The organism is Arsukibacterium sp., assembly GCF_033722355.1.
Lineage (GTDB): Bacteria > Pseudomonadota > Gammaproteobacteria > Enterobacterales > Alteromonadaceae > Alishewanella.
This window is the reverse complement of sequence record NZ_JAWVZF010000009.1, coordinates 1-40,792: the sequence shown is the minus strand read 5'-3', so window position 1 is coordinate 40,792 and position 40,792 is coordinate 1. Positions and strand designations below refer to the sequence as shown.

Annotated in this window: 38 protein-coding genes and 4 tRNA genes; 12 read left to right on the top strand and 30 right to left on the bottom strand. The window is 48.3% G+C overall.

Annotation, left to right across the window (positions count from 1 at the left end; all coding sequences use genetic code 11):
- Together R3177_RS02265 and R3177_RS02260 are read left to right on the top strand one after the other, a co-directional pair.
- Positions 1–1,180: LysM peptidoglycan-binding domain-containing protein (locus R3177_RS02265; protein ID WP_318969414.1), on the top strand; the 1,180-nt coding region annotated here is incomplete at its 5' end.
- Between the two features lie 49 nt (positions 1,181–1,229).
- Positions 1,230–1,730, top strand: a complete 501-nt coding sequence (locus R3177_RS02260) for a hypothetical protein (RefSeq protein WP_318969413.1) — start codon at positions 1,230–1,232, stop codon at positions 1,728–1,730.
- A 9-nt stretch (positions 1,731–1,739) separates the two neighbouring features.
- On the opposite strand, the gene R3177_RS02255 is transcribed toward R3177_RS02260, so the two are convergent.
- The 14 genes from R3177_RS02255 to pspA all read right to left on the bottom strand — a co-directional run bounded on the left by R3177_RS02255 (position 1,740) and on the right by pspA (position 14,479).
- Entirely contained in the window at positions 1,740–1,937 is a 198-nt protein-coding gene (locus tag R3177_RS02255; protein ID WP_318969412.1) for a hypothetical protein, read from the bottom strand.
- Positions 1,938–1,990: 53 nt separating this feature from the next.
- Entirely contained in the window at positions 1,991–2,632 is a 642-nt protein-coding gene (maiA, locus tag R3177_RS02250) for a maleylacetoacetate isomerase (protein ID WP_318969411.1), read from the bottom strand.
- Between the two features lie 218 nt (positions 2,633–2,850).
- A complete protein-coding gene (locus R3177_RS02245) occupies positions 2,851–3,867 on the bottom strand; it encodes a fumarylacetoacetate hydrolase family protein (RefSeq protein ID WP_318969410.1) in 1,017 nt (338 codons plus the stop codon).
- Between the two features lie 27 nt (positions 3,868–3,894).
- Positions 3,895–5,034: a homogentisate 1,2-dioxygenase gene (locus R3177_RS02240; protein WP_318969409.1), complete on the bottom strand. Its 1,140-nt coding sequence runs from the start codon at positions 5,032–5,034 to the stop codon at positions 3,895–3,897.
- Positions 5,027–6,109, bottom strand: a complete 1,083-nt coding sequence (gene hppD / locus R3177_RS02235; RefSeq protein ID WP_318969408.1) for a 4-hydroxyphenylpyruvate dioxygenase — start codon at positions 6,107–6,109, stop codon at positions 5,027–5,029. The genes R3177_RS02240 and hppD overlap by 8 nt, the downstream gene beginning before the upstream one ends.
- Positions 6,110–6,320: 211 nt before the next feature.
- Entirely contained in the window at positions 6,321–7,883 is a 1,563-nt protein-coding gene (gene tyrR, locus R3177_RS02230; protein ID WP_318969407.1) for a transcriptional regulator TyrR, read from the bottom strand.
- 207 nt (positions 7,884–8,090) lie between these two features.
- Complete coding sequence (locus R3177_RS02225) at positions 8,091–8,432, bottom strand: 4a-hydroxytetrahydrobiopterin dehydratase (protein WP_318969406.1); 342 nt, start codon at positions 8,430–8,432, stop codon at positions 8,091–8,093.
- 8 nt (positions 8,433–8,440) lie between these two features.
- Positions 8,441–9,241 carry a phenylalanine 4-monooxygenase gene (gene phhA / locus R3177_RS02220; protein ID WP_318969405.1) on the bottom strand — a complete coding sequence of 267 codons (801 nt, stop codon included), beginning with the start codon at positions 9,239–9,241 and terminating at the stop codon, positions 8,441–8,443.
- 171 nt (positions 9,242–9,412) lie between these two features.
- On the bottom strand, positions 9,413–10,606 hold the full coding sequence (locus R3177_RS02215; RefSeq protein ID WP_318969404.1) for a trans-sulfuration enzyme family protein: 1,194 nt from the start codon (positions 10,604–10,606) through the stop codon (positions 9,413–9,415).
- A 124-nt stretch (positions 10,607–10,730) separates the two neighbouring features.
- Complete coding sequence (locus tag R3177_RS02210) at positions 10,731–11,741, bottom strand: TIGR01620 family protein (protein WP_318969403.1); 1,011 nt, start codon at positions 11,739–11,741, stop codon at positions 10,731–10,733.
- Positions 11,738–13,123: a YcjX family protein gene (locus R3177_RS02205; RefSeq protein ID WP_318969402.1), complete on the bottom strand. Its 1,386-nt coding sequence runs from the start codon at positions 13,121–13,123 to the stop codon at positions 11,738–11,740. The genes R3177_RS02210 and R3177_RS02205 overlap by 4 nt, the downstream gene beginning before the upstream one ends.
- A gap of 10 nt (positions 13,124–13,133) precedes the next feature.
- Positions 13,134–13,547, bottom strand: coding sequence for an envelope stress response membrane protein PspC (pspC, locus tag R3177_RS02200; protein ID WP_318969401.1), 414 nt, complete (start codon positions 13,545–13,547; stop codon positions 13,134–13,136).
- Positions 13,540–13,776, bottom strand: a complete 237-nt coding sequence (pspB, locus tag R3177_RS02195) for an envelope stress response membrane protein PspB (RefSeq protein WP_318969400.1) — start codon at positions 13,774–13,776, stop codon at positions 13,540–13,542. Before pspB ends, pspC begins: the two co-directional genes overlap by 8 nt.
- Positions 13,777–13,801: 25 nt before the next feature.
- A complete protein-coding gene (gene pspA, locus R3177_RS02190) occupies positions 13,802–14,479 on the bottom strand; it encodes a phage shock protein PspA (RefSeq protein ID WP_318969399.1) in 678 nt (225 codons plus the stop codon).
- A gap of 182 nt (positions 14,480–14,661) precedes the next feature.
- Here pspA and pspF point away from each other — a divergent pair, with 182 nt between their 5' ends.
- The 6 genes from pspF to R3177_RS02160 are packed head-to-tail and all read left to right on the top strand — an operon-like array spanning position 14,662 to position 21,058.
- The gene (gene pspF, locus R3177_RS02185) at positions 14,662–15,756 is read left to right on the top strand and encodes a phage shock protein operon transcriptional activator (RefSeq protein WP_318969398.1); all 1,095 of its coding nucleotides are present in this window, start codon (positions 14,662–14,664) and stop codon (positions 15,754–15,756) included.
- 2 nt (positions 15,757–15,758) lie between these two features.
- Positions 15,759–17,390 carry an ABC transporter substrate-binding protein gene (locus tag R3177_RS02180; protein ID WP_318969397.1) on the top strand — a complete coding sequence of 544 codons (1,632 nt, stop codon included), beginning with the start codon at positions 15,759–15,761 and terminating at the stop codon, positions 17,388–17,390.
- Positions 17,387–18,403 (top strand): ABC transporter permease, encoded by a 1,017-nt coding sequence (locus R3177_RS02175; protein ID WP_318969396.1) that lies wholly within the window; start codon positions 17,387–17,389, stop codon positions 18,401–18,403. The genes R3177_RS02180 and R3177_RS02175 overlap by 4 nt, the downstream gene beginning before the upstream one ends.
- 1 nt (position 18,404) lies before the next feature.
- The gene (locus R3177_RS02170; RefSeq protein ID WP_318969395.1) at positions 18,405–19,298 is read left to right on the top strand and encodes an ABC transporter permease subunit; all 894 of its coding nucleotides are present in this window, start codon (positions 18,405–18,407) and stop codon (positions 19,296–19,298) included.
- Entirely contained in the window at positions 19,299–20,291 is a 993-nt protein-coding gene (locus R3177_RS02165; protein WP_318969394.1) for an oligopeptide/dipeptide ABC transporter ATP-binding protein, read from the top strand.
- The gene (locus tag R3177_RS02160; RefSeq protein WP_318969393.1) at positions 20,291–21,058 is read left to right on the top strand and encodes an ATP-binding cassette domain-containing protein; all 768 of its coding nucleotides are present in this window, start codon (positions 20,291–20,293) and stop codon (positions 21,056–21,058) included. Before R3177_RS02165 ends, R3177_RS02160 begins: the two co-directional genes overlap by 1 nt.
- Before the next feature lie 103 nt (positions 21,059–21,161).
- Here the strand turns inward: R3177_RS02160 and R3177_RS02155 are convergent, their stop codons facing one another.
- From R3177_RS02155 to R3177_RS02100, 12 genes are all read right to left on the bottom strand, one after another.
- The gene (locus R3177_RS02155) at positions 21,162–23,066 is read right to left on the bottom strand and encodes a SurA N-terminal domain-containing protein (protein WP_318969392.1); all 1,905 of its coding nucleotides are present in this window, start codon (positions 23,064–23,066) and stop codon (positions 21,162–21,164) included.
- A 142-nt stretch (positions 23,067–23,208) separates the two neighbouring features.
- Positions 23,209–23,481, bottom strand: a complete 273-nt coding sequence (hupB, locus tag R3177_RS02150) for a nucleoid-associated protein HU-beta (protein ID WP_019674802.1) — start codon at positions 23,479–23,481, stop codon at positions 23,209–23,211.
- A 210-nt stretch (positions 23,482–23,691) separates the two neighbouring features.
- The gene (lon, locus tag R3177_RS02145; RefSeq protein WP_318969391.1) at positions 23,692–26,088 is read right to left on the bottom strand and encodes an endopeptidase La; all 2,397 of its coding nucleotides are present in this window, start codon (positions 26,086–26,088) and stop codon (positions 23,692–23,694) included.
- Between the two features lie 112 nt (positions 26,089–26,200).
- On the bottom strand, positions 26,201–27,481 hold the full coding sequence (gene clpX, locus R3177_RS02140) for an ATP-dependent protease ATP-binding subunit ClpX (protein ID WP_318969390.1): 1,281 nt from the start codon (positions 27,479–27,481) through the stop codon (positions 26,201–26,203).
- 55 nt (positions 27,482–27,536) lie between these two features.
- Positions 27,537–28,142 carry an ATP-dependent Clp endopeptidase proteolytic subunit ClpP gene (gene clpP / locus R3177_RS02135; protein ID WP_318969415.1) on the bottom strand — a complete coding sequence of 202 codons (606 nt, stop codon included), beginning with the start codon at positions 28,140–28,142 and terminating at the stop codon, positions 27,537–27,539.
- Positions 28,143–28,265: 123 nt separating this feature from the next.
- Positions 28,266–29,576: a trigger factor gene (tig, locus tag R3177_RS02130; RefSeq protein WP_318969389.1), complete on the bottom strand. Its 1,311-nt coding sequence runs from the start codon at positions 29,574–29,576 to the stop codon at positions 28,266–28,268.
- Positions 29,577–29,860: 284 nt separating this feature from the next.
- Positions 29,861–31,114, bottom strand: coding sequence for a glutamate-5-semialdehyde dehydrogenase (locus R3177_RS02125; RefSeq protein ID WP_318969388.1), 1,254 nt, complete (start codon positions 31,112–31,114; stop codon positions 29,861–29,863).
- The gene (proB, locus tag R3177_RS02120; protein WP_318969387.1) at positions 31,111–32,232 is read right to left on the bottom strand and encodes a glutamate 5-kinase; all 1,122 of its coding nucleotides are present in this window, start codon (positions 32,230–32,232) and stop codon (positions 31,111–31,113) included. The genes R3177_RS02125 and proB overlap by 4 nt, the downstream gene beginning before the upstream one ends.
- A gap of 448 nt (positions 32,233–32,680) precedes the next feature.
- Positions 32,681–32,757: transfer RNA gene (locus R3177_RS02115), tRNA-Pro, on the bottom strand.
- 22 nt (positions 32,758–32,779) lie between these two features.
- Positions 32,780–32,855: transfer RNA gene (locus R3177_RS02110), tRNA-His, on the bottom strand.
- Between the two features lie 26 nt (positions 32,856–32,881).
- Positions 32,882–32,958, bottom strand: a tRNA-Arg gene (locus R3177_RS02105).
- A 66-nt stretch (positions 32,959–33,024) separates the two neighbouring features.
- Positions 33,025–33,101, bottom strand: a tRNA-Pro gene (locus tag R3177_RS02100).
- Positions 33,102–33,289: 188 nt separating this feature from the next.
- On the opposite strand from R3177_RS02100, the gene folD reads away from it, so the two are divergent.
- Complete coding sequence (gene folD, locus R3177_RS02095; RefSeq protein ID WP_318969386.1) at positions 33,290–34,150, top strand: bifunctional methylenetetrahydrofolate dehydrogenase/methenyltetrahydrofolate cyclohydrolase FolD; 861 nt, start codon at positions 33,290–33,292, stop codon at positions 34,148–34,150.
- Between the two features lie 65 nt (positions 34,151–34,215).
- Here the strand turns inward: folD and cysS are convergent, their stop codons facing one another.
- Positions 34,216–35,595: a cysteine--tRNA ligase gene (gene cysS / locus R3177_RS02090; RefSeq protein WP_318969385.1), complete on the bottom strand. Its 1,380-nt coding sequence runs from the start codon at positions 35,593–35,595 to the stop codon at positions 34,216–34,218.
- Positions 35,596–35,761: 166 nt separating this feature from the next.
- Between cysS and R3177_RS02085 the strand changes: the two genes are divergently transcribed.
- Together R3177_RS02085 and R3177_RS02080 are read left to right on the top strand one after the other, a co-directional pair.
- Positions 35,762–36,256, top strand: a complete 495-nt coding sequence (locus tag R3177_RS02085; RefSeq protein ID WP_318969384.1) for a peptidylprolyl isomerase — start codon at positions 35,762–35,764, stop codon at positions 36,254–36,256.
- A 9-nt stretch (positions 36,257–36,265) separates the two neighbouring features.
- On the top strand, positions 36,266–37,015 hold the full coding sequence (locus R3177_RS02080) for a UDP-2,3-diacylglucosamine diphosphatase (RefSeq protein ID WP_318969383.1): 750 nt from the start codon (positions 36,266–36,268) through the stop codon (positions 37,013–37,015).
- On the opposite strand, the gene miaE is transcribed toward R3177_RS02080, so the two are convergent.
- On the bottom strand, positions 36,993–37,784 hold the full coding sequence (gene miaE, locus R3177_RS02075; protein WP_318969382.1) for a tRNA isopentenyl-2-thiomethyl-A-37 hydroxylase MiaE: 792 nt from the start codon (positions 37,782–37,784) through the stop codon (positions 36,993–36,995). The two genes, R3177_RS02080 and miaE, sit on opposite strands and share 23 nt — an antisense overlap.
- 197 nt (positions 37,785–37,981) lie before the next feature.
- Between miaE and R3177_RS02070 the strand changes: the two genes are divergently transcribed.
- Positions 37,982–38,581: a Yip1 family protein gene (locus R3177_RS02070; RefSeq protein ID WP_318969381.1), complete on the top strand. Its 600-nt coding sequence runs from the start codon at positions 37,982–37,984 to the stop codon at positions 38,579–38,581.
- 90 nt (positions 38,582–38,671) lie between these two features.
- Here R3177_RS02070 and purF read toward each other — a convergent pair whose 3' ends face one another.
- Positions 38,672–40,183 carry an amidophosphoribosyltransferase gene (gene purF / locus R3177_RS02065; protein WP_318969380.1) on the bottom strand — a complete coding sequence of 504 codons (1,512 nt, stop codon included), beginning with the start codon at positions 40,181–40,183 and terminating at the stop codon, positions 38,672–38,674.
- 20 nt (positions 40,184–40,203) lie between these two features.
- Complete coding sequence (locus tag R3177_RS02060; protein WP_318969379.1) at positions 40,204–40,692, bottom strand: CvpA family protein; 489 nt, start codon at positions 40,690–40,692, stop codon at positions 40,204–40,206.
- Between the last annotated feature and the right edge of the window lie 100 nt (positions 40,693–40,792).

Genomic DNA, 40,792 nt, shown 5'->3' with positions numbered 1-40,792 from the left:
TGAAAGCGCATTTGACCCCTTTGCCTACTCACCCGCCCGGGCGTCAGGCATGTGGCAATTTATGCCAGCCACCGGCAGTCGCTTTGGCCTGAAGCAGAACTTCTGGTATGACGGTCGGCGCGACGTTATTGAATCAACCCGCGCAGCATTAGATTATCTGCAGTATTTATACAACACACTGGAACATGACTGGTTAAACGCTATCGCTGCCTATAACGCAGGGGAAGGCCGGATTGGCAGGGCCATCAGAGCCAATCAGAAGCGGCGGTTACCAACAGATTTCTGGTCTCTCGATTTACCCGCAGAAACAACCGTTTACGTACCTAAGCTGCTAGCACTGGTTGATATTTTAAAACGGCCCGATGAGTTTGATATTGTCTGGAAGTTTATTGCCAATGAGCCAAAAATTGCGGTTGTTGCCACTGATGGTCAGATTGATTTGGCCATCGCCGCTGAACTGGCTGAGTTAACTGTAGCAGAATTGCAGGCGCTGAACCCGGGATTTAATCAATGGGCCACTGATCCTGATGGCCCTCACCAGCTAGTGTTGCCTTTGGCCAAAGCAGAAAATTTTAAAAATTTACTGGCGCAAACTCCTGCCTCTGAGCGGTTGCAGTGGCAAAGTTACACCGTCAGGTCCGGTGATACGCTGGGAAAAATTGCCCGTGAACATAAAACCACCGTTGATGCAGTCAGACGTCTGAATAATTTAGCCGGTAACACGATTAGGATTAACCAGCATTTACTGATTCCAATGTCAGCAAAAGCAGCTGAAAAATATGAACTCAGCCAGCAGAGCCGGATTGCCAAGGCACAGGGGCGCACCGGGGGCAGCGTTAAAACAGAGTATATCGTTAAAGCCGGTGATACCTTATGGGATATCAGCCGTGAGCACAAAGTCACTGTCGCTGAACTGGCAAAATGGAATGGTATGGTCCAGCGAGATCCGTTAAAGCCAGGCCAGAAACTGGTAATGTGGCATGACAGTGGTAACACGCCGACGACGGCTATTACCCGGACAGTCAGCTATAAGGTGCGCCAAGGGGATTCTCTGGCCAGAATTGCCCAACGCTTCAGTGTATCTGTTGCAGAAATAATCAAGTGGAACAATATTAATACTGAACGGTATCTGCAGCCAGGGCAGCAGTTGAAACTTATTGTCGATGTGACACAGGTTTGAACCAAAATGCTGCTGTTCAGGTCAAACCGGCGGTTTCAGGAGCAATAGCATGAAAATAATAATTGTTGTTTTCAGTTTACTGATGAGCTTTCCCGTTTTTGCTCAGTTTCAGCTAACCGGTAAGGGTACCTATACCTTACTGGATGGCAAAACTGTGCCTTTTCAGCATGGCTTCAGTTATATCAGAAAAGAAGGTCAGTATCATTTCAGTGTGGGCAAACAAAGCCTGACAGTTAACAGCGTGCCGCAAAAATATTCACTGGCACTTATTCTGCAAAATGACGATGAAGTCTGGGTGCCTGACTTCGTTAACGCTCCGCTGCGCCGTTTTGAATATGAAATTAGTGGCTTCTCTCTCAAGCTTACCCAAGAGCCGGACATCAAAGACGGCAGAGGTAACTTTATTTTACATTACGATGGTGGCCGCTATCGCTTCAACCGCGGTCCCGGGCAGGTAAACTTTATTTTTAATGAAGATGGTATTGAAAGAGTTGAAATTAAGGGGATGTTTAAATTGCCTAATATACCCAATCAGGCTGAGCCAGAATGACAGCGCGATTCAATCTGGCTCACGCTGTAGTTGTAATGCAGGCAACAGGCCGGATGCGACACACAGAACAGGTGCCAGCAGCATAAAAAACCAAAAACTTTGTAATTGTACGCCGTGCCATAGTGCATATAATGCGGCAGTAAGCTGAAACACAATGCCAAATAATCCGATATAGACCAATAGCCTGTTCAGCAGCCTTTTCGGCATAACAAATATCCTTCTGGTTTTGCGGTTTGATCCAGCGCCCGTCTCAGCCATTATTATACCTGAGCATCACTTTGCTGTTCCGGGGCGGCCAGGGCAAATCCTGCCAGTTGCTGACAATGATGATAAATTCTGCTGATGGTGGGATACTCGAGGGTATCGAGTTTAAATCGCAACGCATTATACATTTGCGGCACCAGACATAAATCGGCCAGGGTAATATTGTCGCCATAGCAAAACTCACCAGCCGTGGTTTGCAGCCGCTGTTCCAGCGGATTGAAGCCAGTGTGTAACCAATGATGGATCCATTCGGTTTTCTGGTCTTCATTCAGCGCCAGTGGACCGGTTAAGTATTGCAGTATTCTTAAGTTATTCAGCGGGTGAATATCGCAGGCAATATCCAGCGCCAGTGAGCGCACCTGGGCTTTCGCTACAGGGTCTTCAGGTAGCAGAGCCGGCTCCGGGTAGATTTCATCCAGATACTCAATGATGGCTAGCGACTGATTCAGACTAAGATCACCATCAACATAAGTCGGTACCAACTGATTTGGATTAAGCTGCTGGTACTCTGCACTATGTTGCTGACCGCCATCTTTTAGCAGGTGTACCGGTATCGTTTCAAAACTAAGTTGTTTTAAATGCAGCGCAATGCGCACCCGGTAGGCAGCTGAAGAACGCCAGTAGCTATAGAGTTTCATAAACGGTTACCTTTAGCGCTTCGAACCCGCTGCTGCTGCGTACATTTTTACTGCGACACGCCGTAAACCCATCCCTGGGGGCGTTTATGAACTTCCTCCATGAAGTTCACCCGTCGGGCCAGCGAAGCTGTTCAAATTCGTTCCTGACGAATTTGTCAGCCCGCCCAAGGCTTCAACGGTCGCAGAAAAAAGTACATCCGCATCCGCTAGGAACTTAATTAAGCTTTATATTGCACAACTTGCTGGTCGATAGCACCAAAAATGCTCTGGCCATCACTATCCAGCATTTCCATTTTGATGGTATCACCAAATTGCATAAAAGAGGTACTTGGTTTGCCATCGCGGATGGTTTCAATCATCCGGATCTCAGCAATACAGCTGTAACCTACCCCACCTTCAGTGATCGCAGTGCCGTATTCGGTGCCCTGCTTATTCGATACCGTGCCCGAACCAATAACTGCACCCGCACCCAGGTTACGGGTTCTTGCAGCATGCGCAATCAACTGGCCAAAGTTAAAAGTCATATCGATACCGGCATTGGGCTTACCAAAAGGTTTACCATTATAAGTAGACAATAGTGGCAAGTGCACTCTGCCGTCCTGCCACTTATCGCCCAGCTCGTCCGGCGTCACCGCAACCGGGCTGAAGCTTGACGCAGGTTTAGATTGGAAAAAGCCAAACCCTTTGGCCAGCTCATTCGGAATTAATCCCCGCAGCGACACGTCATTAACCAGCATAATAAGCCGGATTTTTTCCAGCGCCTGCTGCGGACTGATGGCCATGGGCACATCGTCGGTAATCACTGCCACTTCACCTTCAAAGTCGATACCATGGTCAGTGCTGATAGCCTCAATCGGATCACGCGGGCCAATAAAGTCATCAGAGCCCCCCTGATACATTAACGGATCAGTCCAGAAGCTTGGCGGCATCTCAGAGTTACGTGCTTTGCGAACCAGCTCAACATGGTTCACATAAGCACTGCCGTCAGCCCACTGATAGGCACGGGGCAGAGGCGACTCACACTGCGTCGGGTCAAAGGCCTTTTCATCCTGTAGCTTGCCGGCGTTAAGCGCCTGATAAACGTTATCGGCTTTCGCCGATAAGTCAGCCCAGTTATCAAGTAACTGTTGCATAGTGCTGGCGATATCTGTGATTGCAACACACCGGCTTAAATCACGGCTGACAACCACTAACTGACCGTCACGGGTGTTATTTTTTAAACTTGCTAACTTCATATTATTCCTTAACAGAACCTGCTGCGCTTAAACCTGAGGTTTGGTTTTCCAGCTGTTAACGTAATCCGGGTTCTCAGTCGCGAGCGCAGCTTCACCCATTTCCAGCGCATCACGGGTGTCGAGCATGACCGCAACTTCATCGGTAAATTTCTTTTTATACTCACGCCCGGCAGCGAAGGCTTTAGGGTGAGGGCCATGAGTAAAACCGGCCGGATGGAACGTCACCATCCCCTTCTCAATATTGTCACGGCTGAAAAAATCACCGGCATGGTAGAACAGCACTTCATCATAATCGTCATTATTGTGATAAAACGGTACCTTTAACGCGCCAGGATCACTTTCAATTGGTCTTGGCACAAAGGTACAGACCACAAAACGCTGCGCTACAAAGGTAGTATGAGCTGACGGTGGCAGATGATAACGATGGCTCATTAACGGCCTGATATCACGCCAGTTTATCCGCATCACTGCTAAATCGCCGTGCCAGCCAATGGCATCGAGCGGATTATAAGGATACGTCATTACCGATACCTGGCCATGGCGTTTTACTTCTACCTGCCAGCTGTCTTCACTGTACTGCGCTTTAAATGCATCATTAATCTTTGGTGTATCGAGCATCGCCGGGTCAAAGATCGCATGATTACCTACCAGACCTTTTTCCGGCAGCTGATAACTGTCGTTGGTGGCTTCAATCAGCAGAATAAACATCGGCTCATTAGGCACCAGCCGCCACATGGTCGAACGCGGGATCACAATATAATCACCGTCGCGCACGCTTAAATGACCATAATCGCAATACAGCTCAGCACTACCTTCATGAATAAACAACAGCTCATCACCGTCTGCATTGCGGGCCAGCTTGCTCATGCTGTCAGTCAAACGCCAGGTTCGCATTCTGCAGTGGTTGTTAAACAGTAAATCCGGTACTGCCCATGGTGACTGGGCTTTATCCTGCTTAATCTCATTAAAATTAAACAAGTGGGGCCGAAGCGGCCCCTGCCAGTCACTCCAGCCGGTTGGTGCATGGGTGTGATGAAAGTGAGTCGCCGGACCAAAAAAGCCGCTACGGCCGGTTTCCCGCTCATAAATTGCCTGCTCCGGGAAATCGGCATGCGCCTGCCGTGATACATCACCTTCCTTTAACGGAAAAGATGCCCATTTACGCATTGCTTAATACTCCGCGCTGGATCTGATCTTCTTCGATAGACTCAAACAGGGCTTTGAAGTTGCCTTCACCGAAACCTTCATTGCCTTTACGCTGGATAATTTCAAAGAACACCGGACCTATCACTGTCTTGGTAAAAATCTGCAGCAGAATGCCATCTTTCATTGGTGCGCCGTCGATTAGGATCCGCAGTTCACGCATTTGGTCCAGATCTTCTTCATGTCCCTCAACCCGCTCATCTACTTTATTATAATAAGTATCAGGGGTAGGCATAAATTCCATCCCGCGCTTACGCAATGTCCGCACGGTTTCATAAATATTATCTGAAGTCAGGGCAATATGCTGAATACCCTCGCCTTTGTATTCGCGAATAAATTCTTCAATCTGTGACTTGTCATCAGATGATTCGTTAATTGGAATACGTATTTTGCCACAAGGCGCGGTCATCGCTTTTGACACTAATCCGGTTAATTTTCCTTCAATATCAAAATAGCGGATCTCCCGGAAATTACCGATATTTTCATAGAAGCCTGCCCACAGGTTCATATTACCGCGCATCACGTTGTGGGTTAAATGATCAAGCACTTCCAGGCCAACGCTATGTTTTTCCATCTCAGCCTGCCAGTTATCATAAAACTTAAAATCGATATCATACACTGAGCTCGCACCGTAGCGGTCAACAAAGTACAGCAGGCTGCTGCCAATGCCGTATACAGCGGGGATATTCAGCTCCATAGGGCCGACCTGGTTCTTATATTCCTTGGCACCATTGGCCAGCGCATGTTTAAGGGCTGCTGCAGCATCTTTTACCCGAAAGGCCATAGCACAAACCGAAGGTCCGTGCAGCCTGGCAAACTCTTCTGCCTGTGAATTCGGTTCAGCATTGATAATAAAATTGATATCACCTTGCTTATACAGCCAGGCCTGCTTGGAGCGATGCTTAGCTACTTCAGTGAAGCCGAGCGAATAAAACAGATCTTTTAATTTTTGGATACCCTCAGCATCAGCAGCAGTATATTCGACAAATTCAAAGCCATCTGTGCCTAACGGGTTAATTTTTTTTTCAGTAGTTGCCATTTAAAGATTCTCCAAACAACGAATGTGGGCGCTATCATGCGCTTACCAATAAAAAAAGGAAGAGGTAACCGGGCGGTAATCCGGTATTGGACCGCAGTCAATTATGTACAGAAATAACTACAAAAATGCGTTTGTGGATTTGCTTGAACGCAAAGGCCGACAGATAAGCCTGCCAGCCCGATACGCGTAAACCTAAGCTGACGAGGCGCAACTATATCTTTACAGTCTTGCGATTTATACCGTAGTCACGAAGTTTGTTCGCGACGGCGGTATGGCTTAAGCCCAGTTTTTTGGCCAATTGGCGTGAGCTTGGATAGGCAGGATATAATTTTCTTAATAAGTTTGCTTCGAACCGTTTTACCGCCTCATCCAAAGTGCCATCAAAGTCCTGTTCCAGATAACCAAAATCACTGGTGTAACTTGGCAGCTGCAAATGATCTTTTTCCAGCTCATAACCATCAAGTAACGTCACTGCGCGGTACAACGCATTTTCCAATTGCCGGACGTTACCCGGCCAGGGATACTGCTGTAAAAACTGACTGCAACTTTCAGTCAACCGCGGGGCTTTGCGCCCAAGCCTTGCAGCAAAGCGGGCAATAAAAAACTCAGCCAGTGGAACCACATCTTGCTTGCGCTCGCGTAACGGTGGCAAGGTCAGGGTTAATACGTTCAGTCTGTAAAATAAATCCTCGCGAAAACGTCCCTCCTGGACCATACCAGGCAAATCTTTCTGGGTGGTGCATATTACCCGCACGTCAACTTTTACTTCGTTTTCATCTGCAACGCGCCTGAAGCTGCCATCTTGCAAAAATCGAATCAGCTTTGTCTGCAACTGTGGCGACATCTCACCGACTTCGTCCAGAAAGACGCTGCCGCCGTTTGCCTGTTCAAAAATCCCTTTTTTACCTTCAGAACTGCCGGCGAATGCATTGGAACCATAACCAAATAGCTCAGATTCAGCCACGTTATCCGGTAAAGAGGCGCAGTTTACTGCCAGAAAAGGCCTGGCCGCCCGGCTGCCGGCAGCATGACAGGCCCGTGCCAGCAGCTCTTTGCCGGTACCGGTTTCTCCCATGATCAGAATAGGCGCATCCAGCTGAGCCATTTTTTTTGCTTCCCGCACCACTTTGCGCATCAGATTACTGTTAGCCTGCAGCGTGTTGAAGCTTTCCTGGTCACCTTTTTTAAAGGCAACCATGTGCTGCCCTAACCGGCTTTCAGATTTCAAATTAATTACTGCGCCAGCCAGGATTTCATGGCCGGTATCATCAGGCACCATCACCGGCAGAATGTCCGCGATAAACCGCTTGCCATGAATTTCAAAGCGACGGGTTTGGGCCAGTACATCATCACTCTCCAGCCAGCGCAGAAAATTAAAGCCTTTGACCATCCCCTGCAGTGACTGCCCCTGTATATCATCTGTTGCGACAGACAGGGCTTCTAATGCGGCATCATTAATTACGGTAACATTAGCCTTGACATCAATGGCAATCAGCCCATCCGGCAAGGTTTTCAGTAACGTGGTCAGTTCATTGTGCTCGCGCTCAGAGGGTAAAAAAGCGGTGGTTTTGACATCTTCCACACCAGCTATCCGGCGAATTTTAGCCATCAGCTCCTGAAACTTTTCAAAATTCACGGTCGGAAAGGAAACATACATCCGGTTCAGCGCCGGATCCACTTCAATACCGCGCAGGTCGAGCTGATAACCGACCAGAATATTTAATACTTCCTGGGCCAGCCCCAGGCGGTTCTGACATTGAATTTCTAAACGCATAACAGCAATGTACCCTGATACCAATTCATAGCGACATAATACGGTATCTGGCTATAGTCAGACCAGTATTTTTGTAAAGATATATGAACAAATAAGTCAGAAACAAGCTTTCTCGAGCCAGATAGCCGGTGAAAATAGGCAAGACAGTGAATGGCGCAAATAAGATTAGCGCCAACATTTTATTGGCGCTATGGCAGTCGGAGGATATTAGTCAGCCAGCAAGCTGTCCGTTTTCGCTGCACAGATAAAATCATTTTTGTGCAGACCTTTAATCGAGTGTGACCACCAGGTCACTGTCAGTTTTCCCCATTCCAGCAATAAAGCAGGGTGATGGCCCTCATCCTCGGCCAGTTGAGCAACCTTGTTGTGAAAGGCCCAGGCCTGCTTGAAATTCTTGAATTTATATATCCGCTCAAGTTGCAAAATACCGTCACGTGACACCGGCGTCCAGTCTGGAATTTGCCGCATCAGTTCAGGCAACTCCTTATCCGATACTTTTGGCGCATCGGCTTTACAGGCTTCGCATTTCATTGTGGTTAAATCTGTCATTACTGTTCCTAACTTGCTTGTTTTTGTTTAGGTTCAAACCGTGGTTCATGCAAACCAAGCGCCTTGGCCTGTTCTACCAAAGCCATGATGTCTAAATGAGCGACGTCAAATAGATCGTCAATATCATTTAATACGAAATAAATAGGCTGCATAATATCTATCCGATATGGCGTTCGCAGCATATCAACCACATCAAAACTCTTACGCTCTGGTTTAGCAGATTCCAGTGCATATACTGTTTCACCCGGTGACGATAAGATGCCACCGCCATAAATTCGCAGGCCATCAGCGGTTTTCAGCAATCCAAATTCAATGGTAAACCAGTACAACCTGGCCAGAAAAACCCGGTCCTGCTTACTAGCTGCCAAGCCTAATTTGCCATACATATGGGTGAATTCAGCAAAGGCAGGATTAGTCAGCATGGCACAATGGCCAAATATTTCATGAAAAATATCCGGTTCCTGCAAATAATCAAACTCTTCGCGGGAACGGATAAAGGTTGCCACCGGAAAGCGCTTATTTGCCAGCAATTCAAAAAACTTATCAAAACTGATTAAAGCGGGGACTTCCGCGCACTCCCAGCCGGTGGATGCCCGCAACACCTTGTTGACTTCCTCCAGTTGCGGAATACGGTCAGTGGGTAACTGCAATTTCTCAAGGCCTGCCAGAAACTCATCACAGGCTTTACCCTCGATGACGCCAAGCTGACGGGTAATCAACTCATGCCAAATCTGATTTTCTTCCGCCGACCAGGCAATAATGCCCCTGTCATCGGACTGTCTCGATACATACTGACTTGTCTTACTCATATACAACCTGTTGCAAATAATTTAGTGGCGATGCCACCTTATTGGTAGAGCGGATACTAGAGGATAAGACAACGACTGTGTATCGTGTGCTCACCGAAAGCCTTGTAAAGCTGCAAGCACAGTTGTAAAGCCTGGATTACACCAGGCCGGCAAGCCGCAGCTTACAAGGGATCAACCAAGCTGTTGCATCTTTTCCAGTGCCTGGCGCAAATCAGCAATGATATCGGCAACGTGTTCTAAACCTACTGACACCCGGATCAGACCATCACTGATCCCCGCCATTTGTCTTTCTTCCGGCGTATAGGGGCTGTGCGTCATCGAAGCAGGATGTTGGATCAGTGACTCGGCATCTCCCAGGCTGACCGCCAGGCTCAGTAACCGGCATTGATTGATAAAATAACGACTTTGCTCCAGGCTGGCATTCAGTTCAAATGCCAGTACGCCACCGGCGCCTTGCATTTGTTCTCCAAGAAAACGGTAGCCTGGGTGACTGGGCAGTCCCGGATAGTAAACGTCCTTTACTGCAGGATGAGCTTGCAAAAACTCGGCCACCTGCTGGGCATTCTGACAATGACGCTCCATCCGTACCGCCAGAGTTTTCAAGCCGCGGATGATCAACCAGGCATCATGCGGGCTGATTGTGGCTCCCATATCCTTTAACGTCGTCATTTTTATCGTCGCTATTTTTTCACGGTCAGCGACAATAATACCGGCAACCACATCACCATGGCCATTCAGATACTTGGTAGCGCTGTGAATAATAATATCAATGCCGTATTTAGCAGGCTGTTGCAGCAACGGCGTCAAAAAGGTGTTATCCACCACGGAAATAAGCTGGTGTTTTTGACAGAACTGACCGAGAAAAGCCAGATCGAGTACCACCAGATTAGGGTTAATCGGCGTTTCTGCAAATAACATTTTGGTATTGGGTCGAAGCGCTGCTGCCACTGCGACATGGTCAGTCATGTCAACGAAACTGACCTCAATTCCATAACGGGCAAACATGTGGTTAAATAACGCAAAACTGCAGCCATAAATTGCCTTACTGGCAATGAGGTGATCGCCATGCTGTAAAAAGGCCATGGTACTGGCGGCAACGGCACCCATGCCAGTTGCGGTGGCGGCGGCGTCATCCATACCTTCCAACGCGGCAAGTTTTTGCTCCAACTCACGCGTTGTCGGATTACCCAACCTGGTGTAAATATAGCCTTCCTGCTCACCGGCAAAACGGGCTGCGCCCTGCTCGGCATTGTCAAAAACAAAAGTGGATGTCTGATAAAGCGGTGTCGCCAAAGTGCCATGCTGATTTTTTTCTTTGCCAGCATGAATGCAAAGTGTATGCGGATGAATAGTTTTAGGATGCATGGGATTACTACGTAACGTAATGAAAGATGCCAACAGATTTAGCAGAAATTTTAGTTTTTGGAAGCATGCCAGACATCTTGCAGTCTGGCCGTTAGCTGGCCCCTCTTACGTTTTAACAGTTTTGTCAAGTTTCGCTGGCGGCGCTTTGGCTGCGGAACCGTTGAATCAGGCTCTGGCTGAGTTTTGCCACATTAATCCGTTGTTTTTCAGTCAGTGGCAGTGGTCGCAGCTGTTGCATGGCCAGATTACCCAACCGGGCTACCAGCAAGCCGGCAATCACACCGTGACCAGCCCTGGCGGACAATTTGGCCGTTAACTCACTACTCATCACATCCGCTGCCATATCCAGCGCCAGCTCGCTGCCTCCCGCCCAGAGTATGGCCGCTAAAGCCCGCTTTAACATTACCAGGCTGCGTAACTGCCCCACAGGCGCCCCATACAGTGCAGCAAGCTGTCTTACCATACGGCTGCTGCGCCAGACCACCATCAGCATATCGATCAGCGCAAAAGGGATCACCGCGACCGCCAGACTGGTGTCTGTCGCCGCCCGCCAGATTATTGCCTTGGCCTGGCTATCGAGCGGCTCCAGCACCATTTTGTCAAGTAGCTGAAGCTTTTCCAGATCACTGTGCTCCGGACGTGCTGAGTTGTGCCAGTTTTCAACGGTAACGTCCAAACCTGTTGTGGCAGGTAGCTGCGTGATAATTTCCTGGCAAAGCGCATCGGCTTCACCATACTGGACACTTTGTGCTATGCGCTGTGCACTGCGCTGCCAGTGGTTGTTTTGCTGCAGTCGCCGCCATAATCGCCACTCCCGCCACAAAAGCCACAGCGCCCCCCCCAGTACCGCCGCACTTAGCAGGCTAACAAAGGCCCCCTTCACCGGGTTTTGCTGCCAGCTGATAATTAACCACTCCAACCATTGCCAGCCTGACAGCACAACCAGACTCAGCAGTGCCAGCCAGACCAGCTTACTTAAGATGGCAGGCTTGGCTGACAGCGGCTGAGCAAGCGTCTCTGGCACCGATTGCCAACTGGCTGGATCAAATTCAGTCCTGGCCTTTAAACCAGGTTTCTCCGGTACCGGGCTATGTTCGTCTAACCTGAAAACCTGAGCGGGTTTTAACGGTTTCATCGTAACTTGTCTCCCAGTAAAAACTGCAGGGCATGGTCCATCCGAATATGCGGCAACGTTGCATTTGCCGCCAGCGACAAGGGCAAAAAAGCCGGATAATTGAATTTATGGCTGGCAAAAACATTGGCATCAGGCACCTCAGCCGGTACATCTCCCGGAAATAAACTTAGTTTGTTACCGGTGTCACTATCTGTGCCCGTCAAACACACCTGTTTCTGGCCATGCTGTTCAATATAGCCTGTATGACTCGCCCTGAAGGCTGCCAGCGCCATTGCTTCGGTTTTTGCCAGCTGATAAGTCGTTTGTTTAAGTGGCTGGCGCAACAAATTTTGCAACAGCAAGGTCAAAGCCTGGTGCTGCTCCGGGGTCACGTGATCCGCTTTGCTTGCTGCAAATAATACTTTACTGATTTGCGGTTTAAACAAGCGGCGCAATAAGCTTGAAGGACCATAATTGAAACTTTGCATAATCATTTGCAGTGCCTGGCTTAATTCTGCGGTGGCTGCAGCACCGGCATTTAATGCGCTCAGACAATCTACCAATACAACCTGGCGGTCCAGCTGAGAAAAATGCTGTTTATAAAAGGGTTTAACGACGTAGTCCCGATAGCTCTGGTAATGGCTGGTCAATTTTGATAGTAAGACACTGCTGTCAGTTAACTGAGTTGGCAGTAGTGGAATTAACTGCAGCATCGGCGCTCCAGCAAGCTCACCGGGGACTAATAGCCTACCCGGCTGGTTTAGGTAGGTGCCAGCCGTGCTGCTGAAGTTTTGTAATAATGCTTTATACGCCTCAGTTAACCCTTGTAACTGGCTTTCACTGGCATCGGTCAGATCAGCGTCCGTCAGCAGGCGTTTAAACTCAGCAGCCAGGGTCTGGCGATGCGGTTTGGCAAACAGTTGCCAGCTGAACTCACACCATTGCTTGTAATCGAGCTGCAGTAACGGCAAATCCAGTAGCCATTCGCCCGGATAATCAACAATATCAAGTGCCAGCTCACTGAAAGACTGTAAATGAGAGCGTAGTCCCCGGCTTGCTTTGTAGCGCAGAGCAAGGCTCAGCTGACTCCAGCCAGTCGTTGACGGTGGCCACTGCGGTTGATTTTGCTGCAAAAAACTCAGGTTGTGTTCAAACGGAAAGCGCGGAATGGTCAAGGCTTGTTCTGCAGCCAACCGGCCGCCAAGATAACGTCCTTGCTGCACCACTGAGAAAAAAGGTAAATTTTGCGGACTATCTCCCTGAGTAAGCTGATGAACCAATGAAGTGATAAAAGCCGTTTTACCGGCTCCGCTCAAACCGGTCACGCCCAGCCGGACATGCCGGTCGAGGGCGCGGTGGCGTAACTGACGACTCTGATGCTGCAGCTTATCAAGCCAGGTCATAAAACTCCGTTTATAAGTTGTTGAATTCCCGGTTTAACTGGAAGCGGCTTGACGTAACATGCCGTTCCATGTCCTGCAGGCGCAATTCCAAACTATTATAGCGGTTCGCCAGGTGTTGCAAGGCCTGCTTTGGTGGCTCGCCACGTTGCCAGACCCGGGTTTTAACTTCAACACCCGGCTCCTCTGCCATCGCCGTACTGCCAAGTGGCCGCTTGGCAGCGACTACCGACTTCTTTTCCAGCACGACCCAGGCGGCGATATACAACACAACGACAAACCCACCTGCGCCGAGGAAAAAGGCGGATACGGTAATAATCCGCACCAGCCACAGCTCCCAGCCGAAATAGTCAGCAATCCCGGCACAGACACCAGCCAGCTTGCCGTTTGCGTCATCACGCAGTAATTCGCGTTTTGGCTTAGTCATGCTGATTTCTCCACTGCGGGCTTTCTGCATCTAAAATTGCTTCAAGCGTATGAATGCGCTCGGCCATTTTTTCAGCGCGGGCCGCCAGATTATTTAACTGCTGTAATTCCACATCAGTTAAACCCTGTTGCATTTTACTTTTGCTGCGGTAATGCATAATGACCCATAAGGGTGCCACAAAAATCATAAACAGGATCAGTGGCACAAAAATTATCTCATGAATATCCATTTAGTCGCTCCTGCAACGCCTGAAATCAGGCGTTTTCTTTACTGGATTTTTTAGTGACTTTGGCTTTCAGCTCCGCCAGCTCATTGTCAATTTTATCTTGAGCAGCAAGCTGTGCAAACTCATCTTTCAAAGTCTTCTTACCTAAATCATAAGACTCTACCTGCGCTTCAAGCGAATCGATTTTCTGCTCGTAACGCTCAAACTTATACATCGCATCGTTAATCCGGTTGCTGTCCAGTGACTTTTTCACTTCCAGCCGGTTTTCAACTGTTGTCCGACGCATCAGCATAGATTTCTGACGGGCTTTCGCATCTGCCAGTTTTTCCTGCAGTTGTGATACTTCATCCTGCAACTTGCTGATATGCTCATCCAGTACCGTAATATCGCGAAGCAATGCTTCTGCCTGCTCAGCAGCCTTTTGTTTTTCAATCAGCGCTGACCGGGCCAAATCATCACGATCCTTGCTAAGGGCCAGCTCCGCTTTAGCCTGCCAGTCATCGGCTTCATTCTGCAGTCTGCTGACAACCCGTTGTAAATCCTTTTTCTCAGCAATCGTTTTGGCAGACGATGAACGCACTTCTACCAGTGTATCTTCCATTTCCTGGATAATCAGCCGGACCATTTTTTCCGGATCTTCTGCTTTATCCAGCAAAGAGTTGATGTTTGAGTTCACAATGTCTGAAAAGCGTGAAAAAATACCCATCTTAGTTACCTCTGTCTGTTGATGTTATTACGCTATAGCTTATTCAGGTTTCTTGCCAACTTTGAAAAATATCATAACCTGTTAATTTTTAATAATTTTATTTATTTTAAACAAAAGCTTTAGCTGTCACCCTTTATGAAATACACTACTTATTAGCCAATTTAACTACTTAGTAGCTGCCAATGAACAGAAAATACCAACAAGATAACCTGATAGGTCAGGCGAATAGTTTTCTGAATGTACTGGATCAGGTGTCGCAACTGGCTCCCCTTGATAAACCCGTACTTATTATCGGCGAGCGGGGTACCGGTAAAGAGTTGATTGCTGCCAGACTGCACTTTCTGTCTCAGCGCTGGGATCAGCAATATCTTACCCTGAACTGTGCCGCTCTGAATGAAAACCTGCTGGAGAGCGAATTGTTCGGACATGAAGCAGGTGCCTTCACCGGCGCGGGTAAACGCCATGAGGGTCGCTTTGAGCGGGCCAATGGCGGCACGTTATTTTTAGACGAGCTGGCTAACACTCCGGCGCTGGTGCAGGAGAAATTATTACGGGTCATTGAATACGGAGAGTTTGAACGGGTTGGCGGTAGCAGACCGGTTCGGGTTGATGTGCGTTTAGTCTGTGCCACGAATGAAGACTTACCAACAATGGCTGACAATGGTGAATTCAGGGCCGACTTACTTGACCGGCTGGCGTTTGATGTTATAACGCTACCGCCTATGCGGGAGCGCCGGGAGGATATTTTACTGCTGGCAGAGCACTTTGCGATGAACATGGCCCGTGAGCTGGGGTTTGAACTGTTCAGTGGGTTTAGTGAAAAAGCGAAAAACACGCTGCTGGAGTACCACTGGCCTGGTAACGTTCGTGAATTAAAAAACGTCGTTGAGCGCAGTGTTTACCGCACCAACAATCCGTATGTACCGGTGCACCATATTCAGCTTAACCCGTTCGAGTCGGCCTACCGGCCAAGTCAACGGATAAAAGCCCGAACAGTACAGGCTGCCAAAGCAACTGAACCGAATGCAATGCCTGCGGCAACAACCGACAACAGTAAGCCGGCGGTCGCAGCTGCCCGGGTCGAAGACGGAATAGATTTCAGTAATGGAGTCGATTTCAAAACTTTATCGCAGGATTTTGAAGTGAACCTGATTAAAGAGGCACTTAGCGCCAGTCAGTATAATCAGAAAAAAACCGCAGAGTTGTTAAACCTGACCTATCATCAGTTACGTGGTTATATGAAAAAATATCAGTTGCTGGAAAGTCAGCAGGGATGAATTTGTCTAAATGTAATGTCTGGTATCCGAAGGCTGTCAGTATACTGCTCACTACGATACTGCTGACGGCAGGCTGTCAACCGCAGCTGCCGGAGGCAGCGCGCAGCGGCCTGGTATACTGCTCTGAAGGCTCGCCTGAGAGCTTTAATCCTCAGCTGGTTACCTCGGGTACAACTATTGATATCATCAGCCAGCAGTTATACGACCGGCTGGTTGATATCAGCCCTGACAATGGTGACATTATTCCGGGGCTGGCGACCAGCTGGCAGGTCAGTGCAGATGGCACCCGTTATCAGTTTTCCCTCCGGCAAAATGTCAGTTTCCATAACACGCATTATTTCTCTCCCAGCCGGAACTTCAATGCACTGGATGTGGTGTTTACCTTTAACCGGATAACTGATCCAAGCCACCCGTTTCATCTGCAAGGCGGTGGGGTGTACCCTTACTTTCAGAGTGTCGATTGGGCAGGCCTGGTAAAGCAGGTGCGGGCGCTTGATGAATACACTGTGTTATTTGAGTTACAGCGGCCTGACAGCTCCTTTATGTCAAACCTGACAACCGATTTTGCAGCTATTCTCTCTGCTGAATATGGTCAGCAACTGCTGGCTGAAAAACAACCCGACCAGATTGACCGTTTGCCAATAGGCACCGGCCCGTTCCGCTTCAGAGAATATCAGAAAGATATACTGGTCAGGCTGTATCGAAACAATGCTTATTGGCGTGGTGATACTAAACCTGAACAGCTGGTATTTGATATCGTCCCTAATAATGCCCGGAGAATGGCAAAATTATTTACTCACGAATGTGATATCGTTTCCTACCCCAGAGTGGCAGAGCTGGAGCTGATTGCGGCCCGACCAGATGTCACCGTGCAGGAGAGCACCAGTATGAATGTTGGCTTCTGGGCGTTTAACACACAGAAACCACCTTTTGATCAATTAGCGGTGCGCCAGGCACTGGCAATGGCCATTAACAGAGCCGCTATTTTACAAGCTGTATATTACGGTCAAGCTACCCCCGCCTATGGTATTCTGCCGCCGACATCATGGGCCTACAATGATGGTTTACCAGCGCCGATATACTCACCCGCCAAGGCAAAAGCATTGCTCGCTGCAGCCGGTTATCCAGATGGTTTTAGCATGGATATCTGGGCAATGCCGGTTCAGCGGTTATATAATCCAAATGCACTGAAAATGGCTGAGTTAATGCAGGCCGATCTGGCCCAGATTGGTGTCAGAGCAAATATCGTTTCTTATGAATGGAATAGTTTTCGCCAAAAGCTGGGAAATTTCGAACACGATTCGGTGCTGATTGGCTGGGCTGCAGATAATCCGGATCCTGATAATTTCTTCAGCCCGCTGCTTAGCTGCGCTGCCAGAGATATTGGTACGAACCGGGCTAACTGGTGCGACCCACTTTTTGACGATATTATCAGCCAGGCGCTGTTAACGGCAGATCAGCAGCAGCGCCGCGCTTTATACCTAACTGCTCAGCAGTATTTACATCAGCAGCAACCTTTGGTTGCTATTGCCCACTCGCAGCGGTTTCAGGCCATCAGCAGTTCAGTAAGTGGAGTCAGCATTAACCCCTATGGTGGGATTTCCCTGCAACATGCAACAAGGGCTGAACAATGACCCGCTATTTATTCCGGCGTTTATTTCTGATGGCGTTTGTTTTTCTGGCACTGAGTATTCTGGCATTTAGTCTTGGTTATCTTTTCCCCGGAGATGTCGCCCAGAATCTCAGCGGTTTGCGGCAAATTGATGAAGTCCAGCGACAGTTCCTCGTCAACTACTATCAACTAGATCAGAACATTGTTAACCAGTATCTGGCTTTTTTAACCCGAATTATTCATGGTGATTGGGGGCTTTCTTTTGCCAGCCAGCAACCGCTGTTGCAGGAAATAAAATTACTGTTGCCTGCAACCCTTGAGCTCGCATTCTACGCTCTGCTATTGTCTTTTGTCGTCGGCATTCCACTGGGCATTGTCGCCGCCTTTAAGCCGAGTAGTGTTATTGGCCGGTCAATTTCTGCAATGGCCATGGTGGGTTATTCCCTGCCGATTTTCTGGTGGGGCTTATTATTGATTATGTTTTTCTCCCTGGCACTGGGTTGGCTGCCATCAGCTGGCCGGATTGGCGTGCTTTACGAAATCCCACACAGCAGCGGCTTTATGTTGTACGACATCTGGCAGGCAGATATCAGCTATCGCAGTGAAGCCATGTACAGCGCTATGTTACATTTGCTACTGCCAACTATTGTGCTGGCCACCTTTCCAACGACAGTAATGATCCGGTTTGTACGGGATGCGATGCTAAATGTCTGGGAGCAAAACTATATAAAAACTGCCAGAGCAAAAGGTTTAAACCGGGGTCAGGTGCTGTACCGTCATGGTTTGCGAAACGCGCTGTTACCGGTAATCCGTCAGATCGGATTACAATTCAGCACACTGATTACCCTGGCAATGCTGACAGAGGTTATCTTCTCGTGGCCGGGTATTGGGCGCTGGTTAGTCGACAGCATTTACCAACGAAACTATCCGGCTATCCAGGCGGGCCTGTTAGTGATCTCCACCATGGTTATTACAATAAACATGCTGACAGAAATTTTGCATGCTTTTTTTAACCCATTAGCCAGACGAGGTTAACGTGAGCAAACTCAGGTTATACCTCGAAGAGAACAACCGCTCACCGGTTAAGCAACTGTGGCGTGAATTCCGGCGGCAGCATTCCGCCATGACGGGACTGGCACTATTTTTTACTTTCTTTATTATCAGCATACTGGCGCCCTTTTTCACACCCCATGACCCCTACCTGCAGGTCGATGAGCTGCTACTTTTACCTCCGTCATGGAATGCCGCAGGCTTAGTGCAGTATCCTTTCGGCACCGATGATCTGGGACGTGACTTACTGTCCCGGATGATAAAAGGCACCAGTTACACTTTTGGTTTTGCACTTATTACCGTAGCGGGCGCCCTTGTAATGGGGCTGATACTTGGTGCTCTGGCTGGAATGAGTAAAGGGGTAAAGTCCAGTGTATTCAATCATATTCTTGATCTTGCGCTGACCATTCCATCATTACTTTTGGCAATTATTATTGTTGCGGTGACCGGGCCAGGGCTACTGAATACCACCTGGGCCATCATGCTGGCGCTGTTACCGCAATTTGTGCACGGGATCCGCAATGCGATTGATGAAGAGCTAAAGCAGGATTATGTGATTGCCTACCGGTTAGATGGGGCAACGAACTGGCATGTATTAACCCGACTTATTTTGCCCAACATATGGGAAAAACTTACTGTAATGGCCACAATGGCAATATCCACGGCGATTTTAGATATCGCCGCCCTGGGTTTTCTTGGCTTTGGTGCCCAGGCGCCTTTATCGGAATGGGGCGCAATGATCAGTGATTCGCTTGATCTTATCTATCTGGCACCAAGTAGTGTCGCCATTCCCGGCTTACTTATTTTTACTGCCGTGTTATCCGTCAATCTGGTTGGTGATGGTTTGAAAACCGCGATTTTAAAAAGGCGGCAAAATTAAATGTTATTGCTGGATATCAAAAACCTGACGATTGAGCTGGAAACCGCTGATGGTTTGATCAGAGCGGTAGACCGGGTCAGTCTCAGTTTACGGGAAGGTGAAATCCGGGGTCTGGTTGGTGAGTCAGGTTCAGGTAAAAGTCTGATAGCGAAAGCGATTGTCGGGGTATTAAATCGCCGCTGGAAAGTCACAGCAGACCGTTTTCACTGGCTTGGTAAGGATTTGCTGCGGCTCACCCCGGAGCAACGGCGGCAAATTATTGGCCGTGATATTGCGATGATATATCAGGAGCCCAGCCGCAGTCTCGACCCTACTGCTGTGATTGGCGAACAATTGGAGGAAGCCATCCCGGATCATCTGCTTAGCGGCCCCTGGTGGCGTCGTAATGCGTTAAGGCGCAAAAAGGCCATTGGCCTGTTGCATAAAGTAGGGGTGCGTGAGCACCAACGGATATTGCAAAGTTATCCTTATCAACTGTCGGAAGGCATTTGTCAGAAAGTTATGATCGCCATGGCGATTGCTAAAAACCCTAAACTGTTAATTGCTGACGAACCGACAACAGCACTGGAGAGCACTACTCAGGCTCAGTTATTCCGTCTGCTTGCCAGTTTTAATCAACTTAAAGGCATGTCGATACTGCTGATCAGTCACGAACTGGAGAGTGTCGCCCGCTATACTCAAAAACTCAGTGTATTATATTGTGGTCAGCTGGTAGAGGCAGGTGAAACCAGCCAGGTCCTGCAGTCGCCCTTGCACCCTTACACCGATGCACTGATTAAAAGCGTACCGGAATTTCAACCTGACTTAGCCCCTAAAACGCCACTCTATGCGCTGCCGGGCAGTATTCCGACCTTACAGCACGTGCCAATAGGCTGTCGCCTGGGGCCACGCTGTCCGAATGCCCGCAAGGAATGCGTAAAAACCCCCGCCCTGGAGCGTCAGCAAAACCATTATTTCAGCTGTCATTTTCCATTAACAACCAAGGATAAGTGATGACAGACTTACTTGAAGTACAAGCCTTAAGTAAAGGCTACAGCAAGCAACGAGGTTGGTTTGGCCGACAGCATATTACGGCATTGGACAACGTCAGTTTTACCCTGGCGGAAGGCAAAACGCTTGCTATTGTTGGTGAAACGGGTTCTGGCAAAAGTACCCTGGCTAAACTTCTGGTTGGTATTGAAAAACCTGATAGTGGACAAATCCTGCTGGCAGGTCAGCCTGTCGAGATCAGTCACTATAAAAAGTATAATCATGTCATTCGCTTTATTTTCCAGGACGCTGGCCGTTCATTAAACCCATCGCAAAAAGTGGGGCAGATGCTAGAGGATGTATTATGTTTCAGCACGGTACTGGACCAGCAGCAACGCCGTTATAAAATTGGTCAGACCCTGAAACTGCTCGGCTTGCTGGATGAACATGCTGAATATTACCCGCACATGTTTTCCGGCGGCCAACTGCAGCGGGTGGCCTTGGCCCGGGCACTTATCTTAGACCCCAAACTGCTGATCCTCGATGAAGCATTAACAGCGCTTGACCCGACGTTGCGGGCGCAAATTGTTAATTTATTGCTGGAACTACAGCAGAGTACCGGCCTAGCCTATCTGTTAATCAGTAATCAGCTGCGACTGGTTCGTCATATCAGCGATAGCATTCTGGTACTACATCAGGGTAAGGTGGTTGATTATGGTGCCACGGCAGCAGTATTTGCCGCGCCGGATCATGATTACACCAGAAAACTGATTAACAGTTCTACTGGTTAACACCGCTGTTGGTTGATAATCCGTTGCGCTGTGTTTACCCTCAGACAATAAAAAAACCGTGCATTAGGCACGGTTTTTTTGTTTCTGCAAAAGCCGTATTGGCTTAATTCTGCTCCGGCTCAGCAGCTCGCAGATTGCGGCTGATTTCTGCATTAGCTTTCAACGCGGCCACTAACGCCAGATAACTTTGTTCAGCCTGGCGCTGCGCCATTCTCGCCAGCTCATCTTCTGCAGGTACGGTTGTCACTTCGACATCCTGAACGGCAGATACTGCTACCACTGCGACGTCGCCGCTTGTCAGTGTTACCGAGTCAATACTTGGCGTGCCAGCTACCGGTCTTGGCAATTTAAATGCTTTTGCCCGGATTTCAGGATCCAAAGTACCACCAAAGCGCGGGGTCGCCGGTGCAGTCTGTACCGGACTATTTACTTGCTCTGCTAAGCTCACCAGGTCAGTCTGATCCTGCAGCAATGCAGTCACCTTTTCCTGCGCCAGCCGGGCTTGCTGCTCGACTTTCAAAGTGTCAGTAATTTCGGCTCGCACTTCCTCAAGAGGTAAAGTACGGGCTGGTTGAAATTCCTTTACCCGCACAACGACCAGGTGCTGATTACCAATTTCAATCGGATCACTGTTTAAGCCATCCTCAATAAATTGCTGATCGAACAGCTTACTAACGACTGCTGGATGGTCCAGTGGTGCGGTAGCCTGATCGGCAGTGAACAGTGGCGTAGCAAGCACGCGCTGATCCAGTACTGCTGCGGTCTCTTCCAGGTTATCCGGAACTTCAAACGCCACCTCAGCCATACGGGTCTGTAACTGATAAAATTGCTCTGTTGCCTGTTCCTGCTTTAACCGCTCAATAATGGTGTCACGCACTTCTGCTAAAGGCTGTTGCTGGCCTGGCGTCAGACTCACCAACTTAATAATGTGATAGCCATATTCACTTTGCACAACACCGGTTAATTGTCCGGCTTCAGTTAACGCAAAAGCTGCTTGCTCAAAATCCGGGTCCATCTGTCCCGGCTCCAGATTATCAAGCACTCCGCCACTCTCTGCCGAAAATGTATCGTCTGAATGCGCTTTTGCCAGTTCAGCAAAATCGGCGCCTTGTTGTAACTGGGTTAATAATGCTGCGGCTTCAGCAGCCACTGTTTCATCAGCACCATCAGACTCCAGCATAATATGGGCAACCTGCCGCTGTTCAGCTGTGCTGAAGCGCGCCTGATTTGCAGCATAATAAGCCTCGATCTGCTGCTCAGTAATCTCAATATCTTCTGCCAGTGCCGCTGCAGAGAGCTCTACGTACTCCGCGGCCACTTTCGGTTCAGTAGCAAAACGTTGCAGCTGCATCTGATAATAATCTTCTACCATCTGCTCGCTGATTGTTACCTGATCAGCAAAGTTTTCTGCTTTAACCACCACATAGCTTATATCACGGCTTTGTTGTTCAAGCTGGCGGATCTGCTGCATCTCTGACGGTAAATAAAATTCACTGGCAAAAACACCGGCCCTGAACTGACTGGCCGCCATATCCTCACGGACTAACTCGCGGAAATCAGTGCTCTGGTATCCCATCTGTCTTAACAAGGCGATATAGCGGTCATTGTTGAAGGTTCCGTCTACCTGAAATTCTCCCAGGCTTCTGATGGTATCCCGCACTTGATCATCACCGACCCGGATCCCCAGCTTACGGACAAACTGTTGCTGCAAGGTTTCCTCAATCAGCCTTTCAAGCACTTCTGCCCGGAACCGGCTGTTATAAGCAGGGTCAGCGGCGATAGTGTCATACATTTCACCAAATTGTTGCTGCATCCGGGCCCGATCACGCTGCAATGCTTGTTCGAACTGGGTTTGACTGATTTCTTCGCCATTTACTACTGCCACCGATACCTCGGTTGGCGAGCTTAAATAACTGCCTACACCTGCCAGGGCAAACGTAAGAATAACCAATCCTAATATGGATTTGGCTATAACCCCCTGGGAGCCTTCTCTGATTCTTTCTAACATCTTCGCGATATCTCTATTTTCAACTTAACGGCAAGTTGTCTTAAAAAAAAAGCGCATCTTAACAGATGCGCCTTTTTTAATGAAGCCCGGTGACTTACCCGTGCTTTACAGGCTGCCCCGGCGCGCCGGGGCCAGCAACCAGTTAGTTTACGGCGTCTTTTAACGCTTTACCTGGCTTGAAAGAAGGAATTTTCGCAGAAGCGATTTGGATAGTAGCACCAGTTTGTGGGTTACGGCCAGTACGGGCTGCACGCTCGCGTACACTATAAGTACCAAAACCAACCAACGCTACAGAGTCGCCTTCTTTAAGAGCATCAGTAACAGCGTCAATGAACGCGTCCAGTGCACGACCAGCTGCCGCTTTTGAAATATCTGCGTTAGCAGCAATTTTGTCGATAAGTTGAGACTTGTTCACAATATCATCCCCTTCAATTGTTATTATTTTCTACAACCAGCAGTTATTAGCTTTTCTTGACTGCGCTTCGTTATAACAAGCATCTTGTTGTGTTGCAAGCAGAAGACGCTTTCAAACTAATAATTTTTCGCTTTAACCGCAGCCCTTGTTATACAAGGGCTTGGTCGAAACTGACCATAACTTAGCACAGCCAACGGGAATGAAAAGCCCCTAAGCCGGATTTTTTATGGTTTTTTTGCTTTTTGCTGCATTTTTTGCCGTATTTCCTGTAGTGACACGGTCTGTAGGCTCCTGCAGCGCATACTCCAGTACGTCCTCAATCCATTTGACGGCTTTAATTTCAATATCGCCTTTCACGTTATCCGGTATTTCTTTTAAATCACGAACGTTATCATGCGGTATTAACACCCGCTTGATCCCCCCCCGGTGCGCTGCCAGTAATTTCTCTTTCAGTCCACCAATAGGTAACACCTCACCACGCAGGGTAATTTCACCGGTCATGGCGACATCTGCCCGCACCGGATTGCCTGTCAGGCTGGAAACCAATGCCGTGACCATAGCAATACCGGCGCTTGGGCCATCTTTTGGTGTCGCGCCCTCTGGCACGTGCACATGAATATCTCTTTTCTCATAGAAATCTTCATTAATCCGCAGCACTTCAGCCCGGCTGCGGACAACCGTCATCGCGGCCTGAATTGACTCTTTCATCACATCGCCCAGCGAGCCGGTAAAGGTCAGTTTACCTTTACCGACGACAGATGCGGCTTCTATCGTCAGTAAATCACCGCCGACTTCAGTCCACGCAAGACCGGTCACCTGACCAATCCGGTTACTGTCCTCAGCCTTGCCGTAATCATGACGTTGCACGCCGAGGTAATTCTCAAGATTATCCGCTGTGATAACCACTTTTTTGACTTCTGCATTAAGCAAAATTTCTCTTACAGCTTTACGGCACAACTTAGAAATTTCACGCTCTAAGCTACGTACCCCGGCTTCACGGGTGTAATACCGGATAATGCCAATAATGGCGCTGTCTTCAATCGTTAGCTCGTGAGGTTTTAAGCCATTGCGGCTTATCTGCTTGGCGATCAGATGTTGCCGGGCAATATTCAGTTTTTCGTCTTCGGTGTAACCTGATAAGCGAATCACTTCCATCCGGTCCAGCAATGCTGCCGGAATATTCAGGCTGTTTGACGTGGCAAAAAACATCACATCAGACAGGTCGTAGTCAACTTCCAGATAGTGATCACTGAAGGTGGCATTTTGCTCAGGGTCAAGCACTTCAAGCAAAGCAGCCGCCGGATCGCCACGAAAGTCAGAGGCCATTTTATCGATTTCATCCAGCAGGAATAAAGGATTACGTACGCCGACCTTCGCCATTTTCTGAATAATTTTCCCCGGCATCGAACCAATATAAGTCCGACGATGACCGCGAATTTCGGCTTCATCGCGCACGCCACCAAGCGCCATCCGCACGTATTTACGGCCGGTCGCTTTGGCCACGGACTGGCCCAGCGACGTCTTGCCGACACCAGGAGGTCCGACCAGGCATAAAATAGGGCCTTTTAACTTGTTAACCCGTTGCTGTACTGCCAAATATTCAATAATCCGCTCTTTTACTTTCTCCAGACCATAATGATCCGCATTAAGCACCTGCTCGGCTGCTGCCAGGTTTTTCTTCACCTTGCTGCGGGCTTTCCACGGCACTGTCGATAACCAGTCAATGTAACTGCGCACCACGGTGGCTTCAGCTGACATCGGTGACATCATTTTCAGCTTCTGCAACTCAGCCCTGGCTTTATTCGCTACTTCTACCGGCATTTTTGCTTTTTCAATCTTGGCCGCCAGAGCTTCAAACTCGTCGGGAGCATCTTCCAGATCGCCAAGCTCACGCTGAATGGCTTTCATTTGCTCATTCAGGTAATACTCGCGCTGGCTTTTTTCCATTTGTTTTTTAACCCGGCTGCGAATGCGGCGCTCAACTTGTAATATGTCGATCTCGCTTTCCATCATTGCCATCAGGTATTCCAGGCGCTCGGTTACATCAACCAACTCCAGTACCTTCTGCTTATCCTCGACTTTCAGAGGCATATGAGCGGCCATAGTATCGGCAAGCCGGGCTGCATCATCGATGCCGCTCAGTGCCGTTAATACTTCAGGCGGGATCTTTTTATTGAGCTTGATATAGCCTTCAAACTGGTTAATCGCTGAGCGTAAAAACACTTCCTGCTCGCTGCTGTCGATATCAATTGACGGGATCAATTCTACATGCGCAGCAAAGGCATTTTCAGTTTCGGTAAATTCAGCCAGCTTAGCGCGCTTTGAACCCTCAACCAGTACTTTTACCGTGCCGTCAGGCAATTTCAATAATTGTAAAATGGTCGCAACGGTACCAATCTGGTATAAATCGTCAGCACTAGGATCATCCAGTGACGCGTCTTTCTGAGCGACCAGAAAAATCTGCTTATCGTTGTCCATCGCCGCATCTAAACACTTGATAGATTTAGCCCGACCAACAAACAGGGGGATCACCATGTGGGGGTAAACGACGACGTCACGCAACGCCAATACCGGCATATGCAAACGTTCAGTTTGTTCTACTGTCATTGATTTTCTCTCGAATTAATACTGCGGGCGACTCTGATAGCCAGTATATGGGGTTAAATTGGCAAACTTCAATTGTGAAAATAAAAAAGGAGCTGAATCAGCTCCTTTTTTATTAGTGTGACTGCGCCACATCCGGCTCGCTGTTCTCATATATCAGTATGGGCTGAGTCTCGCCGCGGATCACTGTTTCATCGATTACCACTTTGCTGACATCTGCCATTGACGGTAACTCATACATAGTGTCGAGCAGCACGCCTTCAACAATAGAGCGTAACCCTCTGGCGCCGGTTTTCCGTTCCATCGCCTTCTGGCCTATGGCTTTTAACGCATCATCCCGGAATTCCAACTCAACGTTTTCCATTTTAAATAAAGCGGCAAATTGCTTGACCAACGCATTCTTAGGTTGGCTGAGAATTTGCACCAGGGCATCTAAATCCAGTTCTGTCAGCGTTGCGACCACAGGCAGACGGCCGATAAACTCCGGAATTAAACCATATTTAACTAAATCTTCCGGTTCTACATCGCGAAATGACTCGCTAAGACTACGGGTGCTTTCTTTACTTTTAACCATAGCCCCAAAACCGATCCCAGCACCTTTAGCGCTTCGCTGTTCAATAACCTTGTCAAGCCCGGCGAAGGCCCCGCCACATATAAACAGAATTTTCGAGGTGTCGACCTGCAAAAATTCCTGCTGCGGATGCTTGCGCCCACCTTGCGGCGGTACGGAGGCAATCGTACCTTCAATCAGTTTTAACAGGGCTTGCTGGACACCCTCACCTGACACGTCGCGGGTAATAGAGGGGTTATCAGACTTACGGGAAATTTTGTCAATTTCGTCGATATAGACAATACCACGCTGGGCTTTTTCAACGTCATAATCGCACTTTTGCAGCAGTTTCTGAATAATGTTCTCGACATCTTCACCGACATAACCTGCTTCTGTCAGGGTAGTCGCATCCGCCATCGTAAATGGCACATCTAACAGCCGGGCCAGCGTTTCTGCCAGCAGGGTTTTACCGCTGCCGGTTGGACCAATTAACAAAATGTTGCTTTTGCTCAGTTCAACTTCTTGCTTGTGCTGCGCGCTTCTCAGTCTTTTATAGTGATTATATACCGCTACCGCCAATACTTTTTTGGCATGCTCCTGACCGATAACATAATCATCGAGGTGAGCACGAATCTCTCTTGGTGTAGGTAAGGTATCCGATTCGCGCTTAGGCGAAATATCTTTAATCTCTTCACGGATAATGTCGTTGCATAAATCAACGCATTCATCACAAATATAGACTTGTGGTCCTGCGATCAACTTACGCACTTCATGCTGTGATTTGCCACAAAACGAGCAATACAGTAACTTGCCGCTTTTATCGCCGTCAGTGCGGTGATCAGACATGTAACTACCTCTTATTACGTCGCGGGTGACCACCAACCTGGTCACCTTGCTTTAATTACTTCGTGTCTCTTTTACTTAATATGGTATCAATCAGACCATATTCCAAGGCTTGTTGCGCACTTAAGAAACGGTCACGTTCGGTATCATTTGCGATCTCTTCGTATGTTTTGCCGGTATGGTCAGCCATCAAGCGATTCAGCTTCTCTTTGATACCAAGAATTTCTCTGGCATGTATTTCAAAATCAGTGGCCTGCCCCTGGAATCCACCTAATGGCTGATGAATCATTACCCGGGCATTAGGTAAGCAGTAGCGCTTACCTTTGGTACCGCCTGATAACAAAAATGCGCCCATACTGGCCGCCTGGCCGACGCAAACTGTCGCGATATCAGGTTTAATATAGCGCATAGTATCGTAAATTGATAAGCCGGCCGTCACTGACCCCCCGGGTGAGTTGATATAAATGTAAATATCCTTCTCGGGGTTTTCTGACTCAAGAAACAATAACTGCGCGACAATCAGGTTTGCCATATGGTCTTCTACCTGACCTGTCAGGAATATTACCCGCTCTTTTAATAACCGGGAAAATATGTCATAAGAGCGTTCGCCTTTAGCAGTTTGTTCAACTACCATAGGCACCAGAGCGTTAATGATGTCAGTCATATCACGTGACATTGGCATAAAATGGGATCCCTTACTTTCATCTCGAAATGGTCTGGCCGGAAAATAAAATGGCCCGAACTGCTGTTCGAGCCATTAAAACCGTCATACCACGATAAGTCAATCTTAGTTAGCGGCTTGCGGATTCATTATCTCGTTAAAGCTTGCAGTTTGCTCATTAACCTTGGCTTTAGTCAGAATTAACTCAATTGCCTGCTCTTCCAACGCGACATTACGCATGCTCTGCATTAACTCGTTGTTGCTGTGATAATACTGCACAACTTCAGCCGGATCTTCATAAGCAGACGCCACATTAGCTATTAATGCTTCCACTTTGGCATTATCAACTTTCAACTCGTTGGTTTTGATGATTTCACCTAACAGCAAACCCACCTTAACCCGATCTTTTGCCTGCTCTTCAAACAACGATGCCGGTAATTCAGGCAATTGCTTAGGATCAACATTATTACCAAAACGCTGCAATGCTTGCTTACGCAGAACTTCAACTTCGCCACCCACCAGAGATTGTGGCACTTCCAGCTCGTTATTAGCCAGCAAGCCTTTAATAACCTGCTCTTTTACTTTGCCTTTAATGGTTTGCTTCAGTTCACGTTCCATGTTTTTGCGCACTTCTGTTTTCAGGGCATCAACATTGGCTTCGGCTAAACCAAATAATGTGGCAAACTCATCGTTTAATTCAGGCAGCACCTGCTCTTCTACGGTATTGATCTTCACTGCAAAGCTGGCAGCTTTACCTTTGAGGTTTTCAGCGTGGTAATCTTCCGGGAACGTAACATCGATAGTAGCTTCCTCACCAGCTTTTTTGCCGATAATGCCATCTTCAAAACCCGGGATCATCCGGCCGGCACCTAATTCCAGCTGGAAATTACTGGCTTTGCCACCTTCAAATTCTTCACCATCAATTGAACCGACGAAATCCATGGTGACCCGATCACCTTCGGCTGCAGCAGCGTCTTTCTGTTGCCATTTTGCATGTTGCTTACGCAATGTCTCCAGCATTTTCGCCAGATCATCTTCGCTGATGTCAACCACAGGCTTGTTTACTTCAATTTTTTCCAGATTCGCAACGCTCACGTCCGGATAGATCTCAAAGGTCGCAGCAAATTCTAAATCTTTACCGGCAGCCAGCTTACCCGGGGCAAAAGTAGGCGCCCCGGCTGGTGTTAATTTGTTTTCAATAACAGCTTCATAGAATGAGCGCTGCATTTGTTCTGAGGCAACTTCCTGCAAAACCGCCTGACCATAGCGCTTTTGAATAATTGACACCGGCGCTTTACCCGGACGGAAACCATCAATCCGCTGACGTTTTGCCAGATCACGTAAACGGTTTTTTACTTCTGAATCAATTTTATCAGCCGGTACAGTAATAGTTAAACGGCGCTCTAAACCCTGGGTGGTTTCCACAGAAACTTGCATCTTGCTACCTCGAAATCAAAATCAGGCGTCTGAAATACGCCGTGCTTGTATGGTCGGGACTCGGAAAACTTACGCTGAACCTGACCTGTTATAAAATAAGACGCGGCATTATAGCGGGCTAAACACCCGTAGTCGAGCCTTTAGCCCAGCTTGTTTTCAGCCTTTATCCTGACAAAAAATAAAAAACAGACTTAACCGGTTAAAGTTAAGTCTGTTCAATAACATAGCCAACTAAAAAGCGGCTTTGACGCTCTGATTTAGCGGCCATAAACGACCAGGCAGAATTAATTTCTGACCTGGCCGTTACCGGTTACCACATATTTCTCAGTGGTCAGGGCTTCCAGTCCCATAGGACCGTATGCATGCAGCTTACTGGTTGAGATTCCTATTTCAGCACCTAAGCCCAATTCGCCGCCGTCTGAAAAGCGCGATGAGGTATTGTGCATTACCACGGCAGTATCCACTGTCCGGATAAAACGCTCAGCATTGCCCTGATCAGCAGTACAGATAACTTCGGTATGCTGACTGCCGAACCGATCTATATGGGCAATTGCGTCGTCCATATCAGCAACGATTTTCACAGCAATTTCCGGTGCCAGATATTCCTGACCAAACTCATCATCAGCAAGCTCAGACGCACCTTTAAAATAGCTGACGCTCTGCTTGCAGGCATGCACTTTTACCTGATGTTCAGCCAGCGCCCTGGCCGCCATCGGCAAAAAGTCTGCAGCCAGATGTTTATTAACCAGCAAGCCTTCCAGCGCATTGCAAACACCAGGGCGTTGTACCTTACCATTTAGCAGTAAGTTAAGCGCCATCGTCAGATCAGCACTTTGGTCAACATATAGATGACAAACGCCTTTAAAGTGCTGAATCACCGGAATGCGGCTGTGCTCAGTGACAAAACGAATAAGCCCTTCGCCCCCGCGCGGAATCACCAGATCAATAAACTGATCTTGCTTTAACAGCGCCAGCAATAATTCCCGATCCGGATCCGGTACAATGGTAATGACCTCTTCCGGTAATTCGTGGTCTTTTAAAGCCTGCCGCATCGCAGCAGCGATCGCCAGACTGGTATTAATCGCTTCGCGGCCACAGCGCAGAATGACCGCATTACCTGATTTAAAACATAACGCGCCAGCATCAGCAGTGACATTGGGCCGTGCTTCATAGATCATACAAATCACCCCGAGCGGGATCCGGGTTTTCGCGATATTAATACCATTTGGCCGCTGTTCAATCTGGCGGGTCAGGCCAACCGGATCGGGCAGTTGAATAATTTGTTCAATCGCCTGCGCCATCGCCTCTATCCGCTGCGGGTCCAGTGTCAGCCGGTCAATCATGGCAGCACTGGTACCGTTACTCTTAGCCTGCGCAACTTCATCTTTATTTGCTGCGATAATAGTACTTGTCGCCTCGCGAATACGGTTAGCGAAGCTTTGTAATACAAAATTTTTCTGCTCTGTAGATAATACAGCGACAGCTTTGGCAGCTTTGGCTGCCTGGGCAGCCAGACCGGCTGCAACATCAGAAATCATAATTTCTCCAATAACATCATTTCGCTACGGTGGATAACAGCATCACTTCCGGCAGGACAATAACCCAGATACTTTGGGATATCCCGGCTCTGCTGTCCCTTAATTGAGAAAAGCTCCGTAGCACTAAAGCGGCTTACGCCTTTGGCGATGCGGCGGGTACCTTTGGCACAGCGGATAATGACGGCATCACCTGAATCAAACTCGCCTTTAATCTGGACGATACCACTACTTAGCAGTGATGCGCCGTGCTGACTTAACGCTTCAACACAACCATCATCAACCCAGATTTCACCTTTGGCACGCAGCGTATGTCGTACCCAATGTTTTTTAGCCGGTAACGGTTTATGCTGGCCAAAAAATACCGTGCCAGGATTCTCACCCGCTAAAAGACACTCAAAAGTTTCTGGCTGATGCCCGTCAACAATCAGAGTATCAATGCCCTGAGCCGTTGCTTTCTCGGCCGCTTCCACTTTAGTACGCATACCACCGGTGCCGACAGCGGACGCAGCCCCACCGGCCAGAGCGAAAATCGCTGCATCAATAGTGCTGACTTCCGGGATCAAGGTCGCCATCGGGTCTTTGCTCGGATCAGCGGTATATAAACCTTTCACGTCTGAACAGATAATGAGGGCATCGGCATTAACCACTGTTGCGACCATTGCGGCCAGATTGTCGTTGTCCCCAACTTTGAGCTCATCAGTGGCAATCGTATCGTTCTCGTTAACGATCGGCAGTATCTGGTGGTCCAGTAACCGTTTTAACGTATTCTGAATATTAACGTGACGCACCCGGTCACTTAAATCGCCATGTGTCAGTAACACCTGAGCACAAGGGAAATCGAAACAATTGGTCCAGAAATTCATCATCTGATTCTGGCCGACCGCTGCCATTGCGCGTTTTAATGCTATGGGCACCCGCTGATGAGAAAAATTAAAGTGATGACGGCCTGCCGCTACACTACCAGAAGACACCAGAATAACTTCCCGACCCTGTTGTCTGCATTGGTGGATAAATTCAGCGATTGGACGTAAATATTGTTCACTACATCCTTCGTTATCTGGCGCAATCAGGGCACTGCCCACCTTCAGTACAACCCGACGCCAGCTTGGGTTTATCATAGCTCCTCCGTTATTTTGACCGGCGGCAGTATAGCAAAAAGGCTACCCATGCACCACAGTGAGTATGGTGTAACAGGCAAACAAGCGGCACAAATAAGCATTAATATTCATTAATTTAGCATGAAACCCAATACCAGCCATCACGCTGAAACTGACTTTTCATCGAGTAAAACTGTAATTAAATTACAGTTTTAGCGGCTATTCCGTTAAGTAAAAAAAGATGAAAACGGCTGCATAGCGCACCCTACTATAGATTGCGTGAATACTTGGTATAAGCGAGATATTATTAAGAAATAGCTGAATATCAACCAAACACGGCAGCATAGCTGAAGAGTGATAATGCTAAGTTTGAAATAAGGAAGAGTGGTCGGTGATGCAGCATTTGAACCTGCGACCTGTGGGCGTAACAATACCCAAACCAGGTACGCTGTTTTAACTTAAGGGAAAATGGTCGGTGATGCAGGATTTGAACCTGCGACCCCTTGGACCCAAACCAAGTGCGCTACCAAGCTGCGCCAATCACCGACTATCAGAACTCAGAGAAATATGGGGTGGATGATGGGGTTCGAACCCACGACAACCGGAATCACAATCCGGGGCTCTACCAACTGAGCTACAACCACCACTGAAACTGTACTGCGCTTGTTTATGGCGCGCCCGATAGGATTCGAACCTATGACCCACGGCTTAGAAGGCCGTTGCTCTATCCAACTGAGCTACGGGCGCACAATCGAAACCCTACCAAGCTGAAAAACGTTAGTCCGGTTGTTTTATACCTGACCGTTTTAAAGTTGGTCGGTGATGCAGGATTTGAACCTGCGACCCCTTGGACCCAAACCAAGTGCGCTACCAAGCTGCGCCAATCACCGACTTCGCTGCACTGCTGCAACGGGGCGGAATATTAACGCCCGCCACCTGCAGCGTCAAACCTTTTTTTGCAATAATCAGTCGATTGCTGATTATTTGAACCTTTATCGCGATTAACTGCTCAGGATGGAGTTCTGCCGGCGGCTGTGCGAAAATAGCGGCATCAAAACGTGACAGAGATCCCCCCAACATGACAGCACAAATTATTGATGGTAAAGCAGTCGCTCAGGCAACAAAAGACAAAGTTGCCTCCCAGGTAAGAGCACGGGTAAAAGCGGGAAAAAGAGCACCGGGTTTAGCGGTTGTGCTGGTAGGTGTGGATCCGGCATCCCAGGTTTATGTTGGCAGCAAACGCAAAGCGTGCGAAGAGGTGGGCTTTCATTCTGTATCTTACGATCTGCCCTCTGATACAACCGAGCAGCAATTAGTTGACTTAATTGACACGCTTAACAACGACAACACCGTCGATGGCATTCTGGTGCAGCTACCCCTGCCAGCAGGGTTAGACTCGTCAGTCATATTAGAGCGGATAGCGCCGCATAAAGATGTGGACGGCTTCCATCCGTACAACATTGGCCGCTTAGCCCAGCGCATGCCGGCACTGCGCTCCTGTACGCCTAAAGGCATTATGACATTGCTGCAAAGTACCGGCGTGAATATAAAAGGCATGGATGCCGTTGTGGTCGGTGCCTCCAATATCGTTGGCCGGCCAATGGCACTGGAATTACTGCTTGCTGGCTGCACCACCACGGTATGTCATAAATTTACCAAAAACCTGGAGGCGCAGGTACGGCGCGCTGACCTGCTGGTGGTCGCCGTGGGCCGTCCGGAATTTATTCCCGGGGACTGGGTAAAACCCGGCGCCCTGGTCATTGATGTTGGTATTAACCGGCTCGACAGTGGCAAGCTGGTTGGTGATGTTGAATATGGCACAGCAGTAAAACATGCACGTTATATCACCCCGGTACCAGGTGGCGTAGGCCCGATGACGGTTGCCAGCTTAGTGGAAAATACCCTGGAAGCCTGCGAGCTGTATCACGATAAGCACTGACACATCGTTTCATGCATAAAAAAACCGCCTGTTGGCGGTTTTTTATTAGTGTTAACGATTGGACGTTACGCTTTACGCCAGCTGGTTACGCCGTTTTTATCTTCAACAATAATACCTTTGGCGGTTAATGCATCGCGGGCGGCGTCGGCTGCTGCCCAGTCTTTATTAGCGCGGGCAGTATTGCGTTTGGCGATTAACGCTTCAATCTCCGCCACATCATCATCCGAGGCACCACTTTGCAAGAACTGCTCGGCATCGCCCTGCAGTAAACCTAAGGCTCCTGCTAACAGCGTTAATAGCCCCGCTAATTCAGCGGCTTTAGCTGGTTCGGTTTCTTTAAAACGGTTTACTTCACGTGCCAGCTCAAACAACACCGGTAAGGCTTCCGGCGTGTTGAAGTCATCGTCCATCGCTGATTTAAACTGAGCAATATACGGGCTTTTCAAGTCGATACTGTGGCTTGGCGTAACATTACGCAGCGCGGTGTATAGTCTACCTAAAGCCGCATGCGCCTGTGTTAAGTTCTCAGCCGAATAATTCAGCTGGCTGCGATAATGGCTGGATAATAAAAAGTAGCGCACTGCTTCGGCGTTATACTCCGCCAGCACGTCTTTGACGGTAAAGAAATTGCCTAATGATTTAGACATCTTCTCTTTATCGACCTGCACCATACCGGTATGGATCCAGGTATTAACGTATTTATGACCATGAGCACAGGTTGACTGGGCAATTTCGTTCTCATGATGCGGAAACTGTAAGTCAGAGCCACCACCGTGAATATCAAAATGCTCGCCTAAGTGTCTGGCACTCATCGCCGAACATTCGATATGCCAGCCCGGACGGCCATTACCCCATGGCGATTGCCAGAACGGCTCACCTGCTTTGGCGCTTTTCCAAAGCACAAAATCCAATGGATCGTCTTTGTTGTCCGCCACTTCTACCCGCGAGCCTGATTGCAGCATCTGCAGGTTTTGCTGGCTCAGTTCGCCGTAAGCATCATACTTGCTGACATCAAATAACACATCGCCGTCAGTCGCGACATAGGCATAGCCTTTGGCAATCAGGGTCTCAATTAAGGCAATAATTTCCGCCATATGAGTGGTGACCCGCGGCTCTATATCGGCTGGCAATAACCCCAGTGCGTTAAAGTCGGCATGCATAGCTTCAGTAAAACGCGCAGTCAGCGCATCGCAGCTTTCTTTATTTTCTGCTGCACGCTTAATAATTTTGTCATCAACATCGGTAATGTTGCGGACATAAGTCACGTCATAACCACAAAAACGCAGGTAACGGTTAATCACATCAAAGGCCACGTAGGTACGGGCATGACCTACATGGCAATAATCGTAAATGGTAATACCACAGACATACAAACCCACTTTGCCTGGCTCAATAGGGTTGAACACTTCTTTTTTACGGCTTAAGGTATTGTAGATCTGTAACATTCGCATCCCCAAAATTTTAACTGGTAACTCGCCCGCTACCCCTAGGTATAAAGGCTTAACATTCAGCCCGCTAGTGTACCACCAGCTAACAACGGTCGCTATCGTTGCTTTATGAAATGCCCTGGCTGAGTTACAATGACGCCATTAAAACAGAGGATCTTATGCAATGATTAAATTACATACCAATTATGGCGTTATCACCCTTGACCTGTTTGCCGATAAAGCGCCGGTTACCGTAGAAAACTTTATCAGCTATGTGAAAGATGGCTTTTTTGACGGCACTATTTTTCACCGGGTTATCGATGGTTTTATGATCCAGGGCGGTGGTTTTACTAAGGATATGGATCAGAAGGAAACCAAAGCACCGATTAAAAACGAAGCCAATAATAAAGTGGCTAATAAAAAAGGCACCATCGCAATGGCGCGGACCAATGACCCGCATTCTGCTACCTGTCAGTTTTTTATTAATATCGCCGATAACAGCTTTTTAAACCATACTTCAGAATCTGGTCAGGGCTGGGGTTACTGCGTATTTGGTGAAGTGACCGACGGAATGGACGTTGTCGATAAAATCCGTCAGGTAAAAACCGGTCGTTTCGCTGGCCACAGCGATGTGCCCGTTGAGCCGGTGGTGATAGAAAAAGCAGAGCTTGTCGCTTAAGCGTTAGTGATGCCCACCCCACATACGCTGTTTATCGCCGATCTGCATTTATCTGCAGATCGGCCCGATATAACTGCTGCGTTCCTGCGTTTTTTAAAGCAGCAAGCCGTTAAGGCTGATGCGCTTTATATTCTCGGTGATTTATTTGAAGTTTGGATTGGTGATGACAATCCCGAACCGTTGCTTGATACGGTAGCGACTGCCTTAGCAACGCTAAGCCAACAGGTCCCTGTCTATTTTATTCATGGTAACCGCGATTTTGTATTACGTCAGGGCTACGCCAGCCGCGCCGGCATGCAATTATTACCTCAGCAGCAGGTTATTGACTTATACGGTACGCCTACCTTGATTATGCATGGTGACAGCCTTTGTACCCTGGATATCGCTTATCAGAAATTTCGAAAATGGTGGAACCAACCCTGGTGGCAATGGCTGCTGCTTAAAACGCCCATCGCCTTCCGGCAACGGTTAGCGGCGAAAGCCCGGCGTAAAAGTGCGGAGCATAAAAAACGTTATAGTCAGCAGCAGCAACCACAGATTATGGATGTTACACCAGAGGAAGTGCCTAAAGTCATGGCAAAGTTTGGTGTGACCAGGCTTATTCATGGCCACACCCACCGCCCGGCAGTGCATCAGGTCGATATAAATGGTGTTCCCGGCCAGCGTTATGTGCTTGGTGACTGGTACAGTCAGAGTAGTTACTTAGCCGTATCGGCTGACAAATGGGATCTGGTATTTACGCCGCTGACTGATCACTAGCTGCTACCTGAGGGCAGCCACTGTGAAATTTAAAATCAAAATCCGGGCTGCTAATCAGTTCTGCTTCCACCTTACCAAAATAAGCTATCCGCTCACAGATATCAGCATCGGCAATTTGCTCGGCTAATGTCAGATAATCCTGATAATGCCGCGCTTCTGAGCGCAGTAACGAAATATAAAAATCAGCAATTCTGGCCGGAAGTAATGGCGCCAATCTGGCAAAACGCTCACACGATCGTGCTTCAATGTAGGCACCGCAAATCAGCTTATCAACCATCGCCTGAGGTTCATACGTGCGGACGTGGCGCAGTAAACCTTTGGCGTAGCGACTGGACGTCGTTTTCTGATAACTAATATCATTATCAGCCATCAGCTCCAGCACCTGATAAAAGTGGTGTAGTTCCTCTTTAATCAGCAGCACCATTTTGTCGATTAAATCCTGGGTATAATCGCTGCTGGCTTTGGGGATCATCGATTTTTTTAAGCTAAGACCAGCCAGCGCACGCCAGTCACCCTGCTGGCGATAGGTAAAATCTTCATAAGGCTTTAACCATTGCAGCAAGGCATTAGCACTACTTTCATCTACCGCATAGCGACGGATAAGATACATGGCACTCTGAGCCGCCTTTAGCTCACAAATCAGATGATCCCTTAACAATGTCGCCAGGTTTTCAGGCCGTGCAGCCTCTTTCAGCCAGCTAGCCGGTGTCGCACAACTTAAAAAGTCATTGACGGGTTGTATCAGATTATCTAATTCAGTACTTAACATGACATTCGCTTTTAGAAAAAATACCGAAACATTATACCCAAAGGCCTACCGACTACCAAGCCAGGTTGACAGAGCGGCACTGCTGAAAAATACAGCAAGCCGCTTGACGAATGGCTAAGTTTTAGTCATAACTGAGTTAAGGGCAGCTTCATAACAAAGATGCCCGATATAAGGGCGTAGTAAAAAGGATAATAATTATGATACTAAACCATTTATGGGGCATTTATGCCCACCCGAAAGAAGAATGGCATACCATTGATGCCAGACACGAAAGTTTTCGCTACAGCATGGCCCATATTCTGATTGTCGCGCTGATACCGGCTATTTGTGCCTATTATTCTGCCGTACATCTGGGCTGGAGCATCGGTGTAGGTGACCCGATAAAACTGACCGCCCAAAGCGGTCTGGTGATGTCCGTGGCAATGTACTTTGGCCTAATCATTGGCGTATTTGCCCTTGCCTGGCTGGCTCACTGGATGGCGCATACTTTTGGCGCTGAACCGACCTACACCCAGACAGTGGAGTTATGCTCTTATACCTCTACACCATTATTTATGGTGGGATTTGCGGCACTTTATCCGGAATTATGGTTCGTGGTCAGTGTCGGTTTGGTTGGGCTCGCTTACTCAATATATTTACTTTATGTCGGCGTTCCCATTTTAATGCACATCCCGGAAGAGCGTGGCTTTATTTACGCCAGCTCTGTGGTTACCGGCGGTCTGACACTGCTAGCCGTACTAATGGCAACAACCATGATCTTATGGATGTCTGGTTTTGGCCCGACCTATACCCACTAAGCGGTCTGACTAAATACTGAATTTACTAAGTTTACAATGAAACAGGCGCCAATTGGCGCCTGTTGTTATTTAGCAGTGCTTAGCTTTCATCTAGCCTTCGTTATAGGTTTCAAGATTGGTTGCCATCGCCATCGCTGTTTGTGCCTTAGCATCGTCACTGCGGGTTTGATCAAGCCGGTTTAAATAGTCCTGATCAATATCATTAGTAACGTAATGGCCATCAAAAACTGATGTCTCAAAGCGCTTTATTTCCGGATTTTCAGAGCGAACCGCTTCAATTAAGTCAGGTAATGACTGGAAAATCAGACCATCGGCACCTATCGTTTCACAAATGCTGTCAACATCATGGCCATGGGCAATTAACTCATTAGCGGATGGCATATCAATACCATAGACATTAGGGAAGCGAATTTCCGGTGCAGCTGAGGCAAAATAGACTTTTTTGGCACCGGCTTCACGCGCCATTTCGATAATCTGACCGGATGTGGTGCCACGTACTATAGAGTCATCCACCAGTAATACATTTTTCCCCTTAAACTCCTGCCATATCGCATTTAGTTTACGTTTCACCGACTTTTTCCGCTGAACCTGGCCGGGCATAATGAACGTGCGGCCAATATAACGGTTTTTGACAAAGCCCTGACGAAAAGGTAACTGCAGCTCATTGGCAATCTCCAGCGCTGCGTCATTACTTGTTTCCGGGATAGGAATCACTACGTCAATGTCCAGATGTGCCCATTCACGCTTAATTTTCTGGCCCAGTACTTTACCCATCGCCACGCGCGAGGCATACACCGAAATATTATCGATGGTCGAGTCAGGGCGGGCAAAATAAACGTATTCAAAAATACAGGGCGTATAACTGGGGTTCTCAGCACATTGCTGACTGAACAGCTCTCCCTGCTCGGTAATATATACTGCTTCGCCCGGCGAGATATCCCGCAGCACCGTAAAACCATCAGCATCCAGTGCTACGCTTTCTGAGGCCACCATATATTCGGTGCCAGCGGCGGTTTCCCGCTTACCCATCACTAATGGCCGGATGCCGTTAGGGTCTCGGAATGCCACCAGACCATGGCCGATAATCAGGGCAACCGCGGCATAACCCCCGCGAATTTTCCGATGAGCGCTGGCCACCGCACTAAAAATCTGTTCAGGCTCTAACTGCATGGTTGACTTTGCCTGCAGCTCATGTGCCAGGATATTTAATAAAATTTCTGAATCTGAGGTGGTATTAATATGCCGGCGGGCTAACCGGAACATGTCCTCTTTCAGCTCGTGAGAGTTGGTCAGATTACCGTTGTGCGCCAGGGCAATACCAAAGGGGCTATTGACGTAAAACGGCTGCGCCTCTGCTGTACTGGACGAACCCGCAGTAGGATAGCGGACATGGCCAATGCCAATATTGCCTGATAACCTTTGCATGTGCCGGGTTTCAAACACATCTTTCACCAGCCCATTGGCTTTACGTAATCTGAGGGTATTGTTATCAACGGTAACAATACCTGCGGCGTCCTGGCCCCGATGTTGTAACACTGTCAGACCATCATACAGCGCCTGATTAACCGGATACTTACCTACGATTCCAACGATACCACACATTGATTATTTCCTCGCCAGCCCTAAGGCTTTTGCATAAAACTGGAATGGTTTTCCAGATACTCAAAAAACCATTCGATGATAAAACCAAATTCGGGGATCAACACCGATTGCTGCCACCATGTCGCTTGCGCGGCCGGAGTGAAAGCATCCATAAAAAACAACACTGCACTGACTACCAGTACGCCTCTTAACGCACCAAATACCAGACCCAGTACCCGATCGGTACCCGACAGCCCTGTACTTTGCACTAATTTAGCAATAACAAAGTTAATAAGGGCACCCAGAATTAAGGTGCAAATAAACAAAATAGCAATAGCAGAAGCGTTACGGATAGTCGGATCGGTAATGTTGGTGAAGAGTAACGCGAGTTTAGGGTAATACTGGCTGGCAATGAAAAAGGCCAGAAACCATACTACCAGTGAGACAGCTTCTTTAACGAAACCGCGGATCAGACTGATGACAGCCGACAAGGCAATAATTGCCAATATAACAAAATCAACCCAAACCATTTGCTACCAAAGGATGCCTGATGACGGCGCGCATTCTATCAAACCGGTTCGGGCTTGGCTAATTATTTTCAGTCACCTGATAGCGGCTTACCACCAACCG

Coding starts and splice junctions, on each gene's coding strand:
- R3177_RS02215 (WP_318969404.1), bottom strand. CDS start 10,606: ATGCATCCTAAAACTATTCATCCGCATACACTTTGCATTCATGCTGGC.
- cysS (WP_318969385.1), bottom strand. CDS start 35,595: ATGTTACAGATCTACAATACCTTAAGCCGTAAAAAAGAAGTGTTCAAC.
- R3177_RS02175 (WP_318969396.1), top strand. CDS start 17,387: ATGACCCGCTATTTATTCCGGCGTTTATTTCTGATGGCGTTTGTTTTT.
- R3177_RS02245 (WP_318969410.1), bottom strand. CDS start 3,867: ATGAAGTTAGCAAGTTTAAAAAATAACACCCGTGACGGTCAGTTAGTG.
- pspF (WP_318969398.1), top strand. CDS start 14,662: ATGAACAGAAAATACCAACAAGATAACCTGATAGGTCAGGCGAATAGT.
- proB (WP_318969387.1), bottom strand. CDS start 32,232: ATGATAAACCCAAGCTGGCGTCGGGTTGTACTGAAGGTGGGCAGTGCC.
- R3177_RS02085 (WP_318969384.1), top strand. CDS start 35,762: ATGATTAAATTACATACCAATTATGGCGTTATCACCCTTGACCTGTTT.
- folD (WP_318969386.1), top strand. CDS start 33,290: ATGACAGCACAAATTATTGATGGTAAAGCAGTCGCTCAGGCAACAAAA.
- R3177_RS02125 (WP_318969388.1), bottom strand. CDS start 31,114: ATGATTTCTGATGTTGCAGCCGGTCTGGCTGCCCAGGCAGCCAAAGCT.
- pspB (WP_318969400.1), bottom strand. CDS start 13,776: ATGGATATTCATGAGATAATTTTTGTGCCACTGATCCTGTTTATGATT.
- pspA (WP_318969399.1), bottom strand. CDS start 14,479: ATGGGTATTTTTTCACGCTTTTCAGACATTGTGAACTCAAACATCAAC.
- R3177_RS02255 (WP_318969412.1), bottom strand. CDS start 1,937: ATGCCGAAAAGGCTGCTGAACAGGCTATTGGTCTATATCGGATTATTT.
- R3177_RS02240 (WP_318969409.1), bottom strand. CDS start 5,034: ATGCGTAAATGGGCATCTTTTCCGTTAAAGGAAGGTGATGTATCACGG.
- R3177_RS02080 (WP_318969383.1), top strand. CDS start 36,266: ATGCCCACCCCACATACGCTGTTTATCGCCGATCTGCATTTATCTGCA.
- R3177_RS02165 (WP_318969394.1), top strand. CDS start 19,299: ATGTTATTGCTGGATATCAAAAACCTGACGATTGAGCTGGAAACCGCT.
- R3177_RS02060 (WP_318969379.1), bottom strand. CDS start 40,692: ATGGTTTGGGTTGATTTTGTTATATTGGCAATTATTGCCTTGTCGGCT.
- R3177_RS02225 (WP_318969406.1), bottom strand. CDS start 8,432: ATGACAGATTTAACCACAATGAAATGCGAAGCCTGTAAAGCCGATGCG.
- clpP (WP_318969415.1), bottom strand. CDS start 28,142: ATGACTGACATCATTAACGCTCTGGTGCCTATGGTAGTTGAACAAACT.
- maiA (WP_318969411.1), bottom strand. CDS start 2,632: ATGAAACTCTATAGCTACTGGCGTTCTTCAGCTGCCTACCGGGTGCGC.
- R3177_RS02155 (WP_318969392.1), bottom strand. CDS start 23,066: ATGTTAGAAAGAATCAGAGAAGGCTCCCAGGGGGTTATAGCCAAATCC.
- R3177_RS02070 (WP_318969381.1), top strand. CDS start 37,982: ATGATACTAAACCATTTATGGGGCATTTATGCCCACCCGAAAGAAGAA.
- R3177_RS02260 (WP_318969413.1), top strand. CDS start 1,230: ATGAAAATAATAATTGTTGTTTTCAGTTTACTGATGAGCTTTCCCGTT.
- purF (WP_318969380.1), bottom strand. CDS start 40,183: ATGTGTGGTATCGTTGGAATCGTAGGTAAGTATCCGGTTAATCAGGCG.
- R3177_RS02160 (WP_318969393.1), top strand. CDS start 20,291: ATGACAGACTTACTTGAAGTACAAGCCTTAAGTAAAGGCTACAGCAAG.
- R3177_RS02205 (WP_318969402.1), bottom strand. CDS start 13,123: ATGACCTGGCTTGATAAGCTGCAGCATCAGAGTCGTCAGTTACGCCAC.
- tyrR (WP_318969407.1), bottom strand. CDS start 7,883: ATGCGTTTAGAAATTCAATGTCAGAACCGCCTGGGGCTGGCCCAGGAA.
- clpX (WP_318969390.1), bottom strand. CDS start 27,481: ATGTCTGATCACCGCACTGACGGCGATAAAAGCGGCAAGTTACTGTAT.
- lon (WP_318969391.1), bottom strand. CDS start 26,088: ATGACAGTAGAACAAACTGAACGTTTGCATATGCCGGTATTGGCGTTG.
- R3177_RS02210 (WP_318969403.1), bottom strand. CDS start 11,741: ATGAAACCGTTAAAACCCGCTCAGGTTTTCAGGTTAGACGAACATAGC.
- miaE (WP_318969382.1), bottom strand. CDS start 37,784: ATGTTAAGTACTGAATTAGATAATCTGATACAACCCGTCAATGACTTT.
- tig (WP_318969389.1), bottom strand. CDS start 29,576: ATGCAAGTTTCTGTGGAAACCACCCAGGGTTTAGAGCGCCGTTTAACT.
- phhA (WP_318969405.1), bottom strand. CDS start 9,241: ATGAGTAAGACAAGTCAGTATGTATCGAGACAGTCCGATGACAGGGGC.
- pspC (WP_318969401.1), bottom strand. CDS start 13,547: ATGACTAAGCCAAAACGCGAATTACTGCGTGATGACGCAAACGGCAAG.
- hppD (WP_318969408.1), bottom strand. CDS start 6,109: ATGGCAACTACTGAAAAAAAAATTAACCCGTTAGGCACAGATGGCTTT.